This window comes from Gimesia chilikensis (assembly GCF_007744075.1).
In the GTDB taxonomy this organism is placed as follows: Bacteria; Planctomycetota; Planctomycetia; order Planctomycetales; family Planctomycetaceae; genus Gimesia; species Gimesia chilikensis_A.
Window position 1 is genome coordinate 7,903,965 of record NZ_CP036266.1, and the last position, 57,671, is coordinate 7,961,635.

Annotated in this window: 56 protein-coding genes and 4 pseudogenes (2 of these 60 cut by a window edge); 34 read left to right on the top strand and 26 right to left on the bottom strand. The window is 45.4% G+C overall.

Annotated elements, in window-relative coordinates:
* The 4 genes from brxC to HG66A1_RS30075 form a co-directional block, all read right to left on the bottom strand.
* Window positions 1-2,719, bottom strand: partial view of a BREX system P-loop protein BrxC gene (brxC, locus tag HG66A1_RS30060; protein ID WP_145192991.1) — the 5' portion only. The gene continues 944 nt to the left of window position 1, outside the view; the window shows 2,719 of its 3,663 coding nt (coding positions 1-2,719); it begins with the start codon at window positions 2,717-2,719; its stop codon lies beyond the left edge, outside the window.
* Window positions 2,720-2,735: 16 nt separating this feature from the next.
* A complete protein-coding gene (locus tag HG66A1_RS30065) occupies window positions 2,736-3,335 on the bottom strand; it encodes a BREX protein BrxB domain-containing protein (protein ID WP_197996876.1) in 600 nt (199 codons plus the stop codon).
* Window positions 3,316-4,131 (bottom strand): BrxA family protein, encoded by an 816-nt coding sequence (locus tag HG66A1_RS30070; RefSeq protein ID WP_197996877.1) that lies wholly within the window; start codon window positions 4,129-4,131, stop codon window positions 3,316-3,318. The genes HG66A1_RS30065 and HG66A1_RS30070 overlap by 20 nt, the downstream gene beginning before the upstream one ends.
* Window positions 4,132-4,217: 86 nt before the next feature.
* Window positions 4,218-4,424, bottom strand: coding sequence for a helix-turn-helix domain-containing protein (locus HG66A1_RS30075; protein WP_145192996.1), 207 nt, complete (start codon window positions 4,422-4,424; stop codon window positions 4,218-4,220).
* Between the two features lie 63 nt (window positions 4,425-4,487).
* Between HG66A1_RS30075 and HG66A1_RS30080 the strand changes: the two genes are divergently transcribed.
* Window positions 4,488-4,736 (top strand): hypothetical protein, encoded by a 249-nt coding sequence (locus HG66A1_RS30080; protein WP_197996878.1) that lies wholly within the window; start codon window positions 4,488-4,490, stop codon window positions 4,734-4,736.
* A gap of 454 nt (window positions 4,737-5,190) precedes the next feature.
* Here HG66A1_RS30080 and HG66A1_RS30085 read toward each other — a convergent pair.
* From HG66A1_RS30085 to HG66A1_RS30095, 3 genes and pseudogenes are all read right to left on the bottom strand, one after another.
* Window positions 5,191-5,699, bottom strand: a pseudogene (locus HG66A1_RS30085) (cysteine hydrolase family protein).
* Between the two features lie 10 nt (window positions 5,700-5,709).
* Window positions 5,710-6,936, bottom strand: coding sequence for an FG-GAP repeat domain-containing protein (locus HG66A1_RS30090; protein ID WP_145192998.1), 1,227 nt, complete (start codon window positions 6,934-6,936; stop codon window positions 5,710-5,712).
* Window positions 6,933-7,439, bottom strand: a complete 507-nt coding sequence (locus HG66A1_RS30095; protein WP_145193001.1) for an RNA polymerase sigma factor — start codon at window positions 7,437-7,439, stop codon at window positions 6,933-6,935. Before HG66A1_RS30095 ends, HG66A1_RS30090 begins: the two co-directional genes overlap by 4 nt.
* Window positions 7,440-8,152: 713 nt before the next feature.
* Between HG66A1_RS30095 and HG66A1_RS30100 the strand changes: the two genes are divergently transcribed.
* Entirely contained in the window at window positions 8,153-8,590 is a 438-nt protein-coding gene (locus tag HG66A1_RS30100) for a recombinase family protein (protein WP_197996879.1), read from the top strand.
* 18 nt (window positions 8,591-8,608) lie between these two features.
* Window positions 8,609-8,731, top strand: a pseudogene (locus HG66A1_RS32955) (helix-turn-helix domain-containing protein); the annotation flags it as partial.
* 299 nt (window positions 8,732-9,030) lie between these two features.
* Here the strand turns inward: HG66A1_RS32955 and HG66A1_RS30110 are convergent.
* Window positions 9,031-13,509 carry a hypothetical protein gene (locus HG66A1_RS30110; RefSeq protein ID WP_145193007.1) on the bottom strand — a complete coding sequence of 1,493 codons (4,479 nt, stop codon included), beginning with the start codon at window positions 13,507-13,509 and terminating at the stop codon, window positions 9,031-9,033.
* A 204-nt stretch (window positions 13,510-13,713) separates the two neighbouring features.
* Window positions 13,714-13,875, bottom strand: coding sequence for a hypothetical protein (locus HG66A1_RS32285; RefSeq protein ID WP_197996880.1), 162 nt, complete (start codon window positions 13,873-13,875; stop codon window positions 13,714-13,716).
* A 483-nt stretch (window positions 13,876-14,358) separates the two neighbouring features.
* On the opposite strand from HG66A1_RS32285, the gene HG66A1_RS30115 reads away from it, so the two are divergent.
* From HG66A1_RS30115 to HG66A1_RS30165, 10 genes are all read left to right on the top strand, one after another.
* A complete protein-coding gene (locus HG66A1_RS30115) occupies window positions 14,359-14,685 on the top strand; it encodes a bleomycin resistance protein (protein ID WP_145193010.1) in 327 nt (108 codons plus the stop codon).
* Window positions 14,686-14,766: 81 nt separating this feature from the next.
* Window positions 14,767-15,165 (top strand): hypothetical protein, encoded by a 399-nt coding sequence (locus HG66A1_RS30120; RefSeq protein ID WP_145193012.1) that lies wholly within the window; start codon window positions 14,767-14,769, stop codon window positions 15,163-15,165.
* Between the two features lie 519 nt (window positions 15,166-15,684).
* Window positions 15,685-15,900 carry an ArdC family protein gene (locus HG66A1_RS32960; protein ID WP_145193014.1) on the top strand — a complete coding sequence of 72 codons (216 nt, stop codon included), beginning with the start codon at window positions 15,685-15,687 and terminating at the stop codon, window positions 15,898-15,900.
* Window positions 15,901-15,994: 94 nt separating this feature from the next.
* Window positions 15,995-16,453: a hypothetical protein gene (locus HG66A1_RS30130; protein ID WP_145193016.1), complete on the top strand. Its 459-nt coding sequence runs from the start codon at window positions 15,995-15,997 to the stop codon at window positions 16,451-16,453.
* A gap of 583 nt (window positions 16,454-17,036) precedes the next feature.
* A complete protein-coding gene (locus HG66A1_RS30140) occupies window positions 17,037-17,927 on the top strand; it encodes an ArdC family protein (protein ID WP_145193018.1) in 891 nt (296 codons plus the stop codon).
* Window positions 17,928-18,210: 283 nt separating this feature from the next.
* Window positions 18,211-18,618, top strand: coding sequence for a hypothetical protein (locus HG66A1_RS30145; protein ID WP_145193020.1), 408 nt, complete (start codon window positions 18,211-18,213; stop codon window positions 18,616-18,618).
* Window positions 18,619-18,677: 59 nt separating this feature from the next.
* Window positions 18,678-19,619, top strand: coding sequence for a hypothetical protein (locus HG66A1_RS30150; protein WP_145193022.1), 942 nt, complete (start codon window positions 18,678-18,680; stop codon window positions 19,617-19,619).
* A 53-nt stretch (window positions 19,620-19,672) separates the two neighbouring features.
* Window positions 19,673-20,071, top strand: coding sequence for a hypothetical protein (locus HG66A1_RS30155; RefSeq protein WP_145193024.1), 399 nt, complete (start codon window positions 19,673-19,675; stop codon window positions 20,069-20,071).
* A gap of 63 nt (window positions 20,072-20,134) precedes the next feature.
* Complete coding sequence (locus HG66A1_RS30160) at window positions 20,135-20,350, top strand: hypothetical protein (RefSeq protein ID WP_145193025.1); 216 nt, start codon at window positions 20,135-20,137, stop codon at window positions 20,348-20,350.
* 50 nt (window positions 20,351-20,400) lie between these two features.
* Complete coding sequence (locus tag HG66A1_RS30165; RefSeq protein WP_145193027.1) at window positions 20,401-20,715, top strand: hypothetical protein; 315 nt, start codon at window positions 20,401-20,403, stop codon at window positions 20,713-20,715.
* Window positions 20,716-20,788: 73 nt separating this feature from the next.
* Here the strand turns inward: HG66A1_RS30165 and HG66A1_RS30170 are convergent, their stop codons facing one another.
* A complete protein-coding gene (locus HG66A1_RS30170; protein WP_145193030.1) occupies window positions 20,789-21,199 on the bottom strand; it encodes a hypothetical protein in 411 nt (136 codons plus the stop codon).
* A 171-nt stretch (window positions 21,200-21,370) separates the two neighbouring features.
* On the opposite strand from HG66A1_RS30170, the gene HG66A1_RS30175 reads away from it, so the two are divergent.
* The 3 genes from HG66A1_RS30175 to HG66A1_RS30185 all read left to right on the top strand — a co-directional run bounded on the left by HG66A1_RS30175 (window position 21,371) and on the right by HG66A1_RS30185 (window position 22,954).
* Window positions 21,371-21,805 carry a hypothetical protein gene (locus tag HG66A1_RS30175; RefSeq protein ID WP_145193032.1) on the top strand — a complete coding sequence of 145 codons (435 nt, stop codon included), beginning with the start codon at window positions 21,371-21,373 and terminating at the stop codon, window positions 21,803-21,805.
* A gap of 65 nt (window positions 21,806-21,870) precedes the next feature.
* On the top strand, window positions 21,871-22,116 hold the full coding sequence (locus HG66A1_RS30180; RefSeq protein ID WP_145193034.1) for a hypothetical protein: 246 nt from the start codon (window positions 21,871-21,873) through the stop codon (window positions 22,114-22,116).
* A gap of 163 nt (window positions 22,117-22,279) precedes the next feature.
* Entirely contained in the window at window positions 22,280-22,954 is a 675-nt protein-coding gene (locus HG66A1_RS30185) for a recombinase family protein (protein ID WP_197996881.1), read from the top strand.
* 515 nt (window positions 22,955-23,469) lie between these two features.
* On the opposite strand, the gene HG66A1_RS30190 is transcribed toward HG66A1_RS30185, so the two are convergent.
* Entirely contained in the window at window positions 23,470-25,788 is a 2,319-nt protein-coding gene (locus tag HG66A1_RS30190; RefSeq protein ID WP_145193038.1) for a protein kinase domain-containing protein, read from the bottom strand.
* Between the two features lie 184 nt (window positions 25,789-25,972).
* Between HG66A1_RS30190 and HG66A1_RS30195 the strand changes: the two genes are divergently transcribed.
* Entirely contained in the window at window positions 25,973-26,593 is a 621-nt protein-coding gene (locus HG66A1_RS30195) for a HEAT repeat domain-containing protein (protein ID WP_145193040.1), read from the top strand.
* Between the two features lie 13 nt (window positions 26,594-26,606).
* Here HG66A1_RS30195 and HG66A1_RS30200 read toward each other — a convergent pair whose 3' ends face one another.
* The 4 genes from HG66A1_RS30200 to HG66A1_RS30215 all read right to left on the bottom strand — a co-directional run bounded on the left by HG66A1_RS30200 (window position 26,607) and on the right by HG66A1_RS30215 (window position 31,243).
* Window positions 26,607-28,205, bottom strand: a complete 1,599-nt coding sequence (locus HG66A1_RS30200) for a hypothetical protein (protein ID WP_145193042.1) — start codon at window positions 28,203-28,205, stop codon at window positions 26,607-26,609.
* 66 nt (window positions 28,206-28,271) lie between these two features.
* The gene (locus HG66A1_RS30205) at window positions 28,272-28,826 is read right to left on the bottom strand and encodes a hypothetical protein (protein WP_145193044.1); all 555 of its coding nucleotides are present in this window, start codon (window positions 28,824-28,826) and stop codon (window positions 28,272-28,274) included.
* Between the two features lie 56 nt (window positions 28,827-28,882).
* Window positions 28,883-30,187, bottom strand: a complete 1,305-nt coding sequence (locus tag HG66A1_RS30210; protein WP_197996882.1) for a DUF4339 domain-containing protein — start codon at window positions 30,185-30,187, stop codon at window positions 28,883-28,885.
* A gap of 447 nt (window positions 30,188-30,634) precedes the next feature.
* Window positions 30,635-31,243: a hypothetical protein gene (locus HG66A1_RS30215; protein WP_145193048.1), complete on the bottom strand. Its 609-nt coding sequence runs from the start codon at window positions 31,241-31,243 to the stop codon at window positions 30,635-30,637.
* A 154-nt stretch (window positions 31,244-31,397) separates the two neighbouring features.
* On the opposite strand from HG66A1_RS30215, the gene HG66A1_RS30220 reads away from it, so the two are divergent.
* The 9 genes and pseudogenes from HG66A1_RS30220 (at window position 31,398) to HG66A1_RS30260 (ending at window position 38,878) form a co-directional block, all read left to right on the top strand.
* Window positions 31,398-32,090, top strand: coding sequence for a carbonic anhydrase family protein (locus HG66A1_RS30220; RefSeq protein WP_145193051.1), 693 nt, complete (start codon window positions 31,398-31,400; stop codon window positions 32,088-32,090).
* Between the two features lie 193 nt (window positions 32,091-32,283).
* Window positions 32,284-32,364, top strand: a pseudogene (locus HG66A1_RS32965) (ATP-binding protein); the annotation flags it as partial.
* Window positions 32,365-32,995: 631 nt separating this feature from the next.
* Window positions 32,996-33,217, top strand: a complete 222-nt coding sequence (locus HG66A1_RS30230) for a hypothetical protein (RefSeq protein WP_145193053.1) — start codon at window positions 32,996-32,998, stop codon at window positions 33,215-33,217.
* An 84-nt stretch (window positions 33,218-33,301) separates the two neighbouring features.
* On the top strand, window positions 33,302-34,384 hold the full coding sequence (locus HG66A1_RS30235; RefSeq protein WP_145193055.1) for a hypothetical protein: 1,083 nt from the start codon (window positions 33,302-33,304) through the stop codon (window positions 34,382-34,384).
* A gap of 78 nt (window positions 34,385-34,462) precedes the next feature.
* Window positions 34,463-35,008 carry a hypothetical protein gene (locus HG66A1_RS30240; RefSeq protein ID WP_145193057.1) on the top strand — a complete coding sequence of 182 codons (546 nt, stop codon included), beginning with the start codon at window positions 34,463-34,465 and terminating at the stop codon, window positions 35,006-35,008.
* Between the two features lie 21 nt (window positions 35,009-35,029).
* On the top strand, window positions 35,030-36,106 hold the full coding sequence (locus tag HG66A1_RS30245; RefSeq protein ID WP_145193059.1) for a hypothetical protein: 1,077 nt from the start codon (window positions 35,030-35,032) through the stop codon (window positions 36,104-36,106).
* A gap of 58 nt (window positions 36,107-36,164) precedes the next feature.
* Window positions 36,165-37,232, top strand: coding sequence for a copper-binding protein (locus HG66A1_RS30250; RefSeq protein ID WP_145193061.1), 1,068 nt, complete (start codon window positions 36,165-36,167; stop codon window positions 37,230-37,232).
* 341 nt (window positions 37,233-37,573) lie between these two features.
* Complete coding sequence (locus HG66A1_RS30255) at window positions 37,574-38,491, top strand: formylglycine-generating enzyme family protein (protein ID WP_197996883.1); 918 nt, start codon at window positions 37,574-37,576, stop codon at window positions 38,489-38,491.
* A gap of 87 nt (window positions 38,492-38,578) precedes the next feature.
* Entirely contained in the window at window positions 38,579-38,878 is a 300-nt protein-coding gene (locus HG66A1_RS30260; protein WP_145193066.1) for a hypothetical protein, read from the top strand.
* Between the two features lie 374 nt (window positions 38,879-39,252).
* Here the strand turns inward: HG66A1_RS30260 and HG66A1_RS30265 are convergent, their stop codons facing one another.
* The 4 genes from HG66A1_RS30265 to HG66A1_RS30280 form a co-directional block, all read right to left on the bottom strand.
* Window positions 39,253-39,828: a recombinase family protein gene (locus HG66A1_RS30265; RefSeq protein WP_145193068.1), complete on the bottom strand. Its 576-nt coding sequence runs from the start codon at window positions 39,826-39,828 to the stop codon at window positions 39,253-39,255.
* 340 nt (window positions 39,829-40,168) lie between these two features.
* On the bottom strand, window positions 40,169-40,414 hold the full coding sequence (locus tag HG66A1_RS30270; protein WP_145193070.1) for a hypothetical protein: 246 nt from the start codon (window positions 40,412-40,414) through the stop codon (window positions 40,169-40,171).
* Between the two features lie 573 nt (window positions 40,415-40,987).
* Window positions 40,988-41,203, bottom strand: coding sequence for a hypothetical protein (locus HG66A1_RS30275; RefSeq protein ID WP_145193072.1), 216 nt, complete (start codon window positions 41,201-41,203; stop codon window positions 40,988-40,990).
* A gap of 55 nt (window positions 41,204-41,258) precedes the next feature.
* Window positions 41,259-41,546: a hypothetical protein gene (locus HG66A1_RS30280; RefSeq protein ID WP_145193074.1), complete on the bottom strand. Its 288-nt coding sequence runs from the start codon at window positions 41,544-41,546 to the stop codon at window positions 41,259-41,261.
* A 155-nt stretch (window positions 41,547-41,701) separates the two neighbouring features.
* Here HG66A1_RS30280 and HG66A1_RS30285 point away from each other — a divergent pair, with 155 nt between their 5' ends.
* Window positions 41,702-42,358: a carbonic anhydrase family protein gene (locus HG66A1_RS30285; protein WP_145193076.1), complete on the top strand. Its 657-nt coding sequence runs from the start codon at window positions 41,702-41,704 to the stop codon at window positions 42,356-42,358.
* A gap of 27 nt (window positions 42,359-42,385) precedes the next feature.
* Here the strand turns inward: HG66A1_RS30285 and HG66A1_RS30290 are convergent, their stop codons facing one another.
* The 3 genes from HG66A1_RS30290 to HG66A1_RS30300 form a co-directional block, all read right to left on the bottom strand.
* Window positions 42,386-42,694: a hypothetical protein gene (locus tag HG66A1_RS30290; RefSeq protein ID WP_145193078.1), complete on the bottom strand. Its 309-nt coding sequence runs from the start codon at window positions 42,692-42,694 to the stop codon at window positions 42,386-42,388.
* Between the two features lie 47 nt (window positions 42,695-42,741).
* Window positions 42,742-43,635: a hypothetical protein gene (locus HG66A1_RS30295; protein ID WP_145193080.1), complete on the bottom strand. Its 894-nt coding sequence runs from the start codon at window positions 43,633-43,635 to the stop codon at window positions 42,742-42,744.
* A 139-nt stretch (window positions 43,636-43,774) separates the two neighbouring features.
* Window positions 43,775-44,659 (bottom strand): ArdC family protein, encoded by an 885-nt coding sequence (locus HG66A1_RS30300; protein ID WP_197996884.1) that lies wholly within the window; start codon window positions 44,657-44,659, stop codon window positions 43,775-43,777.
* Window positions 44,660-45,163: 504 nt separating this feature from the next.
* On the opposite strand from HG66A1_RS30300, the gene HG66A1_RS30305 reads away from it, so the two are divergent.
* Window positions 45,164-45,958, top strand: a complete 795-nt coding sequence (locus HG66A1_RS30305; RefSeq protein ID WP_145193084.1) for a tetratricopeptide repeat protein — start codon at window positions 45,164-45,166, stop codon at window positions 45,956-45,958.
* A 38-nt stretch (window positions 45,959-45,996) separates the two neighbouring features.
* The gene (locus HG66A1_RS30310) at window positions 45,997-46,893 is read left to right on the top strand and encodes a hypothetical protein (protein ID WP_145193086.1); all 897 of its coding nucleotides are present in this window, start codon (window positions 45,997-45,999) and stop codon (window positions 46,891-46,893) included.
* 7 nt (window positions 46,894-46,900) lie between these two features.
* On the opposite strand, the gene HG66A1_RS30315 is transcribed toward HG66A1_RS30310, so the two are convergent.
* From HG66A1_RS30315 to HG66A1_RS30325, 3 genes are all read right to left on the bottom strand, one after another.
* Window positions 46,901-47,704, bottom strand: coding sequence for a hypothetical protein (locus tag HG66A1_RS30315; RefSeq protein WP_145193088.1), 804 nt, complete (start codon window positions 47,702-47,704; stop codon window positions 46,901-46,903).
* A gap of 239 nt (window positions 47,705-47,943) precedes the next feature.
* On the bottom strand, window positions 47,944-49,275 hold the full coding sequence (locus HG66A1_RS30320; RefSeq protein ID WP_145193090.1) for a helix-turn-helix domain-containing protein: 1,332 nt from the start codon (window positions 49,273-49,275) through the stop codon (window positions 47,944-47,946).
* Between the two features lie 145 nt (window positions 49,276-49,420).
* Window positions 49,421-50,290 carry a DUF3883 domain-containing protein gene (locus HG66A1_RS30325; RefSeq protein WP_145193091.1) on the bottom strand — a complete coding sequence of 290 codons (870 nt, stop codon included), beginning with the start codon at window positions 50,288-50,290 and terminating at the stop codon, window positions 49,421-49,423.
* Between the two features lie 225 nt (window positions 50,291-50,515).
* Between HG66A1_RS30325 and HG66A1_RS30330 the strand changes: the two genes are divergently transcribed.
* Both HG66A1_RS30330 and HG66A1_RS30335 read left to right on the top strand, forming a co-directional pair.
* Window positions 50,516-51,718 carry a Shedu immune nuclease family protein gene (locus tag HG66A1_RS30330; RefSeq protein WP_145193093.1) on the top strand — a complete coding sequence of 401 codons (1,203 nt, stop codon included), beginning with the start codon at window positions 50,516-50,518 and terminating at the stop codon, window positions 51,716-51,718.
* Between the two features lie 163 nt (window positions 51,719-51,881).
* On the top strand, window positions 51,882-53,477 hold the full coding sequence (locus HG66A1_RS30335; protein WP_145193096.1) for a DUF6119 family protein: 1,596 nt from the start codon (window positions 51,882-51,884) through the stop codon (window positions 53,475-53,477).
* 314 nt (window positions 53,478-53,791) lie between these two features.
* Here HG66A1_RS30335 and HG66A1_RS30340 read toward each other — a convergent pair whose 3' ends face one another.
* Window positions 53,792-55,060: a DNA methyltransferase gene (locus HG66A1_RS30340; RefSeq protein WP_145193098.1), complete on the bottom strand. Its 1,269-nt coding sequence runs from the start codon at window positions 55,058-55,060 to the stop codon at window positions 53,792-53,794.
* Between the two features lie 264 nt (window positions 55,061-55,324).
* Here HG66A1_RS30340 and HG66A1_RS30345 point away from each other — a divergent pair.
* From HG66A1_RS30345 to HG66A1_RS30355, 3 genes and pseudogenes are all read left to right on the top strand, one after another.
* Window positions 55,325-55,600, top strand: a pseudogene (locus HG66A1_RS30345) (type I restriction-modification system subunit M N-terminal domain-containing protein); the annotation flags it as partial.
* 5 nt (window positions 55,601-55,605) lie between these two features.
* Window positions 55,606-56,928, top strand: coding sequence for a DNA methyltransferase (locus tag HG66A1_RS30350; RefSeq protein ID WP_145193102.1), 1,323 nt, complete (start codon window positions 55,606-55,608; stop codon window positions 56,926-56,928).
* Between the two features lie 19 nt (window positions 56,929-56,947).
* A protein-coding gene (locus tag HG66A1_RS30355) for a DUF262 domain-containing protein (RefSeq protein WP_145193103.1) crosses the window boundary here: on the top strand, window positions 56,948-57,671 show its 5' portion. It continues 401 nt past the right edge of the window; 724 of the gene's 1,125 nt are visible here — the first part of the coding sequence; it begins with the start codon at window positions 56,948-56,950; its stop codon lies off the right edge, out of view.

The window sequence follows — 57,671 nt, forward strand, 5'->3', positions numbered from 1 at the left end:
GACCAACTGACTGCCGAGGCGAAAACAATGACGACCGGAAAGCCGGGTTATTGGTGAATGGTGTGCGTGAGGCCGGGTCTTGGTAATTGTGGAAGCGATTACCTTGATGAGTGACTTCGATTTCGCCCGCACGGAACAGCGTGGCAAGAATCAACCTCAGCATGTCACGTTCCCAGCCATAGGGAGTGCCGCCGAAGCGTTTCTCCAACGCCTTGCCCATGCGACTGTCTTTGTTGCCATAACTGTGTTCGCTCTTCAGGTAGTCCAGCACTTCCTTGGCGACATCGGCGTTGGTGTTGATGACGAGTTTTGCCCCGTCCTTAACCACCACCGCAAGTCCCTGTTCGCTTTCATAGAAGACCTTTGGGAGCGCCTTGAGGTCGGCAGCTTTGAGAATGTGATCGGCTTCATCGCCCTTGAGTGGGCGAGAACCCATTTGTAGCTTCGGGTACAAGTCTGGCACGACCTGACTGAAGAGCTTCTTGAGGATTTCACTCAACCCCTTGCCCAAGGCCGACGCATCCTTCTGAACGCCCCGGAACATCCCGGTACCACGTTCCATTGCCTCCGTCAGCTTGTCACGCAGACGAGTTTCGAAACCGTTCTTGGAGTTCTTTTCATCTTGAAGGCAGGACGCTTCATCCTGTGTAATCTTTTGCTGAGCGCTGAGTTGGTTGTACTTGTCCACCATCTTGCGTGAGGCGTGCAATTGGCCGACCAGTTCATCAATTTCGGGTGTCAGGCAAAACAGCCAATACAGATCAGACTGGTGTGAGTTCTGTTGGCTCTCGGTGCGAATTTCCTCAATCCGTTTGGTGAGTTCGTCGGCATCCTCGGACACGCACAGAGTTAGTGGCAATTCACCTTCATCACCAATACTCGTACCATCCATGCTGATGCCGATGCGGAACGAGCGATTTTGGTAGCGGTAAGTTTTGAACTCCGGTTCGTCGAAGATTTGCTGGAGGGCAGTGCGTGCCAGTTCATTGCGATCACGGGGCTTCGGTTCCAGATAACCCCTGCGTTCTGTCTCCCAGTTCTTCTCTTGGGCGGTCTGAAGCTTCCAGCCTTCCTCGGTGTTGCGAATGAACTGAGCGGTATTCAGTCGCTTCACCGCTGCTTGAACTTCGCTGAGCGGTGTGGCCTTGCCGACTTCATCAACCAATACAGCGGCGAGGTTGGCTTCGGTGCGGGGCAGGTCACGAATGAATTCCAGCAGGCAGATGGCCTTGGCGACCTTCAATGCCCAACCTTGGTCTTCAGGATCGCTGTTGAATCGTTCTGCAATCTGGTGGATGTCGGTGCGTTTTTCGTTCGATAAGTTGCCTTCGACCAACTCGAATACCTTGTCCAGCGTCACCAATGCTCCAATTGGCTTTTGGGCGAACGCTGTTCGATCCGACACCAACATCTCGTAAGCCTGCTTGATGATCGTTCGATTGCTGCCACCGTAATGCCGTGGCGCACCGGGTTGCAGTCGAATGCCGGACATGATCCCAATGCAGAGATCAATGTAATGCGGCGGATACGGATAGAAGCTCACAAAGTCTTCTTCATTGATGTCAGTGCGTCGGGTTGTGCGTTCCAACCGCAGAGCAGCGTTCAACTTCCCTTGATTGTCAGTGAAGAGTTTCTTCAGCGGCTTCTCGGCATCTCCTGTCTTGGCCAAAACACGCTTGGTGGCAACTTCTCGAATGTCAGATGGTGCAAGGTCAACACGGTAGTGAAATCGATCCTGCAATTTGGCCAAGTCAATTCGCTTGGAGTCGATGGCAGCCACGACTTCATCGAGCTTCTCTTGCGAGGTGACGACTATCCAGCAGGGAGCCGAAATCTTGCGAGCCTTGAGTAAGTTCTTGCTGACCTTGCCGAATTCTTCGATGGTGGCTCGCAGGTCTTCGATTTTGTCGCCGCTGCGAGCCACGTGCTGGCCCACTTCGTCGATGATGAAGACAAGTGCCTTGCCCGGACGCCTTCTACCCCACAGTTCAAAGGTTCGCTCGACAACCTTGCGAACCGTGATCGTTGCTTCTTGGTTCCGAAACGACTTGGCCCATGAGTCAGCCGAGGGATAAGTCGTCGGTTCCAGTTCATGGAGAATTGCACTTGCCCGGTTGATCTTGTGGCTTCCGGTGCGTGTCTGTCGCCATGCCTTTCCATCTTTTTCAGCAAGCTGAATGAACTGCTCCAACCGTCCTTCAGCTTCCAGAGTGATTTCCAACTCAGCGATGTCAAAGTCTTCTGCGTAGTCCAACTCTCGCAGCAGGACCGTGTACATCAACTCGGCAATACGCTGCGTAACCTTCCGAGTGTCCGCCTCTTTTGCCACTTCAAATAGAATGACCTCGGTGGGAGTCTTGGCATTGATGAGATCGAGCAAATCGCTGATGCGATCATCTTCCAATTGTTGCTTGAATAGATCGGCAAACTGGCTGCCGAGAACTGTTCGGTTTTGCAAAGCGTAGCCGAGGTTCTTGGCGAACGAGCTTTTGCCCGACCCGAAGAATCCCGATACCCACACCCCGACACTTTCGTGAGGATCAGCGGGAGCCTCAGCGATGGCTTTGAGAAGATGGTGGTACTGCTCACGGATACTATCAGTGCCGATGTATTCAGTTATTTCCGCATGGACGGATTGCTCGTCCGCCTGATCGACCTGAATGATCTCTTCGATCTTGCGGCTGAGGTCTCGTGTCAGCAGTTCGCCAATTGTCGTCATGTTGGATACCTTTGCCTCAGCCGTAAATTTTGACTCGGTAGTTGCCTAACGCATCCCGGTCTTTCAGGTCCATGAAACGCAATCCAGTCGTGCCTTCGATAGAGCCGGGATAAAGCAAAATCGTGGGCAACTTGGTTTTGCCGTGCATTTTGTCTAGCAACATCGACATGTGGAAAATGCCCGGCGACATTGCTGCCACACGAGTCAGGAAAACCACCGAGTTTTCCGGGTTGAAAGATGAAAGTCGTTCTGCGAGCAAATCCCACAGCGGCACCCATACCTTGCTCGACAAGTAAGTGGTCACCTGCTGCTGAGCTTCTACATAACCCCGGTCCTTTTCTAAAGCGATGATGGCATCCAAGCCTTCTTCATCGTCCTTAGCATGAACCTGCTCCAGCGCAGACCAGAGCAGTTCGGACATCGGGATGATGTGGACCTCTTTTCCAACTGCTTCGAGTCGAGTGGCGAGTAGCTTGATCTCACGGCGAAGTTCCCATTCATCGGTCGGATCATACCGCATGATTGCGAAGGGGAGGTCTTGGTAGACGCCAATCTGCATCGGAATCGACTTCAGGTGGCTCTCCAAAGGAGCGATGCTATCTTTGAGCGAGGACATTCGCATACTCCTGTAGAGTTTCGGCGGGGAATGTCAGCCGGGTCACGCTTCCAGCAACGTGGTACTCCAACAATTCAAGCTGGTGCGCTTCAAACAGGAATCGCTCCACTCCTTCACTCGACAAAAAGAATAGTTTCCAGTCCGGTAATTGGAGCAGCTTCACTCCAGATGGCTGATGCAGCTTGAGGTAGAACACGATATAGGCAAACGCTTCGATAGGCAGAAAAGCAGGAGCGATCTTTTTGTTGGTAGCGCCCTGAAGCACACCAAAATCCCGCAGTGCTGCGAGCAGGCTTCGTGAAACTCGATTGATTGTGATTTCCGACCAATGCCCCGTCATTTTTCCTTCATCAACCCACTTGGTCAAGGATCGTTGAAATTCATTTGGGTTTATATCAACAAGCCCTTGTTCTAACATTGGGATTAGGATTTTAGTGACGCTATCATGAAGCAACTTGTCGGCCCGAGCGGAGTGAAAATACAGCAACCGTTCCAGAGCCGCTGACGGAAACTTTCTTCGAACGAGCGTAACCAATGCCTTGTTCACTGGTTCTTCGGTGAGGTAGCGTTGCTGAAATATGCGGAGTATATCTTTGACCCGTGAGCGAGATGCCTTACCGAAGATGTTCTCACGCTGAATACGATCAATGTTTTCAGTTACAGTAGAGGTGGCATCCCAGTGGGAAAGCAGCGTTTTAGTGTCCCCTATCAACGCACCGGCTTTCAGGATTTTGGATGTGTATGAAGCCGTAGTATGGAGCCGTTTTTCCTTGTTCGGTTTCGTTTTGATAGCCATGCTCAATCCCTGCAACGTCATCACCATTAGTAATGAATATCCCTGCTATTTGTATCTTCCACTTTTCCGACTTCACCAAGTCTGCTTCATTTTTTGTGCGATTTCTTACTCGCCGTCTCCACCTGCTTTAACAAAGCATCTAGGTCTTCTCGCTTGAAGAGTCGGTAATCGTTCACCGGATGGCGAATAGCTACAACTTTTTCAGCATTGACCCAATTGCGAAGTGTGTTCGGCGATACGCCCAAATAGTCAGCAGCCTCGGAAATTCGGAGGAAATTCGATAGTTTGTCCACTTCGACGCTCCCCGATTCCAAAATCAGACCAGACTTTCCCAACCTTACCAACTATTGCTATACTTGCCAACTATCACAGGCATTTTAGAGAGGCGTTTTTCTTGGGATGAAAATGTGGTTAGAGTGCTTTTTCTACACGGCTGGCACAGCATCGTCGGTGGCGTCAAGCCAACCCACCTGAAACAAGCTGGTTACGAGGTGTTGAACCCAGCACTCGACGATGACGATTTTGAACAAGCCGTTCGAACTGCCCAAGCTGAATACGATCAGAACGAACCAGATGTGATAGTCGGTTCTTCTCGTGTGGACTGATGCCAATCCACTGCCTCCGTGGGGGTACAGAGCCAGAAAGAGAAGACCAAATAACACACCAGCTACAAAGTTTTGGTTGAATACCTCATCCAATGTAAGGCACAACCAAAACTGTGAATACTTCAAGAAAACCAAGCGTGGTCGGTCATGCGGACCGAATGATGGAAAAGCCTGTGGCAAATGTGGTGGGTAATTCGATGTCAGGAAGAATGGATACCTGAGTCATCAGCCGAAGCGAGGCGTAAATCACAATGGTAAATGTATCAGTAGTTACTGAAGAGTCGCCCTTTCGATGTGGTCGATGATCCAATCGGGGGCGAAAGTTTCGAGATCGCAGAGTATTTCGGAGATTTCTTAAGCCATTTCTACCGTTTAACGGACTAATGGCGGCTGAGCAGCAAGGTTGTCCTCGGAAAGGAAACGTACGACTGCGACAGGGGCGTCTACCTTTAATTCACAGAGCTTCCGTTGAGAGAATGAGCTTCACCCGATTTGAAAGGGCATCGAGGGCCAGCAGATGGATGATCTCGCTGACCGTTGTGCAGCAGTCGGGAAGAACAGTGATGGCATACTTCTCTGCGGACTTCGAAATGGCCGTGTGAGTTACACAGTTATGAGTCATCATGCCGCACACAAGCAGTTCGGTGACGTCGAGTTTGTTGAGTACCTCTTCCAATGTCGTTCCCTGAAAACTGTCGGCATTCTGCTTCACGATGATGGGTGCATCTGGAGCAGCGGCGAGGATACGAGAATTGATTTCGACTCCGGGCGTCTCCTCGCCAAAGAAGGGGGCCTGTTCCTGCTTGACGACGTGCTGAATGTAGATGATAGGGATGTCATTGTCCTTCGCCCTCCTGACCGCTTTCTCGACGTTCTCCGAGACGGTCTCGGCGTTCCACAGAGGGAACTTTCCATCAGCAAGTAGTCATTCTGAACGTCGATGACTAGCAATGCTTTATTCATGGTTGTCCTGTCACTTTGTTTTTGGATTCAGGTAGATTACTACATTGTTGCTTTCACGACCGGCAACCAGAAAATCTTTGTCTCCGTCACCATCAAGGTCGGCCACTCGAATATCATAAGCTTCCTGATTCATGCCTACGACATGTCGAGAAAAACGTCCTGATCCGTCATTCTCGTACCATACACAGATTTTACTTCCGTATGCACAAGTCACGGCATCCAAGTCGCCATCACCGTCGATGTCTTCCACTTGCAGGCAGTGAGGCTCCTTAATCTCAGCATCAATGGTGTGAATCTTCCAATCAGGCGATTCAAACCAGATCACCCCGCTCCCATGCCCACGAGTTGCCAGAAAATCTACCTTGCCATCTCCATTGATGTCACCCGGCAGGATATTCGTTGCTCCTAAATGGTTTCCCGGCAAGTCGTGCTTGGTCCACTCCTGTGTGGGGTCGGTTGGTGACTCCCACCATGCGAACCATTGACCTGTTCCTTTCTCAACGATTGTTGGTCCTCCCTTGGCCCCTGTCACAACATCGGGGCGGCCATCGCCGTTGAAGTCGCCCAGACCCAAGTAGTGAGAAATCCCCGGAGCATTACGATCAGCAAGAATATGGCGTTGCCATGCCTGATCGGATTGGACCTTAGCAGGAGGAGAAAGCCATACCAGAGAATTGGGAAACCTGCCCTTTGGCTGGTCGCTTGTCGCCAGCAAGTCCATGCGTCCGTCTTTGTCAACATCGCCGTGAATGACACTGTGAACGCCGTTCAACTGATTTTCGATCACCCGGCGTTTCCAAGGCTCCTCCAGTGGTCGCTCAGGCTGTTCATACCACACGATCACACCGGGGTTGAAACAGGCGGCGATGTAATCCGCATCCCCGTCGCCATCAAGGTCGCACACATCGCTGGTGATATAGCTGTTGTTGCCGCCGAGATTGAGGTGTTTGTCATCAATGATGATTTGCTTCTTCCAGTCGGGACCGACAAACAGCCGAGTGACACCTTTTCCGGCATCGGCGATGATGTCGGGAATACCGTCTTTGGTGAAGTCGGCTGTGACGGCGGTGTAGCATATCCCACCTTCCCAAATCACCTTTTTGGTCCACGCATTTTTCGTCGCCGGTTCTTCCGGCCAAGCAGCGGGAACGTGAACTGCAAACACCAACATCAAGACAAGCCACCATTTGTGTGTCACTGAATATTCTCCAGAAGTAAAGTTAATGTTCGTATTCATTTTATAACCTCAGATATTTTGTTAATACCATAACGCTTAAGTGAGCGAACGGCAGCACTACGAATTTCAAGTAATTCCGCAATTGATTTCGTATCCCAACCTTGTAGGTATAAACCAAGGACAACCCGTTGTTGTAAAGGTAGCTTTATAATAGCTTCACCTAGTTCTTTTCCCCATTTATTGTGATCATCTTGCGGTCTGTCATAAACGTTCAATTTTTCATGAAAGTGAAGATCTGGATTTACTAACGATTCAGACTTTTTGCTCTTTCGTATTAAATCAATACAGCGGTGCATAACTACTTTTCGAGACCATTTAGAAAAATGAGTAATATCTCGAAAGTAGTTTTCATTACTATCAAACCTTGTTAAAGCTTTTGCAATTGTCTCTTGAAGAGCATCTTCAATGTCGTGTGGCTGAAGTGTTCCAAATTTCGTCTTCATTTGAGTCATTAGTTTGGGGGCGAGTTCATACCACCATTTTTCTATGTCTTGTATGTCCACTGAAAAACCAACGATTCCTATACCAGCTTACTTGTCACACCATAAATAACGTAGAAGTGTAATTTTTGTGCAATATATTCTGTAATTTTATTTGGAGAAAAATTTCCAAAAAAGCAAGTTCACTCATTAAATGATACGTAAAGTTATCACATAAAAATACTTGTGTAAAATTTACTGGGACGAGAGAGCCTAGGATAAAGAAATAAATAGGCACGAATAATGTCCGTATGTACATTTTTCAAGGTGAGTAGATATGACTTTACAGGTGAAATAAGTGCTCTTTCGATGGTTATTTGAAATGCTTCAATCCACATGCAGAATACAATTCAGACTGACACTATACCGTTCCCCCCAGTCGCTTCCCCAACTCAGTCATCTTGGAACGCAGTTCTTCCAGCTCAGATGAGTCCAGCAACTCATCCAGAGAATCTTCGATCTCATAAATTAGTTCTTCGGATCTCTGTCACGATTCCTGATCCATTTATGATTTTCCTTATGTCCAGACCTGTGAACCGAGCGAAATATGTAAAGTCTCAATAGTGTGAAAATCCGGGTAGGCGAAACTCTACGATTCTAGGTCGGCCCTGTCTCATTACTTGTCATGTGTATTTTGTAATCTACAGTTTACAAATTCTGACACCCGCAAGCCATCTGTTCAAAACAGAAATACAAAATGCGGAGAAATTCAGATGGCAAAAGTGTCAGCGATTTATATGAGGGTATCAACCAAGGACCAGAAGCACGCCAGTCAGTTACCAGATCTGGAACGTTGGTGCGAGACACATGGTGGCAAAGTGATCTGGTTCAAAGACACCTTTTCGGGGAGGACCATGAGCCGTCCCGGAATGGATCAGCTACTGGAATCACTTCGCATGGGGAAGTTAGATCGTATTGTAGTCTGGCGTCTTGATCGACTAGGTCGAAACACCAAAGGGCTCTGCCAACTCTTCGACGAGCTCCGGGACCGTCGTGTTGATCTTGTCAGTCTCAAAGATGGTTTCTCCTTGGAGTCTCCTGCTAGTCGACTTCATGCACGCATCCTTGCCTCAGTCGCTGAGTACGAAACGGAGATCCGTGCTGAACGAGTGGCGGCAGGACAGGCTGTTGCTCGCAAAAACGGCAAGCGATGGGGCGGAAGTGAAAAAGGATGACGGTGGAAAGTAACTGACGATCAAGTCAAAACTATCCATGAAATGAAGCATGCTGGCAAAGCCATTACAAAGATCGCTCGTGTGACTGGCCTTTCAAGACCAACGATCTGTCGAGTCCTGCGGGAAGTCCAGCCACTTTAGTAGTGTGGCTTGACGGATGGGAAGGGGCACTTGTGTTGCAAAAAAAGAATAGCCGAATTGTTGGATAGTTTATGTTGAAAAGTTACCCCCATAGGGGGCTCAAAATGGACTAAGCCCCCTATGGTTTATATATAACCTGCTCGTGACGAGGAATCGTCTATGCAAAGTTGGTTGCAAAAATTGGATTTTCTGGCGGGATGCTCATGGTGAAATTATCTTGAAAAGTTTTTGAGAAGGGCGAGGTTATAAATAGCGGCAATTGGAATAGCCTCTTTTAAACGATAGGCAACTGAAGAAGTTTAGCTTAGTTTAATTTTTGGATCTATCGAATCACTGATCCTACCAGTGTTGTCATGTAGTGTAGCTGAAACTAGTTCATTAATCTTTTTCACATGAGTTTGAATTATGGATATAGACTCTAAAATATTTTCATCTAATTTTGTTGAAGCCCATAGCTTATCTAGTTGAGTTCGTCTATTGAGCCTTGTTGTTAAACCTTCCATTGATGTTTGAGTGTAATCAAACATCTCTAGCTGTCGTTGCCATGGTACATCACGTTTTGACGTATGATTTGTAAAACTACGCCACAATGCATACGCAATTGATATATTAGCATATGATTCCATGATTCTTAAGTACCGAAATAGATCAAGGCGAATAACTCTTTCCGCATCTTCAATTATTTGATCTGCAATAGTTGGAGTGCCAAATGGGGCCTGATCAAGTCCGATGTAGGGCAAGTTCATATTTCCGGAGGGTATTATTTCCTTCTTTAAATAGAGCTGCACAATAGTATTTAGCTTTGCATAAATGCTCACCTCGATAAGTTTTATTCGAATTTCATAATACCATGTAGTCCACCACACATTCTTCCTATTTGACTTTAACATCGCACTAGCTCTGTCCAATGTTTGCCAGCCATCTTCTACACATAACATTGAACTCCGAAACGTTTCAGATGGCACTGAGTTTATGCAACATTCTTTTCTCAGTTTATTAAAATTTGGAACTTTTTGTTTTATTATTTCACTAATTATACTCGTGCGATATTGTCCTAATGCAGATGATTCAGCTTTTTCAAAAGGAGGTTTTTGTTGAATATTATTTTGCCCTTGTAATAAATATTCATCTTGAAATACAAATACTGCTTCGTGAGTTAGAACCTCGGCCCGATGAAGTTCAATAATCGCTTGCTCCATTGATCCAGATGGATGTTTGGTATGTGCCAAGGCTGCTTCTGCTTCATTAAGACGACGATGAGCCTTTCGATAATCTCTCTTGAAGGCCACAGCTAATCCTTCCTGAGTAAGTAGACGCTGGCGATCATCGTACCATTTAGGAGAATGACCAGTCGTAAATATTTCGAATGAACTATCAGATGACACTCCTCTGAGACCTACATACTTTTGCATAACTTGTGCAATTTCATATGCACGTGAGGCACGATGAAAACAAGACCTCGCTTCTTTTTTCATCTTATTTTGATCAGACTTTTTTCTTTTGCGTCTGCTTAGCATGTGAAATAAGTGGCCTTGCGCTAGAGCAAGCTGCTGTTCTCTTTGGAGTGTCTTGACTAAAAATCGAAGTGTTGATGAATCATCTTTAGTTGCATCTCCATTTATGAACTGGTTGATCCACTCATCCAGTATTTTAATTTTTGAATCTTTATAAAGCGTAGAAATTGATACTAATAGTTTAGTTGGAAATTTTATCCTACTATAGATTATTTCAAAGCATCGTATTGAAAAAGCATATGAGCGAATCGCTATACCCAAGGTAGCAAGTTCGTTCCACGAGGAAATCCATTCAGATAATCTTTCGTAATTCTCATTATTATTTCCATGTGGATATAAGATACGTAAATAAAATAGCGATCTTTTTGCATGCTCTGTATTATTCATCTCCTTTTCAAGACTTGAAACTGTTTCTACAAAAGTATCTGGAGAGTGATATCGTGCATATTGAGCAATCCTGAGTTGATAATGTCTCTTTATTGCAATAGTGTTTTCCCCAACTTCCCGGGCTAGGTCACGATTCATTTTTAGTGACAGTTCCCATATAGCAAGCATCAATTCTCTAGCATGTTTTTTTTCGACAGGGGAAAATTGTGATGTTTTAAAATAATTTAACAATTTCGTTAAATGAAAATATCGCAATAAATACAGTTCGTGACATATCCCCTTCGAAAATCCCCACGAAAGAATGGCTGGCCTCGCAATTTCTAAAACTCTGATAATATCGCCAATACAAATCAAAATTGAATTCAAGTTCTTTTTATGATCTGGTCTCACCTTATTTTCTTTATCAATTCGAGCCAATGCTTCATTTACTCGATGGTAAATAATTTCAAATGCTGTCATTGGATCATTAGACGATGCTAATAATCTGTGATACCACTCCGACAAACCATTATGTATCGATGGTAAATCTTTTTTCAGAAAACTATTTTTCTCAATTAGTTTATATCGCAGATAATTCCGAACATCAGAATGAATCCAAACAAATCCACCTTTCTTTCGTCTTACTACATGTTCATTTTCTAGGTCATCTAACCAATCATCAGCCATTTTACTCCATACTTCTGTAGGATGTTGTGTCTCATGAAATGGCCATGACCATACAATTGAAGCATACCTCATTCGATTTACTAAACATAAACAGAATAGAAATCTTTTTTTACCGGGTGTGTCTGCCCACAATATTGCTTTTCGAGCTATGCTTTTAAAATCACGATGCGAAATATCACTTTTGGGAATAACGTCATTGATTATATTTTCAATTTTTATTATTCGTTCAATATGGATTAACTGATGATGTTGACTTGCGTCATTTCCATTACTGAATTCAGAGATACGATTTGTAAGTTCTAAAAATGGACCATCGTAGCAGAGAAGGATTACTGTTACATTTTTACATTCATGCCCGCATACTCTGGATAGTAATTGCCAGAATGCTTGGCCATTAGCTGTATATTCTGCATAAGTATGATTGATCTCGATTTGGTCTAGCCAGCCATTTGGTGACAGCTTCGAATTATCTATGTTGACACTTCCAGCACCACTGCGTGCATTAAGAAATATGAGCCATTGACGATTTGGATTATTTGTGAGTCGTGCAATTTCATTTATTTGAGCATTTGCGATTCGTCGACTATCGGAAGAGTCACTATCTAGTAGAACCGGTATCCATTCACTGATACCGGCCTTCCGTGATATAGTATGTAGTATTATTTCAAAAAGTGCATTGCAATCACGTATCTCATCAAGGTCAATCCAAACAGCTTGTCGACGAGTATCTATTTGTTGGGCAAATACTTCAGAAGCTGCGGAAATTGCCCCAAAAAAACGGCCTTGTTGTCCATGCAGAAGAACAAATCTGAGCAACTCTCCCTCATGTTCGTTACTGAAACAATTATCAATACTTCGCTCTAGTTCCTTCTGTAGTGCTTCTTGCAACTTCTCACTATGAATTTTGTTTTTAGGAATTGGCAATGTGAATTCAGGTGGAACCGGCACCCTCGGAGGTGATGGAAATATACAACCTCTGGGTGGCAACCCTCTGGTTAGTCGTTGAAATAATTCAAGGAATAATAGCCCCGGGTATTGATGGTTTATTACCGCATATGACGGCGTTTTAGTGCGTGAAGTAGAATGTGAAAAAAGCTCTGCTAATTGTGCTTCAGTTTCTGGAACAGTTTTTTTGCGTCCACAAACCCAGAAGATCTTAAACCCTTCAAGAACTTCAGCTGCGATTGAAATCATTGAAAGAATACGTTTATCGCTAATCGAACTACCAACAATGAGAAGATATCTCGCTGCTGGAATTGATGACTGTGACTTTTTACGATTGCGAGTAACATCTTTCCAAGCCTCTGAGGTGATGTGTCGATCTGCTAAATACGAACAAAAATGTCTTAAGTCATCATCTGTAGGTGGCTGGTCAAGAGAATAATCTGCTCTTAATCCATATCTGCCCCCGTGAAGTTTAACTAAGCTGTTTTGCCCCTGCATGTCCCGGTATGAAGGAAGCCCGCTTTCTACGTGGACATCAAATACGGTAAAATCATTGAAAGTCTGATCAAATGCAAGTTCTACAAGCTCATCAAAGTTTGTTGTTAAAGCAGTCCTTATGCGAAGTGGGCCTGTTAATAAAGCTAACATATAGTGGCCAAGAGTTGGTTTTTTTTGAGACACAACATGTAAAAAAAATGTATCTACAATGTCCAAATCTGGCTCTCGAAGTGTGAGTTGATATGACCGGTTACCTTCAATCCGTAAGCGAGATAAAAATATCAGTGCAGATCGCCATTCTGCTGTTGCTCCGTACCCTTCCTGTAATTCTTTAAGTTCCGCATATTTTTTTCCTTCAAGCTTATCTTTGAGGATAAGCTTCTCTTGGATAATTGCTCGATCTAAAGCGGCCTTGATTCGCATTGACCAATTCGCTGTCTCTTCTCCATCACCTTTGTGTATTACAAAGGGAGGCCAGTCATCTCGTCCCGGAAGCCATCTATACGCCCTCTGACTTTCAATTGCAGCAATATCAACTTCTTCAGTCCCGGAATTTGAAGATGCAATCACTCCCGGTAGATTTATACCAAATGCCATTGCAATGCACTTTTGTAGATATCCATGCAGTTCTGTTATGATGGGTATTCCTGATGGTGCAGAAAGGCCGGCACCAAGAAGTGGCACGCAGCCATAACCTTCTTTCCGGGCATTGTTTATTTGATCTAAGAAATATTGTTCAGGAGATTTTGCTGTCTTGTCTTTGGCCACTTATTCCTCCCAAGTTATTACAGTAGACATGCCTGCAAGGTGTGTACGCATCCACACATTCTGTTGTTTGGGCCAGTCACTCTCAAGAACAAAATATCTATTTCACTGCATATTTATTATATTCTCCATTTTGAAGGTCTCGTTCTGGTATTATTGAGTTTTAAGATAACGAAATCAGACAATACATGACTTCAAAACAATATGTCATTTGACTTTACCAATCACATTCTCAGGATCAAAGTTTTTAAGAACCATTAATTTCAATTCACCATTTCCGTTCTCAGGCTCACCTGCGAAGAACAATTCATTCGTCGCTTCGACATAGCGAGGAAATATTCCACGCTCCGTAATCTCTTCGATATTCAAAACACTTGCAGAGTGAAATCATCCATCTGTATCTCTACCAGAGTGAATAATGATGTTTGATCCTTTCGAAATATCTCGCCCAGTGCAAAATAAATATTGCCCATCTCGTGAGATGAAAGGGAACTTCATCTTGCCAATCGGAGTCTGTTGCAAAAGCTGCGGCTTACTCCAGTTTGAAGATTTTGTCTTTCTGGTCATAAATTGAATTTGTGGACCGACTCCTTTACTCATACTGACGCAGTAAAGCGTCAAGCCGTCAGTTGAGAGACAAGGCCCGGCCAGAAACCCATCTTTGAGAACAGCAGTAGTGATTCTCGTTGGTCGTTTGAAATCACCGTAGACTCCAAGAGCAAACGGGCGGTCGTGTCCACGCCATCCCGTTGTGAGTTTCCGAGAGATGGTATATTATAAACACCATCAGAAGTGCTGGTTTTTCTGCAACCGAGAAAGAGTAGTACAAAGGACTTTTTAGAGGACAGCTTCATGTCTGAGCAACTGGTTCCAATCTTTCGAGTGACTGATGCCCGTGCCACCGCCAAGTGGTATGAACGCCTCGGCTTTGAGCTTGAAGGGGAACATCAATTCGCCCCAAAATTGCCCATCTACGCTTTCTTGAGGCGTGGAGACATCCTGCTTCATCTATCCGAACACAAGGGGGATGCAACTCCCAATTCCCTCGTTTACTTTTATGTGGACGACGTGGATGCAATCGCCAAAGAGTTTGGAGTTGCGGTCACAGAGCAGCCATGGTGCCGGGAAGTATCACTCACCGACCCTGACGGAAACCGACTTCGTGTAGGGCAAAAATAAGAATTCCCGTTTCCTTAAGAAAGCGTCAATCGAGAGGAATGCGGTTCAGTGGGCTTTGAAAAAGTTGGATGAAGATGCCGAATGAATATACCTGATCCAGAACCAGTCGATCCGAAGAAACTTCGTCTCGGTCCAATTCGTAACGAATCATTGCCACCAAATCTGCTCCAACAAATCGAAGCGGTTCACAAAGTAATCGGCTCTTATGTCAGCACGTCGCTCGAACAATTCGAAATCAGCTTCATGCGGGACGCTTCGCCCGAAGTTGAGGTCGCCATATGGTGCAGCATCGCCGCCGCATGGATCACCTACCACGAAAAATATCTCGGCGATGAACTGTTGCCAGACGAAGACGAAAAGAAGTTGCTCGCTGCCTTGCTCTCCATCTCCACCGGCATTGAAGACGTGGAAGCACTCGGAGTGCCTGAAAATGTCGGACGCAAATTATTGGCATGCTACGATGCGCTCGGGGACGACTGAATCCTGATCAACCGTTTGAAGGTATCCCTCGGATCGGCGCACTTTCGACCTTCGACATACTCCAGCATTGAAAGCAGAATGCCGCTCAGCTTGATGCCGACCTCATGGGGCGATATTGAACCGAGGCATCGCCATGCCCGGTATTGGCGAGACCAGAAACTGCCTCCATTTACACGCCACGCATTCGTTCTGGTGGATCTCGTGAAAAATGAGACTCACCCCGCCGTCTTCACCTGTGCTGTGTCGTAAAACACTGTAAACGCAGGCATTTCTTCCCGACACTCTCTCCGCTTGAAGCCCAAACTACGTCGCAAATCAGTTCAAATTCTCATTTGAGCGTTTGCGACAAGCGGCCTCTTCTCGATTCACATGCGAAAACCAATCTGCGCACAACATTTGTAATAGGACACCGGCAAGCGCAGGTTCGGCAAATGCTTCGCCGCTAAAGGAGACCACCACCTCGACACAAAGGACACCGGCAAAAACGTCGTAACCAAACCACTCACAAAAGACGACGCAATGCCAAGCCAAACAGAACTTCGCCAGCAAATCACAAACGAAATTATCAAAACTTTACAACAAGGTATCGCACCTTGGAAACAACCTTGGTCTTCTGCCCCCATGCTGCGGCAGGCTGACAAACGCTATCACAAATACATTCTCCGAACTGACTTATGCGCAAGGAAGTATGCGATTCGAGAGCGATCAGGGAGTTGGCAGGTATCAAGGACTTGAGTCACTCCTCTACGATTTCTGAATTTTTGTGGGCTCATGAAACTAAAAGTGTTAATCTATATGAGGATTCACAACTCTTTAATGGGAGCGAACAATGCCGAATGAATTGATACCAGACGAAATTGACAGTAGAGAGATTCCACCGGGCTTCGTTGACTTCAAGATTGAAGTGAATAAACCCGTAGGATTTTTCCTAGAGATTATCGACACGAAGGCGACGGAATCAGATAAGCGGAGAATATTTCAACCATTTTTTTGCATGACTTTGGGTGATATGACGGGGTTTTCTATAATGTATTCCGATTGGTATGGCACATTGGTAGGAAGTTACCCAAAGTCATTCCGATTGGCGACAGCCGGAATAACAGCTAATGGGAGAACCGAAGCACGTTTCAGTGTTTATAAAGCAGTATCTGGAGACGAAGTGCAATTCCGTGCATTTCAACTCATTCCAAATTGTGAAATACAGATCTCTGTGTTTGACCAGCAATGGAAGACAGCAGCATATGGCTCCATGACGGATACTCTAGCAACAATTAAATTGACGTGGTAAGTGCGAGATATATCCTTGTAGTCGCCACATCGCTTCTCTTGAGAGGCAAGTCTTGCAAATACATTCGGCATTAGTTTTATCAAGACGCCTTGACCAATTCTGAGTCAGATCGACTTTGTGGTGTATCTCAGGCGCAGGCGTCACCGCTTCGCATCTCAGGCATTAAGGATGCTTCTGCAACATTCCTTCCGCCTTCGGACCGATTGCCCACAGTGGCCTTCCACTTGAGATGTTCACTGAGATCGGACATGATCACCGGCTTGCTGATCCAGAACCCCGCCGCCTTCACGTACGTCATGCCGTAAGGCACTACAAATATAGTCATCTTCACTCTACATTTGCCCCCGCCTAAAGCCCCATTTCCGTCCAAGATCGGTTCAGATTCTCATTTGAGAATTTGCGATAAGCGGCCTCTTCTCGATTCTCATGCGAAAACCAATCTGCGCACAACATTTGTAATAGGACACCGGCAAGTAAAGGTTTGCCACCAACATCTCATCACAAGAGAAGAAAACTCTGGAATGAAAGGACACCGGCAACGGCTTCGTAACACTAACCCACTCAACAGTGAAGGAACGACGCAATGCCAAGCCCAAAAGAAATTCGCCAAAATATCTCTCAACAAATCGTAGACGCCTTAAAGTCGGGCAACACGCTCCCGTGGCGTCAGCCGTGGAGCAATGATCTAAATGTTGGACTACCAAGAAATGCTGTGAGCGCAAACCGATACTCGGGAGTGAATCCGATCCTGCTGGAAATCAGCCGGATGCGGCAGGGATTTCAATCAAAGTGGTGGGGCACCTACAAGCAGATCCAGCAACTGGGTGCTAATGTCAAGCGTGGCGAAAAAGGAACAGCAATCACGTTCTACAAAAACATTCCAGTCAAGAATCAAAAGACGACGGCTGGTGAAGAACCTGAAAAAACCGTACCACTTTTACGAACGTACCACGTTTTCAATGTTGAGCAAACTGATGGGCTAGATCATCTACGAATTGGTCACGGTGACAGTACGACCGACATGGAAGATTCCCACGACGAAGCCGATGAGTTAATAGACGCTACTGAAGCTGACATTAGATACGGTGGCAATCGGGCATTCTACTCGCCTACCACAGATCATATCCAATTACCTATGCGAAATCAGTTCCCCGACATGAATGAATTCTACAGCACGGCTACTCACGAACTCGTGCATTGGAGCGGAGCATCGCACCGACTGAATCGTTTTGGCTTGAGTTATGCTTTTGAAGAACTCGTAGCAGAAATCGGTTCATGTTACACATGCTGCGAAGTTGGCGTCCCCGCCAGTGATGATCTCTCGGACGTGACCAGTTATGTGCAAAGTTGGCTCCGAGCGATGGAGAACGATCCCAGCTTCATTTTTAAGGCAGCTTCGCACGCCTCAAAAGCCGCTGACTACCTACTGGACTTCCGCCCGTCGCCGGTTGAAGAACCAGCATTGGTTGTGTGAATCACAACAGGACACCGGCAAGCCATTCGTCCTGATCGGGACAGCCAAGTGGGATCACTGATGGTGATTACGAAGACGCCTAGGCTTTGACGCACGCAAGCAGAACGGAACCGTTGTCTCGGTCTGGCCAGCGAGCGACGGTACTCCACTGCCACTGTAAAGCCTTGAAGTCCCTATCGATCATCAACAGCGATCCGCTTGGTCTCTTTCTCTCTCCCGAAATGGTGAAAGAGGACACCGGCAAGTCCGTAAGACGAAAACAATCTTCTGATGGAGAATAAACATGACAATCCAACTCAACAACATCTGCAATTCACAGCTTGTGCAGGTGAATTATTCCACAGTGCTGCGAGCCATAGAACTCACCGACAGCACCCCTTTCACAATGACGATCCGTAGCCCTCTCGAATGGGCCGCTATTGCTCAATGCGTGAATCAGGGAATTGACAGTCACCTTGAAGCGGTCTGTGAACCACAGGACGTGTTCAATAATGGCCACTGTTCGGTCACACCGCACTCTCTATGCGTCCTGCTGCGAAGAATGGGTGACACAGAGTTCCGAGACACCGACGGCCACAATGCTGACGAAATTAGGGATGCAGCCATGTCGCTCCAGTCCAGCATTTTTACCTTGCTAGGGATAAACGAATACGGCGAGTGCATCGGGCGTGAAGCGATGGGGTTGGAGTAACAGGACACCGGTAAGAGAAGTAACAAGACACAATCAACTTCGCAATGGAGCTTTTGAAAATGAACAACCCTAATGACAACAACGACCAGATTCCATTTTTCCAAAATCCCACGTTTGAAAAACCTATAACCGCTCTTGAAGAGCGACAACAACTTTTGGCGCATCATGTGCGGCTTGTGGCTCGCAAACACAATCATGCTCTCTTCGTTTTTGGTGCCCAAGGTGGACTTGGGAAAAGCCGGACGATTCTCCAAATTTTGGACCAAGAGAATATCGAACCAGTTTTAATAAATAGTCACGTGACGCCGTTAGCATTTTACTCAATTCTTTTTCGCTATCGGAGTGAAGAAGTCATCTTCATGGATGACGTAGATTCAGCTTTTTCCTCCATGGCCCACTTAGGACTGTTGCGAAGTGCGCTTTGGGGATCACCACGAGTCGTAACATACGGTTCGAGCCAGTTGCCGAGCGACCTTCCCTCTTCTTTTGAAACAACAGCAAGATTCATTTTCGCCGCCAACGTCATTCCGAAAAAAAATGATGCTTTCAAGGCAGTCCTCTCCAGATGCGACATTTTTGAGCTTTCTGCGACAAATGAAGAAGTGGTTGATTTGATGAGATCAGTTTCGCAGAAAGGATTCCATCAGCTAACCCCCGAAGATTGTGGCATGGTCATCGACTACATCGCAGAGAACTCCGATGACCGGCAACTCTCTATGCGGTTACTGGGACCGTCGCTTCGCAAGCTGCTTTATGCACGTGGCGAAGGCATCGATTGGCAACCCATGATCAAGAGCCAGTTGAGTACGCTCGGGAGAAAAGATGCGTCTACAAAGCGACTCGATAGCAAAACTAAGGATTTACGGATCTTGCAAAACGCAATTCAGAAACATCCCGACAGCGTGCAAGAGCAGGAGAAGGTATGGAGGCAAGTTACGGGTAAGTCGAGAGCCAGTTTTTATCGTTGTCTCCAGCGTCTCCGTGCTGAACATAATGAGTAGGACACCGGGAAGTGAGTTGTCATAACAATTCAACTCACAACGGAGTCAAAAAAATGAACGAGGTAAAATCATGTGCGGTTTTCAACGGTCACGAACTGAAAGACATCCCCGTAATCAATCCGGGCGACTGGTTTGGCAAGACGTGGTTGCTCGAAATCGGGGGATCTTATTGGCCACTGTTTTTGATTGTAGAAGCAGACACCGTGCAGGACGCCATCGACGAACTCGCAGACAACGAAAAATACGGCCACAACATAACTGTGTCTGATGACGATCTCGCCGATTACGACGCCGAGACCTGCAACTACGGGCCGTCAGGTCAGGTGATCGGCCTCGACCATCTGATGATCTATGGGACTGAAGGAACCGAGACTCCGTTTCCATGCCGGTATTTCGGTGCTGGTCTCCCCAAGGAAGGCATGATGCCGACCAAGTTCTGTCACCGGGATTAAGTCAGTAGGACACCGGCAAGCAAGTCGTCAAACAACAATTCACTCAATCACAGGAGCAACACAATGGACAACTATCACGATCAATTCACCGAAGACCATTTGAACGGCGGCTACGGCGATATCCTCGACGAACTGGCCGCAATTGAATTCGACGATGAGTTTCCGGAGCTTCCAGAACTCGACGAACCGTGGGACGAAATGTTGGCCCAGCAGGAACTCGAAGATTACGAGCAAGCAGATGAATATTTCGGGTTCTATGGTTTTGATGAGGACTGGTAAGGACACCGGGAAAGAAACCAGACGAACAACTTCAATCTGAAAGGAAAAGCATGATAAATCAAAATAGCAAAGCAACCAGTCCAAAATTTAAGTTAGGAACAGTAGTCGCCACTCCGGGTGCATTGGATGCCCTTGAACAAAGTGGCCAGTCACCGAATGAATTTCTCAAACGCCATTTGCAGCTTGAGCAGGGTGATCTCTGTGCCGAAGATCATGAACTCAACACCGAATCTTTGAAGGACGGGAGCAGGATCTTGTCGGCTTACAAGACTTCGAAAGGCGTCAAGATTTGGATCATCACAGAAGCCGAAGATGGTAACGGCCATCGATCAGCAACCACGCTACTCCTGCCGGAAGAATACTAATTGCCCATTTTGGACACCGGCAATTCACGAAGTGTTGACCATCAAAACAGCACTGTATTCCTGTTTTGATAGTCTACGCCCCCACCATCATCGAGAAGAACTCAGCGTAGTCGTCGCCGCCAGCAATCTCACCACACTGCTGTCGCACAGCCACAGCCGCAGACTCATCTTCATCATACGACTCGTCTGCAACACACTTTCCAAAGTGCGCTTCGAGCACTTTGAGCGCAGAGATGAAAACTGTTTGGTTTTGGGCAACTGGGCATAATACCCGATTCTCAACTTCGTGATCGTACACCTGAAGCGTTCCATCGTTCATCAGGCATAGTGCATCCGCCTCGGCCAGTCCGATAAACGTCGCTTCGGCGGGAAGAGCGTAGTATGGGAAGCAATCCGCTGCAGATGCGGATGCTGAGAATTCGATCATGCCAACGACGTGTTTGTTTTGTTGCCAGTCGGCAATCTTCGGGTCGATCTGAGTCATGTTGACATCCGCTTGGAAAGACTTTTGTACAAGTAATGGGATCTGGCGTGGACGATTCTACTTGACCGCAGAAGTCGAATGCAATGAAAGGGCTGAAGAATACTGATTACCCCAAAACAGGACACCGGGAAGCCAGTTGTAAATCAACACAACTCTTCACAGGAGAAACACATGGGATGGCTTTTCAGAAATGGCAGCACACGTCGAGGCTTGATCGAGGAAAGAACCGAGGGGTGGGAGCGGACGAATCCTGACGGCCTCGTCATTACAAGCACCTGTCTTGCTCATTGCTATCGAGGGGCCAGTTTTTCAGGAGTCCTTTGGAGTGTCTGGGAACGCACTTTCAACAAAGAAGGTACTGAATCCAGTCCCAAACAACGCTGGATTCAGTGCGACTTACTGAGATACCAGCGAGATTTTGGATGGGGCTATAAGGACATGGAAGAGTCCAGTGGTCCTTACTTCTTCAGTTGTCCTATCAAATATATCCGCATGGTTCCTATTGAGCAGTACGGCGGCAACGAAGAGTGGCGGGAGCAGGTCGTCCTACATCATCAGCGTGCAGCAGAGAAACGTCGGCAGCGGAGTGCAGCAAAATGCCAGTGATCAGCAAGTAGGACACCGGCAAAACAACTGTGGAAACAACAACACACTCAACTAAAGGAACAAAAATGTCTGATCCAACAGAAACAACTCGCCGTGAGATGGTGACACAGATCAATGCTATTGAAGGAAGTCGGGAATATCTTGAAGCCAAGCACGGCGAAGTGTGGGACACGACCGAGCTTCAGGAGCAATTTGAAGTCACGGGCTTCATGGCACCGTTTGTCGGTGTTCGTCGTCGATGTGACAACGTGCGGGGGAGTGTGATGTTCCAAGCGAGCCCTCGCTATTATTTCGGATTTTCCCCGGAATAGGTCCGTGGATGGTGGGGCTCTCAAGGATGGGAGCTTCACCTTTCGGACACCGGCAAGTATTGAAGAAGGCCATATTCATCATAAAACCAGTGGTAAGAAGCCTTGACCGTTCGTTGAAGGCTTCTTACCACCCCGTGATATTGGGAGAAATCCATTGAAACTCGTGCCTTACTACCGAGTATCCACGACAAAGCAGGCCAAGTCTGGACTTGGACTCGAAGGGCAAGAAGCCACAGTCAGTCAGTTCGCCAACGCCCATGGGGCACAAGTCCTCAAGTCGTATATCGAGGTCGAGACAGGCAAGTGGTCCGAACGACCAGAGTTGGCGAAGGCAGTTTCTCATGCCCGTCGATCCAAAGCCACACTCGTCATCGCCAAGCTCGACCGGCTGGCTCGCAACGTCCACTTCTTGAGTGGTCTCATGGAGGCAGGCGTCAAGTTCCTTGCCTGTGATCAGCCAAGTGCCAACGATCTGACCATTCACATCTTGGCGGCTGTTGCACAGGACGAAGCCCATCGGATCAGCGAGCGTACCAAGGCTGCGCTCAAAGCTTACAAAGCTCGTGGTGGTAAGCTTGGAGCGTCCAGACCTGAATGTCGTAACCTGACTACGGATGCGAGTAGAAGGGGCGCAACAGCAGCAGGTGAAGCCGCACGAAGAGAGGCCGACTCTGCTTACACTGACCTGTATCCAATCATGAGGGAACTTCGAGACAAAGGCGTATCACTGCGAGCCATTGCCAGACACCTCAACGACGACGGATACGAAACTCGCCGTGGCCGATCATGGAATCACGTGCAGGTGCGGTCTGTCTTGAGGCGGTACGAAGTTGGTTGATCGTCAGGATCAGCTTCGGTCTTCAATCCGATGTTGCAAAAAAAGAAATCGAGTTTCTCCAATTCGAAAAGTGGGGAGATTCGACCGGGGTATCCGCCCCACGACCACTACGTCACCACCCTCATTTATTAGAAACCTCGAAACTTTCAAATCGTCTGCGCACGCTGAAAAAATGGCGCAAATTGAATCTCGAAAAAATCGCCGCCGCTGAAAACTCGTTAACTTGATAGCGATTTAATTTATCAGGATTTCCGTTATTCAATTCCTATTTTGCGAATGTGAATAGCAACTCTTCTAACCACCTCAATGTGAGCTTTACTTGATACCTATTGTAAAACTAAAACTGCTGGTAGTGTTCCATCGAAGACTGTTACAGGCTCAAGAGCGGCTTTCTTTGGGACTCTAAAATGCCAACCCAATGATCTACAGATTAACCAGATTCCAGATTGGAATTAAATCAGACACCATTCAAAGTAGCAAATTTGATCATGTATCTTGTTGCATACTGCTCAACGCTACGGGGCTTTTGTTGCTGGCTCAATCACCTTTAACTCATCATTCAACTTCACCCATTTTGTACCAACAATCTTGCCATCGTGTCCGTTGCCGGATAAGTCTTTGAGAACATCGCCGCTGCCTTCATCAAAGTGATACAAGGCCATTGTGTTTTTGTCGTTTTCAAAGCGTTTGGTAGGGGTGAAATCTTCGGTGTACCGGGCGATGTTGGAAATACGAACTTCGTCGATGGTGCCTTTGAAGAAGCCGCCACCTTTTCTATGACAACCGATGTGAAAAGACTCACTGGGATAGAATTCTTTTAACATTATTTCATCGTCGGTTTCAGAAAATGAATCATCAGCGTTTCTTTTCGTAAGAGTTGCTTTCAATGTTTTCCCATTCAGGAACAGCTTGAATCGCTTTCCATCAAAGCAGACTGCAACGTGAAATCCTTCTGATTGAAGTGGTATGTATTCTGTAGTTAGAAAATAGGTTTGATCAGGATTTCTGGATTTGGCGTGTAACGTATATACTGATAATTTCGCTCTCCCTGCTACCAATTTGACGTTTAGATTAAGGGGTACTTTCGACAGCCCAAGCGGGGAAGCCATCCATTTAGATTTCGTGGCTTGCGGGATAATAAATGCTTCCAGCGTCAACGGATGGTTTCCATCATACTTCAGCGTGTCTACAGCAATGTAACTCGACTTCCCATCAAACTCCAACGCATAGTTACTATCTTTGGAAGGCGGTATTTTCTCAGTCATTGCCGACGGCATCAAGCGGACCTTGATCGTCTCTTTGCCACCCGCTTTCACCGTAAACTGCTTTGTAAATGTTTCGAATCCGCCTTTGGTCACTTGTAATGTATGTGTCTTTTCATCAGCCACCACTTCAATCGGTTCTTTACCTTCACCCGTCTTGATGGTGATTTTCTTTTGCTCATCGACAGAAACCACAGCACCCGCCAATTCGGGCTGGTCGACTTCCAGAACGATGGTCCCTGAGGGGGTGTCTATTTTGAAGATGATTCCAGCTATTAAAACGAGCGAAGCCAGCACCACGCCCGCAATAATTCCACCCCGTTTTCCGATGGACTGCTTTCGCTTTGATAACGGTTGATAGCTGGTGCCGCCCAGTGTGTTGTTCAAAAAACCAGAAGTGAGGCTCTCATTTTGAGTATCGGTCAACGGTTTTTCTGCCGTCATGACATCCGCAGACATGACAATTGTCGGACTGGATGCGACCTTTTGTGATTGCAGAAACTTGTGTAACTCTGAATCTGACGGTTCTGTCGAAACAGTCGAGGAAGACTTCATCTGAATACAATTTTCAATTGCGACGATGACTTCACTCATCGATTGAAATCGGTCTTCAGGCTTCTTGGCAACCATCTTCTGAAACACGGCATCGATATCTTGAGAAATGAGGATGTGTTTGCCTGTCAGTGAAGGAATAGGATCATTCTGGTGTGCCATGATCCGATTGACCATGGTACTGCCTCGGTAAACCGATTCGCCTGTGAGCAGGTAATACAGCGAACACCCCAAGCTGTATATGTCGGAACGGGCATCGGCTGTGTGCGTGTCCTTGGCCTGTTCGGGAGCCATGTAATCGACGGTGCCCATCACTGAGCCATCTTGTGTTAGCTGTGTGGCTGGAATTTCGTGGGCTTCGTCTTCGATCCGTGCCAGCCCCATGTCCAGTATTTTGATAGTGCCTTTTTTGTCCAGCAACAAATTGGCGGGTTTAATGTCTCGATGAATCACTCCTTCTTCATGGGCATATTCCAAACCCTTTGCCGCTTGCAGAATATAATCGACGGCAACATCAACCTTAAGCACACCCTGTTTTTTCACAACGGCTGACAGATCAATGCCTTCCACATACTCCATCACAAAGTAATGGACACCATTGGCTTCATCGGCATCATGGGCAGTCACGATATTTGGATGGGTCAGCTTTGCGGCTGCTTTGACCTCACGGTGGAAGCGTTGGATCGATTGTGTATCTTTGGTCATCGCAGCTGGCAGAGTTTTGAGAGCCACCCGCCTTTCCATACGACGGTGTTCAGCCAGATAGACATCACCCATCCCACCCGCACCGATTTTATCCAGAATGAGATAGTTCCCCAGCAGCAGTTGTTTTCCTTTGCCCTGATAAACGAACTGTGCTTGAAGCTTGGTGACTTTTTTGTGTTTGACCAGCAGTTTCCCCAAGTCTTCGGCAGACTCCGCAGCAGGAGATTGCGACTTTTGAAAGACAGCGATATCCACAGCGGAGATAACACCGCTTTCCTCAAGCTGAGATACAAATTGTTCCAGACTAAGCGACATAAACTCTGGCCAACTAGAGAATTTAGAAGGTATTCAAATAGGCTAAGTACTGTAACCACAAACAGTATTCAATACAAGAAATTATAGCCATTCTCCGTATCCAACCAGTCTGATAAAAGAACGGTGTCAGTCGTTTTAAGCACCGGTCAGAGAATATGTTGCATTTCCAAGCATAAATACCTACATGAATAAAAACCACAACATAATCGAACTTCTTCGCACTTTCGCCCATCGGACTGATCCCGACCGGGTATTCGACGCCGAGCAAGCACTTCAGCCTTTCGGTGACGAGATAGTCCCCGCTCTTACCAAATCTCTCAACGATCCTGACCCCGACCTTCGCATTCTCGCTCTAAAAATACTTGAACACATCGACCAAAATACCGAACCTGCACTTCCAGCTATGATCGAGGCACTCGAAGACGATCACAGAACTGTAAAAATCGCCGCCCTCACACCTGTGGCGTCATTCGGTGCAAAGGCGATTGATGCCGTTCCAATTCTGGAGAAGTGGATTGGAAGCGATGACGAGTTCAGTCATGTGTCGGCAGCGGGGCACATTTTGATGATTGATCCCACAAGATCTAAAGAACTCTTATCGGTTCTGCTAAAGGCTTTGGAATCTGACGATATAGGAATTCGTTGCCAGACGGCTTGGCTGCTCGGACAACTCGGAGAATTGGAAAGAGATGTTGTGCCTGCATTGGAGCGAATGCTGGACGATGAAAACTCGTCTGTTCGCAGTGTCGCAGCAGATGCGATTCTGGATATTACGGACAACGACATAACTCATGTGACGATTTGAAACTAAACGAGCTTCAGTGAATTATCTTGCAATTGGGAAGTGCTCGTTTCAGCTTCTGGATGCCCGCTTCGGATATGGACGTGTTATTGATCTGGAGTACCGTCAATTTCTTCATGTCTGTCAAGTGAGGTACTCCACTGTCCCCGATGTCTTTATTGCCGTTAATGCGGAGACCCTTAATTTTTTTGAGTCCCGTGAGATGGCGTAAGCCATCACTCGTAATTCGTGTGCGCCCAATGGCCAGATAAGACAGATTCGAGGGCTTGGCAAGAGCTTTGAGTCCGTCATCCGTCAGGTTCGTCTTGTATAGGTTCAATGATTGCAAGGACTGAAGTGTTCCAATGGCAGCGAGATGGGATTCGGTAATTGAAACCCCCGTCAGGTCCAGATTGATAATTTCGCCTTTGGCGTTTACCTTCTCCGACTTTACAATATTTCGAAGCGATTCAAGGTCCACGAGTGGTTTGGAAGTTGTCGATGCTGTGATTTTCTCTTTGTCCAAAGTGATCGTAATGGGTCGCTTGGCCAGATGGTGCGGCTGGTTCGGTGCTCTGGTTCCCCATCGTGGCGTGTAAGCGTATAACAGACAGCCAGATGCTTGATTGGCAGTCGCTCGGGTGATCAGCAGATGGGGATGTCCCACATATTTTCTTCCCTGATAAGGAACCGGATGGCCTGTCACCAATGATTTAGGTTCTGTCCAGTTGATTCCATCATCAGAGAAGCAGAAGTAAATTCCCCCCTTTTCGGCTAGCTGTTTCTCTTGGTCCGAATAGACCATGACATTGCAGACCATCACATACTTATTCAACTCCCGAATGTACGTCACGTGGGGGGCGTAGACATCGCAAGGAAATGAGGCAGGGGGGAACACCACTGGGCTTTCCATTCCACCACGTCCCTTTTCAGTAAATCCGCCGTTGTGGAATTTATACCAGCTTCCGGGCCTGCCACCGGCTGCAATCTTGCTCCTAGCCATGCCAATTTTTGCAGGTTTGCTGCCCTGTTTTCGAGTCAAATCTGTGAAATAGGCATATAAATATGTGTTGGATGAGTCGGTAATGACACAAACATCCCCAATTCCTTGGTGATCATGAGTAACATCGGGTTTCTTAACACTTGGGATCAGTATCTGGCCTGACTTCATAAAGACGTTGCTGTCGGCATTCAACACTGCCATTCCGATTGACCAATAAGCTCCCTGTATATCTTTGTTGTAGGAGACCTTGGGCATGCCGACATGATCTTCGGCGTGATAGAAGGCAAGAAGTCGCTTCCCTTTATTGTCATACACAGTGGAAGTAATTCCGGTATAACCGTTGTCAAATTCTGTTTTTGTGCCGGGGACGAGAACCTTCTTGATTGGAATAGCATTGTCCAAGGTACTACCTTGCATCAAATATGTTGAATTGCCAGCAACCATGAGGTACTGAAATGGATTTTTCTTGATCACGCTAATTGGCTCATCGGGAAAGTAGTTCAGTCCTCTATAACCGGCTGGAAAGACAATTTGGCGATCTCCTACGGTCACAGTAGGCTCTACTGCCTCGGATATGGAAAGTGGAAGGAAAATCAGAAGAAGCAAGATCTTATTTTTATGAATTGTCATCATTTCATTTTTCTTTCTTGGGCCTAGACTTATTTCCGATTCCTTGCCGGTGGCCTAATGAGCGACGGTTCATTGTGATCGAGGTTTTTTTTGACTTATATTCATTGGAAGTGGTGGCGGTTCTCCTTTTGATCGAATCGTTTTTGGAATTGGTGGAGGGCTAGTTTTTGATTTATGCTTCGTTGAAGAAAATGATTTTGGCAGAGCAGGAGGAAGTTGTTTCGGACGATTCTTTCTTGGTTGAGAATGGGGAGGTGTTGTTGATGGAGACGATACTGGTTCACTCTCATCAACTATAATGATCTCTAAATCGTCTGTTTCTTGAGTCTGCGGTGTAATAAATGAATTTGATTGAGTTCCCGATAATTGAACTTGAATCCAAGAGAATAACATCGAGCTTCCCTTGATGATCAGAGGAAGTACAAATGCAATTAAAGAGATTACTCCGGCTACAATCATGAAAAATACTTCGGCGTTCTCTTTCTTTTCATTCTGTTGATGCCCCTCTCCCTGACTCTTGCATTGAAGGCTACAATAAGTGCCAGCAAAAGCATCGATATGGCTGGTAGGGAAATGGTCTGTTGGATAATCAAAATAACGCCCACAATAGCTACATGTGCTCACGGCTTTCCCTTTGCTAAATTACGCTGATGTTTTTATTGGTATCCGTATCGATTTCATTATGGTCTTTCAATTCGGATCGCTCGATTTCCGTAATTCAAGGAACCCTCTTCACACAGAAATGTGACTTCAAGTTTGGAAAATAGATCTGCATTTGGAAGATCGTCGAGGGAATTGAACTCTGCCAAAGAATCTACAGAAGACGGCGCAACGTTAATCATCACGTCAAGCTTATTGGTCCCGACAAAAGCATAGAACGCAATCGATCCACCTGATCGGAGAAAACCACTAGGCATCGTCAGTATCGTTCTAATGACCTTGCCTTTATACTTCTTTGTGTTATCAATGAAGTCCAATATCTCTGAATCGCTCAATGTCGTTACTTGCGATGCCGTCTCTTGTGGCACCACGCTACCTATATCCGATCCCGCCGAATCAATGAAATCACTCATCATCTTTTCCATCAGACTTACTCTCATAATTTCATTCTGAACAATTCCGTTAAACTCAAGAGCGGTAAATTCAAAGCGATCATCAACGACAAGAAACTGGAGCAATGCTTTCACGGGCTTCGCCTGATACGTCATTCCTCCAGTGATATTGACGAAGTGATTGCCGTCTTCACTTTCGCTAACCGACCATTCGGGGTCAGATAGAAACTCGTCGATGGCATTCCCAAGGCTGATGCCCGGATAAGCGTCGAGTTTTCCATATCGGACTGTGAGAATTTCTGCCGGTGTACCAAGCAACGTAGGGAGCACGGCAAACACAAGCAGAAAGCATAAACACGCCGACGCAAAGCCAATGGGCTTGCCCCAAGAACGTCTTTGATAGTCATTTCCAAAACGCTCTTTGATATAATTTATTTGAGGCTGTGCCGAAAATATTGACCATGCTGCAAGAACTCCAAGTCCTACAAAACGAAATATTTTCAGCGTGAAATCATCATCAGGTGTAATCAGCCCAAGAAAGATGAATCCAAATATTGAATAAAACCATATCATCGATTTCTTTGATTTTTCATGCTCTCCCAATGACTTCCAATTTTGAGCCATCAAAAATCCACCAAAGCCCCACGTAAAAAGCAAACTCCATAATCGAATGGCAGTTGGATTCCAAAGAGCAGGTGCCGTATCCATTTTGGCCGTATTCGTTGAGCCGGGGACCGGTGGTGGCGTTGGCGAATCTGGCTTCGTAGGGAACAATCCCTTTACAATACTCGCAGGCTTCCACTCGTTTTTTCCTTCTGTCCACACCAAATCGGTTGGCTGAAGTTCACCAACATTGGCAAGGTGTTTCAACTGCTTGGATGTGATTGGGCCTTGCCTTTCACCGTCTTTCGTGTAGTACCATTCTTGCGGCATTGTGCTCTCCCAGAATTTGTGCGACGAACTTGTTTTGTCGTCTTGCCGGTGTCCTTTAGCCCCAGCCATCAGCGCATAAAAAAAGAGAGCACCGAACCGAGGTCGCTCTCCACACGCCCGCCAAGGCGCACAATCGAACAACACAAAGCCGGTGCTCCCATTTCAAGGAACATCCGTCCGAGTGCTGCTTCGATTGTTCAAGAGTCTTTTGACTCAGGTTGGCGATTTGTGGAGAAGCAGTATCTGACGTTACACGTCATTAAATTGTCAGTTTGGCCATTACAGGCCGTTAAATAATTCTCCTTTAGTTTTCTTTTAATAGCTTCGGCAGACTGTCGAAGCATCCGTGTATCAATATACAGTGAGGAACCAGCGCCATCCACAGTTATTGAATGAAAATATGGGATGGTATTGGTTTTTGAGTCAATTAGAGTTTACAGTTTCGAGTCAATTTCCCCAACGTTCGTAGTAGGCTGATTCGTCTCCGTCCTCTCCGTAGTTGCAATTCCAACACACGCCGAAATTGGTTTGTTGCCTTGCGCCACATACAGGGCACTGAAACCGCCAGTGAGCAGGCGGCACAAAGCCTTCGTATATCGGCTCCTCAAATCCACCATCCTTGATCAATTCGCTGTCGTGATTGTAAATAGTTGTGTCCCAAAACGGATGCCATCCTGCTTTGCGTAAGGCGCAGTAGTTCGGGTCCGCATAGGGGTAAATTAAATGGTGGGCGATGGTATGAGCAACCCATTGCCAGAATAATATGACCCAGAGCGTGGCGTGTGAAATCATGTACCAAAAAAAATAACCAGCCCCAAATAAGAGTAAGAAAGACCAAACCACGCAATAGGTCAATGCCATATTTCGCATGATAATCGAGATTGCCGACCGAGGAGCACGTCCGCAGTCTTTCCAAGCCAGAACGAGGAAGGCGACCACTGATATCATCAAGAGCGTGGAGAATCGCATTTGCTCGTGCATCGGTCCCATGTGAGTTTCATGGAAGAAGTACGCCACCCACAGCGGCGAGATGAGGAACAGTCTGGCAACCAGCATTTTGATCTCCTTTTAATAGAGTTAATAGAGCGGTAAACTTTGTTGGAGTTGCCGGTGTCCTTATTATCCAGATGAAGTTGGTTCGCTTGAGGGCTTTTATGTAAATCCTTACGGCGAGGAATAATTTCCAGAATTGCAGTCAAGGAGAAGATAGATGACGAGTGAATCCTCTTACATGCCCCAACAATCACCCATCAATCTCATTCAAGCATCGACGATCCGAGTGCAGCTTCCAGCAGAATACCTTGAAATCAAGTACCCCAACGAGCCGCTCTCTGGTCACTTTGATCATGATTTCTATTTTGATGATCCGCCAGAAACTCGCTTCGAAGGCATGTCGGCATGTCTGGAACGTATCCACATTCATTCACGGAGCGAACATCTGGTGGACGGACAAGATTTTGATTTCGAAATCCACTTCGTCCACCCGCTTCCCGTAAAGATTCCCGAAACGGGAGAGCAGCGTTACTTGGTGCTGGGAGTGTTCTTCAAAGAAAATGCGGCGAGCAAAACGTCGAAATCAATTCGTATCTTGAACGATTATTTCAAGGCTAACCCCGAAAGCATATCTAAAGACTCTAGGGGTGATGATCCTCCACCGCAGGCTAGCATCAATCCTTGTGAATTTCTGCCCTCTGATTGCAGTCGATTCTTCAGATACGAAGGATCACTTACGACGCCTCATAAGGATAGCACGTCAAATCCTGAGATCGTGAGTTGGGTCGTTTTTACCGAACTCGTCGAAGTGAATCCTGAAGACGTAGCCGACTTAAAACAGTCTGCTCAAGATACCGCCCGTAAACCGCAGGAGATTTATAGAAGGTTCATACTACGAAACTTTGAGTAATAGAACCTGCTTTTGGCTGGACAGTGTGCCGTTGTCACCGTGAAGGTGAGAAGTTGATGACAACGGCACCGAGAACAGTATTGTGGAAGTATCGCAGGAGATAGGGTGATTGTTGGATGCACAGGGCTTTCAGCCCACTTTTAACAAATCTGCTCCCTCAAATGACTCATCGATTAGGAATGAACTATTTGGCACCATCAGTGAAGCGGGCCTGGTGGGAGGGGGCTCCACTCCCGCGCCGGGTGAAATCAGCTTGGCGCATAACGGTCTACTGTTATATATCTAACATATACTGGATGAATTTAACTATTGCAGCCTTGAATTTGTAGGGTTTGATTTTTTATCTCAACTGCTGACCCTTAACATTTCCTTCTGTGGATTCTGAGAGTCATATCCAACACCACTAAGGTTGGACTTATTTCATTTCGCTTATGTTCGTAGTCCGAGCAGATATAAGTCCCATGAATTTAGTCTACCGATGAATGTGATCCACCAAGCTAGAATTTCAACTCTACTGAGTGGATTGTGATCTCACTCGCCTGTAATATAAGTACAGTGCTTCGTCTAAAGTCGAAGCCAATTGATTCAAAACAAAAGGAGAATTTGACGGCCTTTAAAGGCCTTGCTGACAACTTGATAAAACGTGCGAACGTTTAGCATTTACTTTGCCCAAATACCGCCATTTAGGGGCTTTTAGCCTCAACAGATCAGAAGTAGTGCAGGACTTCGCTCCCGTTGCGAGACGGGGGCGTCGGGCCTTGTGCTACCCTGATCGGCCCTTGGCGGGGCTTGGGCAGGTGGTCTTGGATTCCGGCGTCCTCTTTTTTTATCGCTACTGACACCCGGAAGCATATGCTGAGCCGAATTTATCGCACAGCAAATTTCTTCACAAAGGGTTATATCAGATGGCAAAACATACTCTCCAACAGTGCACGATTTTCAACCCGATTCTTTCCCTGCTCCTCCTGCTCTCACTTCACAAACTCAAAGCAGAAGACATTACTCCGGCCACATTCACCTCTCAACAACATTCAGTTGTTGATGAAGGCAACCGCACGCTCACAGTACATACCCAAGATGGTGGCATCTCATGCGATGTAGTCATCCCTCATTCCTTTAGCGAATGACACCCGCACACAACGGTGTTGACCAACGCATCTTGTCTGATTTCAAGTTTTCACTCACTCACTCACTGAAAAAAGAGCTGACAAATGAGTAACTACGACCTTGTGCAACGCGACAAAGAGTATCAAAAAGAAATTCGTCGCAGGAAGTTGACCGACGCGGCCAAGATCGGCTTGTTGGTCAATCAGAACATCCAGCAATTTCAAACAAACCAGCTACTGGAGCAACTCCAATATCAAGCGTGTCACACAAACCAGTTCCTCAATCAAATTTCAGGAACTCTCGATCAAATTGCAAAGGCTCAAGCCACTCATCTGGAGCAGGTACAACGAGAGCGTTCTCTCAAGGAAATTTTGTTTCAGTTCGAGAAGTACCTCAAAGAAACTGAGGCTTATGGTGATCCAGTCGCGGCAGCATTTGGGATGAATCGTCTACTTCAAATCATTGATCGTCCGGGGAATGGTTTCTCTACGGCTGATCTGTCTGACCTGAATGACAAACGTCATTTTGACGCAATGATGACGAAAGCTAAAGCGATTCTCACACAACTTCCTCCAGATCAATTTCAAGAGCTCCAAAACTTCGAATACTTAGTTGGCGTCTATCATCAGCGTAAAGCAAGAGGATTTGATCCTGTCAGAGATGTTCCATTGAAAGAACGTCTCAATCTCCCCAAAACGTATAGAACGCCACCAAAACCAAGTGCTAATAATGTCACGAAATTAGGTGATGGCAAATCCGTTGCCAAAGCTGGGTGTGGCGGCCTACTTGTTTTATTCAATCTTCCTCTTTTGCTCGGATCTATCGTCTCTCTGACAAGTAATGAACCAATGCCGTTCAACGTGATAATCATCTCCCTAGCAATCACTGCTGCTGGAATCGCATTGCTCTGGCAATTCATCCAAGGGCTGGAAGTAAATAAGCAGCAGAAACGAGAGATGCAAAACCAACAACAGATGGAATTGAAGCAATGGGAAGCTCAAAGAAATAAAGAGCAAATTAAACTCAACAATACCAACAAGAAAATAGATGCTGAGAATTCAGATATCGAGAAGAAGCGTCAGCAGGCAGCAAGAATATACCAAGCGACAATGGACGATATGCGAAATTTGATAAATGGATTTCTGATGAAGCATCCCATGATAGAGAAGTACGTCGCACGTGTGTGATCAGATCTAGTTGTCACATTTCGATCTAATGGATCAATGAGATTGACACCTATGTCGTCTTTGGAAGGATAGTATGAAATGAGCGGCCAACCACGAACATCAAAGACAACAATAATTGCTCGTATTCTTGCACTTGGAGCGTCACTCGGGACTACTCTTTTCTATATTCTCGGGGCATTAGGTGTAAGTGCGGCTATTGGCCCGATCTGGATCGGTGGAATTATTGCTGTTAGTTTTTGGGTTCTAGTGATGTGGGGAATCATAAGATTATTGGGCTGGGCAATGTCAGGACATGATCCAGACTACCAGCAATATATCTCTGAGGGTGGAGATCCTTATTTCGACGGTCTACCTCCGCCCTTTAATATGGACTCAGTGACTCAACGAGTGGGAGGGCTCAGTGAGCCTATCACCGACTTTGTGCCGCCGGAGGACTGGCAGTACCAATGTATGCAGTGTGGTGCTCGTGTCGAACATGAAATTGACACCTGTTGGAACTGCGGAAACGGAAATGATATTGAGCAGTGTCATGGATGTGGAATGTTGGTGAAAGAACCCAGCTTTGGTGCGTTCAAAACGACAGGTGTTATTTGTCCTCAGTGTAATTGTTTAATTAGAACATAAACCTTTTTAAAGGAGACGATAATGTTTCGATTTCACTTATCAGTATTAACGGTTTTGATCATGTTCTTCGCGACAACCTCGATTCATGCTGCTGAGAAAACAATCGACGGAAAAATCAAATCAGTTGATCCCACAAAGCGTACAATCTCGGTGATCGACAAAGATAAATCACTCGATCTTGAGCTCAGTAAAAATACAAAGATCACCGCGAAGAACAAGTCTCTAAATTCAAACTCATTGCAGGCAGGACAATCCGTCAGGCTGAAATATCATGATGCACTTGGAATTGTTCTGGAGATCGAGGTGTTGTCGCCGATTGAAAAACGACCTGAATTGGCTGTCTTGACGGAATTAGATGTGAATGGAGAAGAAAGTAATCCTTGCCTTTCAGCAGATGGTATGACGATTTATTTCACGATCAAAGAATCTTCGCAACAAACGAGATGGATTTGGAGTGCCAAGAGAAAAGATAAAGAGTCGTTGTTCGAAAATCCCAAGCGACTGATTCCTGCTCAGGACTTTACTGTTTCCGATGACGGGCTCGAAATGATTTTGTTCCTCAACAGAGGGCTCTACCAGACGAGCAGAGAGACTGTTGAAGATAACTTTAAGCGTCCATCGAGAATCACCACTGCTGTTATCAAAAACGGATTCTTGGCCGGACCTTGTCTGTCATCTGATGGACTGACCTTATATTGCGACAGCATGAGGAAGGGGTTTGGTCCACAGATTCAGATATTAAAAAGAAAGACAAAGGCTTCAAACTGGAGCAAACCTGAGCCTCTGCAATTAACCCCCATCGGCAAAATGAAATATCCCTATGTTTCACGAGATGGAAAATATCTTTTTTGCACTGGTAAGGACATCTCGCAAGGATCAAACATCATCATACATTCTGGCAGAGATGCTCAGGGTGGGTTTCACAGTGCGAGTGTCCTGAATATTGAGGGGATCACAGTGCGTGGGATCTTTCCAAGATATGTTGCTGCGACTAATGAATTGTTTTTTGCTGGTGAGACTGAGAACGGAAATGGTGAGTTGAAATTGATGGTGTTGAAGAATTTCGATCCTGAAAAGTTGATTCCCGGTTTGAAGTGATTCTCGCTGATGGTGAACTCACAGATTCAAGTATTACTCAAAAATAAAGGCTACCAGAATGTACCGCATTTTGACCATAACATGCTTTGCCATGATCTTTTTTCTGGCAACAAGTATTGCTCAAGCAGAAGTTGTTTCGATTGAAGCAACCGTTAAATCAGTTGATCCTCAAAACAATAAAATCACAGTCGAACGAAAAGGAAAAACAACAGAATTCGATGTGAGCAAGAATACTGACCTCTCTAAACTCAAAGCAGGACAGAAAGTGACTCTGAGCTATCACCTAGATCTGGAGACCGTTTTGAAAATCGAAACGACTCAAAATGGATCATCCCCAAGCTCCAAAGCCATAGCTCTGGACGAACTGAATATTGGCTCTTCCAATTTTGCTCCTTGGGTTTCCAAAGATGGCTTGTCAATTTACTGGACTAGAGATGATTCAATTTGGGAGGCTCAGCGAAAGAATGTAGATGAGCCTTTCCAGAAGCAGTCTCGCCTGTTCGATGGTTTCATGCCTTCTGTTTCCGAAGATGGTTTATATATGGTTTTATGCCGTCCGCTTAAAATTGGTAACAAGGATATGGGGAGAAAATTATTCTTCTCGACTCGAAACAACCTAATGAGTAATTTTCCACCTCCGAGGGAAATTCGGGAACTTCGTGATATGGGCATTCTAATGACTCCGTGTCTTTCTCCAGACGGGCTTTCATTATATTTGTCATGCTATGGTCCTGCTGACAATCAGAAAGGTCATTGGGTGGTTACTCGTGAGACCAGATCATCCAAATGGGACATCGCAAAGATACATCGCATTCTTCCACATCCTAATCCGATCCCTTCAACAACTCCATTTGTGACTGATGACGGTTTGTCATTGCTTCTCACCAAACGCACTAACAAAACTCATGGAGCGTTTGGGGAAATTCTCGTCCTTAGAAGAGACTCAACCAAGGACAAGATCTTTTCAATATTTCAAAAGCAAATTGAAGTAGATGGAGAATTGATCATCGGGAGATTTCCCAGATACTGCCCCGCCACTCATGAGTTGTTCTTCTCTGCTCCGGTTACTGACGAGAAAGATAGCGAGGGAATCTGGTGCATCAAGAACTATGATTTGTCGAAATAGGAACGATTTCGTTTTCAACTACGGAAGAATTGCAAATGGAAATTTCTCTCACTCTTATTGCGAAGTTGGTGATTTCCACTCTAAGAGTCCCATGATGATCTGTCCGCTTGAATCACAACTCCCTGCGGATTTCCTCGATGTTCCTCCCAGACCTGTGATCATCGATGGTTAATCGCTCTAGTTAGTTATTCAAAAACGGATTTGGATAGTGTTTCACAGCCAAAGATATTTTAATCCATTGCCATCTTTGTGTATGTGCAGATAATATAATTGTTAAGTGTTTCTCTCGAACACTGTATGATCATTCTTTGGTCTGAGCTTTTATGATGAGGGAGTACAAGGTGGAATACAAAACATCGCAAGAAGAAACTTCTATTTACCGTCCCTTTCAACAGGTCATTCAAGTATTAGGGTTATTGATGATCTTTTCACCAACCGTTTGTCTGGCCGAAGAACCGCCTGCTAAGTCCAAACCTTCTTCTCCTCAACCTTCCAGCGATAAAAAACTGATTACTAACAGCATTGGTATGAAGTTGGTAAAGATTCCAGCGGGGGATTTTCTGATGGGAAGTGCAAAATCAACGGCTGAGATTGCTCTACTTTTCGACAGCAACGCAGAATACTTTGAAGACGAACACCCGAAACATCGAGTCAGAATCAGTAAGCCATTTTATATGACGACAACGGAGGTTACACAGGGGCAATGGAGAACTGTGATGGGATCGGAGCCTTGGAAAGGAAAACGATTAGTTAAGGATGGTGATAATTACTCTGCGACGTACGTTAGCTGGGAAGACGCTGTGAATTTTTGCCTCAAGCTGAGTCAAAAGGAAGGTAAAAAGTATCGGTTACCGACTGAGGCAGAATGGGAATACGCATGCCGTGCTGGATCAACAACCATGTTTAGTTTTGGAGAGGATTTCAACCATCTCGGAGATTATGCTTGGTATAGTAAGAATGCACTCAACATCGACAAAAGATACGTGCACCGTGTAGGTTTGAAAAAGGCAAATGCATTTGGCTTGTATGACATGCACGGCAATGTATGGGAGTGGTGCAGTGACTGGTATAGTGAGGATTACTACGGAAAATCTCCTACTGCTGATCCGGGAGGCCCTTCATATGGATATACTCGCGTTTTGCGTGGCGGGTCGTGGTACCGTGGTGCTGAGGAGAGTCGTTCTGCATCCCGTCGCTCGTTCGATCCTGAAATGGGTGCCAGCAGCTACGGTTTTCGTATAGTGTGTGAGAATTATTAGGTCCTCGGTTAGAAGCTGTTTGATTCAGACGTTTGACCTGCCCCCTTCACAAGCCACAATAATCAGACATACCGTAAGAGTAAGAGTATGTTTTACTACATTGAAGAATTGTGTCCGATCTGCCGTACTGGTTCGATTGGATTCAGGATGTGTAGCGATAACAACGCGATTGTTTTTCTTTGTGACGAATGTGGCACTGTTTGGCTGAATCCAAATCATGTCTCTGTTGAATCTGCATTATTTCCAGAGTCACCAGAGTATTATGTTGAGCAATTACAGTGCTCCCTTGCTTCGTCCACTGGTGCAAAATGGGCAACAAAGGAAGAAATTGATGCTGCGGGTTTTACCAATCTAATAGCTGGAGAGAGCGGTTCAATTAGTGACTGAGCTAGGTCCATGTATTTTTCATAGTTCAAAAGATGTATGGTGTTGACGGTATGAAAAACTATAGCGAAATTCACCTACTTGAACTGTTCCAAATCCCAATCGCCGGTATTTACAGCCCCGCCTTCCTCAAATTCTTTTCAGGATAATTTCTCCAGCATCAGCCTGTTGGAAATTCCAATTTTTGCAACCAACTTTCCATAGACGATTTTTCGTCACATGCACTTCATATAAAACAACATAGGGGGCTAGGTCCAATATAAGCCCCTGCCGGGGGTAACTTTATTACATAAACTACCCCACAATTCTGTAAAACAATTTTTGTAACACAAGTGCCTCGTGCGAGCTCAATTTGATATGTTTCAGACGTTCGATCTTTATGCTTTCAGATATCGAAGGACAGTCCGCTTGCTTGTCCCCAGTGCAGTAGCGATCTCGTCGATCTTTAGGCCACGAGATCTGAGTTCCTGTGCTCGCTCCGGTTTCGCTTTGTACGTGCCCCGCTTTCTGCCAGTGTAGACTCCTTTCTTCTTGGCCACTTCGATACCCGCCTGTTGTCGTTCCTGCCGGTATTCGAGTTCAATCTCGGCAAGTCCCAGCATCACAGCAGCGATCATCCTTCCGACTGCACCATTCAGTTCGATCATCTGGGTGATCACAACAACTTTGATTCCCCGTTCACACCAGTCTGCCAGCAAGGTCACGCCATCTTTCAAACGGCGTGACAGTCGGTCCAGCTTCCAGCACACTACTGTTTTGATCGTCCCATTGAAGATATCCTCCTGCAATCGCTGGAACTCAGGACGCTTCAAGGTCTTGCCACTTTCATAGTCGATGTACCATTCGATATGATTTTCATCGAAGCCATTGGCAGCAATCCATTTCCTGATCTCTGCTTCTTGGCTGTCTGTCTTTTGTTTGGCTGTACTACAGCGGCAATAGCAGGCGATCATGAGAGATTTCCTTGAGATAGGTTAATGACAAAATGATTACAGTCATTTTGGCACTCGATGTTGAGACTGAAAGCCCTACAAAATAAGGCGATTCAGGGTTTATAATCCGAAGAACTCTAATTGTCACATTGACAAGTTGAGTTTGGGTGTCTTCATCTCAGCATCTCATCTGACGCCGAATACCCTTGCCATAATAAGTTCTACTGGGAGAACGAAGGGGTTTGGATTTGATTAAAGCTCGGACTTTTGGTCTGCGTTTCTTTCTCATTACATCTAGGTCTCCATATGTATTGTGAGGGTGTCGGGAGTCCTCCATGACTCCACCGACACGTGTTGTTGACTATTCCGGTTCGAAACTGAAATAGAAACGCGGAGAATGTTGGAACTTTAAAGTCCCACGAATCCCGTCTGATTTTCTTGTCGCCAAAACTAAGGGGGCCAAGAAGCCTTCAACTGAATATTCCTGCTGCAGTTCACTGGTATCCCAGACCTGCCCATGTTTGGCTTCGAGATACTCCCGACTTCCCTCAACTGCATTAATGCTTTGAGTCATTTCCCGGCGAATGGATTCTGTCTGATCAGTCATCTAAAACTCCTGATAAAGTAAAAAGTGATTGTTACATATCACTCGCGGGTGTCATTGCGTGAGACCTTGAGACTTACGCTGACGCCTTTTTTCCAGTCTTTCCTGATGCCGGAATCTCACTTCCAGCCTCCAATCTGGATGGCCGCCATATCGGTCAAGAGGCACAAGATCGAGATACCTTATCGGGCATGAGTAATAGTATGGGTGTTCTGCTTCTTGCATGTCTTTATAGCCCCACTCCCCTCCATGGCATCGAATCAAATCACACGTGATCCAGCGTTGAGTTCTCTCAACCTGCTTCCCTTCTCGCTCAAAGGTCCGCTCCCAGACGCTCCATAGCACGCCGCTGAACTTGCCACCCCTAAAACAACTGGCAAGACAAGTTGATTTAACAGTCACTCCATTGAGTTCACGTTCCCAAGATTTAGTCCGCTGCTGAATGAGTTCTTTTCGTGAAACTCCAGTCGGATATGTCCAACCCATATCGATCTCCTCTAAAAGAAAAAACTGCTGTGAGATTCATATTGAATCTCACAGCAGCCTTGTGGTTGTCTTGTTTCTGGGAATCAGAGATTAGAACTCGCCGTATCCGAAGAAACCGAAGTATTCATCGCATTGTTCGAAATCTTCAAGCTCTTGCTGTTGGAGAATGTCGTCCCAAGGTTCGTCATACGGATATTCTTCGTCGTACTCTTGGGCGAACTCGTCAGCCGCTTGTTCATCCAGAATGTCGCCATAGTTGCCGTTCAACTGATCTTCACAGAACTGGTCAAGATGATCGTCCGTCATGTGTTTCTCCCGAAAAGAATATTGAATTTGTGAACACTGTGAGTCAGGGTGTCTGTCAATACTCTTCGGGCAGTAGAATGGTAGTCGCACTGCGATCCGCTTCGGAAATAATCCAGACCTTGGTGTTGTCCTTGAGGTGGTAGGCACTGAAAATCCGGTCGCCATCTTTAAGAGCCTGCTCATTGGTCTGGCGATCTTCCGAACACAGCTCAGACCAGTCCCCATGTTGATGTCTTTCAAAGAACTCAAGCGGTGACTGATTGTTGGCTTGGAGAGCATCAAGAGCTCCATGCGTGGCAACGGTCCGACCAAGTTGGAAGAGAGGTTTGCTTTTTTGGATCATCTCGTTTCCTTCATTAAGTGATTGTTGGTTACTCGAACAATCATCTGTTGGGTGTCAGATACTACTCAGAGAAGAATTTTCTTGAGTTACTGAATCTGATCTGGGACAATCTGAACAACCGTGAATCCATTTTTTGAGAATAGAAAGAGCACATCATGAGCCAGCAATCCCCCATCGATATCAGAAATCCGATCTATGCAGACTTTGGAGATGGCAAATTAAAGATTAAATGGAACAGCGATGTATATGGTCACATTCATAAAGGTGATCATGGAATGCAGGTCTTATTCGCATCGGATTGTCGCCAATACATCGAACTCTCCGGGAAGCAGTATCACTTGAGGCAGTTCCATTTTCACCATCCCAGTGAGCATTGGGTGGATGGCAGCCAGCACGCGATGGAATTACACGTGGTTCATCAGAATTCGCATGATGGATCACTGGCAGTTATCGGGATATTCATTGACCCCGGAAAAACCAAAGATCCGGTGCATAAGCTGTTGACCCAGATTGCTTCCATATCTTTTGCAGGATCAAATACTAAAGACGACTATCATGTTTCTTTTGATCCCAACGATTTCCTGCCAAAGGACTGGAAAAAACACTATCGGTATGAAGGCTCACTGACCACGCCGCCCTATAGTGAAAATGTCAGTTGGGTTGTTATCAAAGATTCATTTGAAGTGAACGAAACGGAGCTTTCAGAATTACTGGAAATTTTTGAATCAGAAGCTCGATTCCCTGAACCACTGAATCGTAGATATATCCTTTCCACATTTAAAGAAGATGATAAACCCAAAGGGAAGAAGTAAGAATCAGGAACGGTGAGTCTCAAGGTGTCAGATGGGAATAACCTCATACTGAATTGTTTCGCCATTGGCCATCTTTTGGCTGGCCAAAAAGGCATCGGCTTCTCTGCTTGGCGTCATCCTGCACAAACTGGAGATCTTGCTGGCAAAGCAAATCGTGACTGGATGATTATTGAGCTCATCCCCTGATATGCCAGTTTCTCTCATGGCTTTGAGGTGTCTGTGGAAACATCCAGCAACTGCAATAAGATTGACAGCATCCTGAACTGCGATGGCATCGCTGGCTGCTTTTCGAAGACTCTCGATATTGCCGTCGGATGTGGCGAGTTGATTAAGCATTTTGTGATCCTTGCTGGATAGGTGTGGTAATAGAAAGATGTCAGGTGTCACTCAGATTCTTCCTGCATTTTCAGATATCGTTGACGAGCTCTGAAAAAACTTGCACGACTTTTTCCGGTCGTGTTGCAAAAGAAAGTCTGCTGATCCGCTGGTGACTCTGGATGTTTTTCTATTGCCTGTTTCATCACTTTTGCGTCAGCCGATTTATTGTCAAGTCGCTTGGTTGCAACCTGTTTACGCCCAAGTGAACTCAACTGGCTTTTGATCAGGGGACGCCAGTCAATGCCCTCCTCATGAGCATATTTCAGCTTTCTCAGACTTGGGCCAAGAAGCCGCAGTGATAACTGACGGTCTTCGGCATTCGATTCGATATAATCGATGACCTCTACGCACTCATCAGGTGTCACTCCATGGAATCCTTCCGAAGAGAGATTACGCATCATCTCAATGACCTCGCCGTTAGTAGCACTTAATTCAAACTGATCGCATCGAGACAAGACGGCCTTGAATGCATCATTTTTGGGAATGACATTCACCGCAAATATGACACGGCTTGTAAACTCGAACGAGCTTGGCAAGTTGGACAGTTGCGACGAGTTGTAGGTCACAATACGGGGGCTTCCCCAAAGTGCAGACCGAAGCAGGCCAAGGTGTGGCATCGAGGAAAACATGGAATCCACGTCATCGAAGAACAGAATCGAATCTTCGCGGTGTTGCCAAAGCACTCCATACAAAGCAAGTGGCGTAATGTGCGAATTAATTAAAACCGGATCTACTCCATATTCGTCGAGAACTTGTAACACTGTTCGGCTCTTGCCCATGCCGCCCTGAGCTCCATAAATCAGCAAACTGTGGCTCATTTTCTTGGCGACCAACCGAACATGATGAGAAAGTAGTTCCTGTTTTTTCTCTAGGGATGTCTTTATCTGCGAAGATTCCATTTCTATTCCTTTCGTTGTAATTGCGGGTGTCGTATAGAAGTGATCGCCGCCCTGATCTGGAACTAACAGTGGTCCTCAACGTAATGTGAAAGACCACAGAGATCTGTTTTGATCAGTGACGGCGATCTACTTGTGGGTGTCAGCAAGAAACCCCGGCGGGCTTGAACGACATGAGGTAATCAGTCGCCCGAGAGGCTTGAGAAGAAGCTTTGAAGATGAATGATGAATCCTGCTTCATTTTTTGGAGCCAGCCATCGAGATAGGCATGATGATTTTCATCATTCATTGGGATATTAAGCTCCGAGCATAAGTAACACGCTCCGATCTCCGCAATTAGTTCGCCAAGTGCGTAGCCATTACCTTCACGATCCCAATTCAGACGGTTTTCTGTCCAATGAACGAGCTCATGGAACAGAGTTTCGTAATATCCAGTTCCTGAAAACTGATCTCGATTGGGAACTTGGATGTAGTCTCTGGGTATATCGTAATATGCTTGGTTGCCTCCATGACGAATATCCGCTTCGGTTGCCGCGATCAATTCGTCAGCTTCTTCGTAGAAGTTGCTATCTTCATTGCGGGTGTCAATGTTGTGACCAACGCGATAGTGATCCAAATGATCGCCTTCAATCTGGTCGATGTTGAAGACGGTGTAAGTTCGAAGCAGGAAGTAAGTCTCTTCTTCCTCATGTTCCTTCTTCTTCGTGATGGCTTTACAGAACACGATTTTTGTACCCCACTGACCTTTGGAGACATGCGATGGTCGACGCATTACTTTGCCACCGAACTGTTCCCACTGCTTATAAGTGCCCCAGTGCCTCGACTGAAATCCATGTCTCTCGCAGGCGAGCCCCAGCAAGAGAGGATTAACGCCTGAGTATAAATCACCTGACACAACATTCTTTGGCATTCCTGCGTTACGGTCGCAGCTCCAAGGTTTACGCCACGGCGGGAGTGATCCTCTCTCCAAAGCAGAAATGATTTGATTTGTAATTTCTTCGCGGATCTTTTGATTGTTGTTTGACACTTTACCGTCTCCAGATGAGGTTGATTGGACGGCTTGTTTGCGGGTGTCAGCCAGAATTCTGTGGCGTAGAGGTGGCTCTCATTGAGAATTGAGATGAGGGGGGATTGAGGAATATGATACTGATTCGGTTCAAAGTGTTCGCGTTTAAAAAGCCTTGTATAACAGGCATTTATTGCGATTGGCTTGAGGGCTGTTGTATTGGAGTCTCAACTTTCAATGAGATGGGAATCGGAATACGCTCAGGAAAGAGATGACAAAACGACTATGCTACGTCTCAAAGATGGGTGGCTTTGTAATTCCACAGAGGTCACACTGACATCTGTAACTCTTCCCCCATGGTCACACATGCCTATATTCAACAAGCTGACAGCGACTTCTTTCCCCAGACCACAGAACAACCAGCATCCAGAAGCTCTCTCAATACTGATTGACATATGTCTCACATGGCTGCAAAATTGAATCTCATGAGTTTTCTTCGATTGAATTTGGCTGAGAGAATTAAGTATGAGTCGAGTTAAGTGGAACGAGATGATAGGCCCTACTGTTGGCGTTCTCACATTTGTTTTTTGTTTGAGTGTGCTTAACGGATGTAAGGATGATCAAAAATCCGATCCACTAGCTAAACCAGCTTCCACCTCAATAAAATCCGAGAAGGAGAAACCGGAGGAACGTCAGGAGTTTGAGCGGTGCCTTAAAGCTGCTGAGCTAGGGGATGCCGTAGAACAAAACAATTTAGGCGTCATGTATGAGAATGGAGCAGGGATCAAGAAAGATCAAGCCAAAGCGGTGAAGTGGTATCATAAATCTGCTGAGCAAGGAAATGCAGTTGCACAAAACAATTTAGGAGTCATGTACGATAATGGGATGGGGGTTAAGCAAGATCATAAACAAGCAGCAAGATGGTATCGAAAAGCTGCTGAACAGGGTAACGTTGATGCACAACACAATTTAGGCGTCATGTATCTTGATGGAACCGGCGTTAAGAAAAATTATACTGAGGCGGAAAAGTGGTTAAGAAATGCTGCTGAGAAGAACCATTCCCAAGCACAACATAACTTAGGGGTCATGTATTTTCATGGAGACGGTGTTAAGAGAGATTATGTTCAGGCGGTGGAATGGTTTCACAAAGCGGCTGAACAAGGCTATGCCGATGCACAATATAATTTAGGAATCATATATTTTAATGGAGCAGGTGTTAAGAAAAATCACGCTCAGGCGGTGGAGTGGGCTCGCAAAGCAGCTAGGCAGGGACATAAAAAAGCACAAGAGGAATTAAAAAAATTGGGAGAATCTCCTTAGAGTGACGTGTCTTTTGTACGAGCAATAATTTCATTGAGATGAAATTCAACGAAGTGTTTAAATTAGATCTTATGAACGAAACTGAATGGATAAACTGTAGAGATACTGAGAAGAGATACGATTTTTTGATCTCTAAAGAAAGTGAACGAAAACGTCAACTCTTTCTTTGTGCGTGTTGTCGTCATGCCTATGGACTTCTTCCTGATAATCATAAAGGTAGAGTCTCCAAAATGGTGATCGAATTTGCCTTACAAGTGGGCAGCGATCTGGGGGACGTATGGGAGGTGTCTCAAAATGCGATTGAAGTCGCTGAGAAATATGCAGATGGATTACTGGCTAAGAGTGAGCAGGAAGCAATGGCAGATACTGCACTCGATGTTGGTCATCTATATGCAGCTGTTGCTGCTTCTGCTCCCACCCCAGACGAAGATCCTAACTTTGACAGTGCAGCCGTAAAAATAGGGAGTGGTGCTGCATTTGCTTCGTCTCTTGCAGTGAGTGCCCATCCGAATGCTTCTGAACTATCTGTTCGAATAGCCGCTACTTTCCTTTCTTATGATAGTGACGCATATTATGCAGCTGCCTACGAAGACTCTGATGAAGCTTTAGAAGTACCACAGGTAGACCTTAACCATCCTCATATGATTGCCCGGCGTGCTGAACGTGCTTTCCAATGGAAACTTTTAGAAGATATTTTGGGCGAAACATCACACAAGAAGAAAATCAAACGAAAATGGCTTCGCTGGAATGATGGTTACATCCCCCAACTGGCCCAAGAGATCTATGACAATCGAGATTTTGAGCGTATGCCATTATTAGCTGATGCTCTTGAAGAAGCGGGTTGTAAAGACGAAGACATTTTGGATCACTGCCGTAAACATACAGTTCATGCACGTGGGTGCTGGGTTGTTGATTTGCTTTTGGGGAAGGAATGAATAATATTTATTCTTGGTTCTCCATAACCCTCTCATACTGCTTCGATCTCACACGAACATACTGAACCGAATCCATCTTCATCCGCCTCAAATTATTCGACAGGTCATGCCCGCCACCTAACACGATCACTTTGATTCCCTGCCCCTTCATTAAGATCTTGACCATCACATCCTCACGTTTCTCTTCTGCGGCTTCATCAAAGCGAATCTTACCATCTGTGCCAAATGGATTAGCCGCTTCAAAAGCCTCAGCATTTTCAAGAGGCAAGACTGACTCTAACAAACCCTGAGTTTGCAACTGAGCGGCTGCTCCCATCTGTAAACAGTCCCGCCGATACTGCTCCTTTAAGAATAGATCAAAAGCACCATCACCATCTGGGACTTCGAATTCCCGAAGCGTCTTGATGAATCTGTTGAATGCACTCAGATTCTTCTCTGTCAGTCCTTCCATGTAAACTGACCGAACCTTGTGGTGCTTAATTAGGTAACGTAGGATCTGTTTTTGTTCTTTCTGAACTGCCTCCACATCATTCAGGAACTCAAAATATCGTTTATCAATTTCATCTTCTGTCATTTTGCCATCTGATAGATCTGAGATATCAGCGGCATAATCCTCTTTGGACACGAAGTGCCAATTCAACAAATGAATGACGATCTGTTTGGGTTTGGATTTTGTTGGTGTGGAAGTGACTGAGTGGACGCTGGGGAGTTTGGGGAGCTGGAGAATGAGATCGGAATCATCACATAATGCAAGAGGGGCTGTGATGTGCAGGCAGATGATGATGGAGGCACAGTGAGCTAATTTGATCATGGCTAGATGGATCACTTGAATTGGATCAATTCATAAAAAAGGCCGTCCGTGTGCCTGCTCCGGACGGCTGTCTTATTATACTGGTCTGGAAGTGATTGCAATCAAATTATTTTTTGCTCATAGCAATGATTTATCGTCTTTCCCAGAAGCTCGTTCAGAAACGGAAGAAGGAACAAATTATACCTGTGTAACCTATCAGCGTCAGAAATAGTCTTATAAACATGGCGAATAACAACAATTCAAAACTCTCGTCTCTTAAATCTTTCAATCCACCCAAGGATTACTTCTTTCGTGATATTTGAATTTGGGAAATACTCAAAAAAACGTTTAATTGTATCGGCACATATCGATTCCCATTCTGCTCGAAATTCTTCAATCCTAAACTGCTTTACGATTTCAAAGCGATTCGCTCTACATGGTTCTGGGTCACGATGTGAAAAGTTTATTTGGGAATCTCGACATACTAATTTTCTGCCAGACAGAGAATCGGCAACAAAACTCAAATCAAAATCTCCCCCCAATTCATATTCCTCAATAAATCGATCAATGAACATGAACATTTCAATTACAAGGTCCATATTTAGTTTAAATTCAATCCACCCTCCGGGTTCAATATCCGGGATTGATGGGGTGCCATCTAAACCACGCCATTGACATTCATACTTATAACTGTTCTCGCGGTATGGTTGCCAAAGAGCAAACATGCCAGAATGCGTGAGTGTCCAGATTTCTCCATAATAATCATTGCATATCCCCCACTCCCGCAAGTGTGTCCCATTTCTGGTTGGGGGAAACTCACTTCGAATTCGAATAGATCGTTTTTGGATTACTGCTTCAAGTTCTTCGCTATCATTCCATCTATCTTCAACGTATGTTGTAGGATGTATGGCAAGTCTCCACCCCCCCAGCACCATTCTGTCCTTCATAACATCTTCGAGTCCTTTCTCTATTCTTTTAAGTTCTGCTTCATATCTTTCTTGGTGATTCTCAACAGGAAGAATAGGTTTACCTTTGAGAATCGAATCGAACATTGAGAGCATTTGATCTCCTTGTCTTGATGTTGCAAGACCAATCAACGTGCGAAATTCTTCAACGGTTTTAAGAGGTGCGGACTCAGCATTTTGATTTCGGACATATATAGTCCCCTGTTTCAGTAATTCTTTTCTACTATCAGTTGGGTCGAGTAATGGTTTGGTGCAGATAATTGGTATGTCTTCGAATTGAGCTACCGAAATAACTTCGAGTCTTTTACATTCATATTCAATAGAACTGCACACCAGACGCACTGGTGGGGAAAAACGACTGTTGATCCAACTGGCTACTCTAGTCGTTTCGAAAGAAATTGCTTCGTCTTCTGTAAGTCCCGTTATCTCAAACTGTCCATTTACTTCCGACCTACCAATAACAATGGCCCCTCCATCACGTGAGTTTGCGAATGAAACAATTACTTTGGCTAGTTTTGCGGATTGCGTGCTTTTGTCCCATGTCATTGGGCCTTTGAAATCTATATTGTCGCTTTCGCCACTTGTTTCGATCAGTCGTTTCAATTCATCTGGTGTGAAGTCATTCATGAAAATATTCTGGCCTATCAGGGGTTATTTTAGATTAGAATGATGTTCTTCATTTAAAGGGTTCAGCATTATTGGTTCGACACCATGGCTTTCCCAACCATGAGCAAAGTCACGATGGCTGTGATGTATCTCATACCATTCTTTCTTATAAGGTGGCTCGATACAAAACAGGATCAAGATTGCAAAGACTTCTGAGTGATCCATTCAGAATGAAAATCCGTGGTGATCTTCCAAAATCAAACACCCTGTAAAGCTGAAATTGCTCTGGAATGTCTTCCGAACAGAGCAGTTCGTTCTGAGTTAAAAAGAATGGAAAGTATTTCCCAAGACCAGTTGATTTCACTTCCAACATTCGTTCTGATTCTGTCTGTTCATCAAATGACAGAATATCAAAACCCAGTCCATCGCCATATTCTTTGGATGCCCATATAACTTTCTGAGCCAGATCGTCCCTACCAGCCAGTTTCAGTCGATGTTGTTCCAATTCGAAAACGAACTTCTCGCCAAGACTGCCAAGCTTACGATTCACTGCATCACGTTCAGCAAAATTGATTCTCTTACCCTTCCGGGAAAGCCACGGCTTAACCGATGGTTTTGGTGAAATGATTTTCTCAGGTGGGGCTTCGATAATTCTGTTGATATTCGAAGAATCTATTTTCTTTGACTGTGTTGGATTCAGGACAGGTGAAGTATCGAAAAGCTTCATCAAGTGTGGGTTATTGTTTAAATATTCCTCGACGCCCTCTACTAGAAGCTTCTGATAGTTACCCCGTGGTTTATAACCATCGATGTATGGCAATCCCTGCTCGACCAATATGGCACTGATGTTTTGGTGTTTGAATTCAACTGAGCCTTTCGAACGATCTGATAGCTGGGGAATCAGCAGGTTTCTATGCTCAGTTTTGTCATATGACCAATTCTGTATCTCTGCTAGGAGCATCGCAAAATAATCATTGATGATGAGCTGGACTTCTTTTTCAGACCATTTTTGCCTTGGTTTAGATTCTTTCGGCATGTCGATTTTGTACCTAGATTAATCCCTCTTACAGGTTCTTGCTCATGCAGTGAATTCCGTGTAGTATTGTAAGCATGTCTACCCTCTCTGGGCAATGTAGTTTCATGTACTGAACCAGATCTCTGAAATCACTAAAGTGAGAAATAAAACAGAAAACTATCATTCAAATAAAGCCTTGTTCAACTCTATCGTCCAACGTGGTTTCAAGAGAGAGAGCTATAATAAATGGCGAAGAAAAAGAATACAGTACGCAACGTTGTTGAAAAAAGACGTGAAGACGGGACACTCCTCTATTGGCTTGACCGAGATAAAAAGATCGGCGAGTACAACATTAACACCGATTCATCTCAGTACAAGCATCTAAAGAAGGTGGAGCTCGATGGGTTCTCAACTTTCCCAAAAGCACTTTATCCGACAGGCTTTGGTTTTAAGGTTTCCGGTGGGCAATTGGTTGAGCCTCTGCATTCAAAGTATGGAAACAAACTCTTAGTTGTACTGTCGGCAACTCAGATATCTTCAGTGAAGAAAACAAATAACCGCGTTACTGTAACGATCAACGCAAATAAATTGCAGCAAATTAATCGCGAAGTTTCGGATGTAAAGCGAACTCGAAGGAATGAGATCACAACGTTGGTGCAAGATTTCCTGATCGACCAGTTTCCAAAGGAATTCACCGGAACCGCTTCTGATACGTTCAAATATCGTCCTAACAAGATAGCCGAAATGCTCGCTGATCAAGACGTTGTTGAAAACCTATCGGACTTAGACCGATTTGCAATACAGGCGGCTTTTCCTGACCTAGTAGAAGAAATGGAGTTCAGCCTGCGATCCGCAAAGAAAGTGAAGATCGTCACCGATGGAATCAACACCAGCAAGAAAGTCTATCTGGACAAAATCATTATTGAGTTTGAAAAAAAACTCAAAGGTTCCAGTTCGGAGAATGTTTGGCAGAAGTTTTTACACGACCACATTCTAACGCTTCTAAATACATACGCACACGTAATTGAAAAGCAAAGCGTCGAGTTAGATGGGAAGTACCCTGATTTTATGTTGATTGACGCCTACGGCTATCTTGACGTGTACGAGATCAAGAAGCCACAGACCAAGTTACTGAGTTATGATAACGGTCGGAAGAATTATTACTGGCACGCTGAAATCTCTCGTGCGACGACTCAAACTGAAAAATATATGTCGAGCATCCAGAGGCATCGTTACGAACTTGAAAGTAAGCTTCGAAAAGAGAGTGTAGAAGCACAGATCGTTCGACCACGCGGATTCATTATTGCTGGGAAACGATCCAACCTTAACACAGAAGAGATGCGGGAAGACTTCCGTGTATTGAATGACAGCCTGAAAAACATCGACGTGATTTGTTTTGATGATCTTCTTGACAACTTGAAGGCACTTCGTGATCGACTCGACTCTTAGAAGTATTTATCACGATCAGCAAATCATTTGTCCCAACTGCCGGATACACCTACCTGAGTATAAATGATTAATCATCGGGAATCGTGAAACAGGACAAGGTCTGTCATCAACAGTGAATTTCGGGGCCGATACAGCATCCAATGCTTAGAAACGGTGTTCACATATGGCAAAAAAGAAAAAGAAGATACAGCCTTTACGAATGTATTTGCTTAAATCTTCCGTGACTAAGTTTAAGGATGCTCTTCGGACTGGCGTGAGCGTAAATGAGTATTCCCTAAAAACTTCACCGGGGATTAGTGGCAAGTTCTACCTTCGCCCATCAGTACGCAGCACACCAGATTGGGCAGAGTTCATTCAATCTGGAGTCACAGATAAGTTGCCAAAAATTCAGTCTATAGCAAACGCTGGTGTCCTGTTCCTGAAAATTGATAATCGCATTGTGGCATTGGTTTTCGGCACTGGACGTTATCTCCTGAAGGACAGTGCGTATGAGACAGACTTTGGGCTTCGCTCGACTCTTAATGCGGTTGACCCCAAGACTCTGGACCAGATCGATGTAAATTGGTTTGGTGAGATGGTTGTACAGAAGAGAATTCAAGTAAGTCATAAGTCGAGCCTTGCCGCGTTTGAGATCGACGTAAATCGCGAACGCTTCAAGTCGCTCACTGGCAAAGCGAAAAGAAGCAGCCTCGGCGGACGAATCAATGGATCCGAAGGTGGATTTGGAGTTCATACTCGCATCGACTTCAAGGAGTTGGCCAATCAATGTCGGGAATGCATCAAAGTATATCGGTCAAAAGATTATAAAAAGGCGTTTCCCCGATACGACGATTTCAGTGTTGTGACAGACGCGACTAAACAGTCGGAATTGGACGATAAACTTTTATCAAGACTTCAGAAAGGAAACATTAATGGTCTCCATATGTCTCCACCGGATATCATCTCGTTCGACAACTTTTCAGGCTACTCGTTCAGTGCAAAAGGAGATGTACACGACGAAATGCTACTGGAAGATTATCTTTCCTCGGGAAAAGACTTCGAAAATCTAAAGCTTGAGAACCTTAAATCGCACCGTGTATTTCTTCGTCGTGTAAATGATGCAGAACCTCTGGATAAATGGTCGGCTTATCGCTGTTTGATTTGCGAGATCAAGGAGGGGACTACGGTGTACGTTTTGTGGGACGGGAAGTGGTACAAAATCGCAAAGGAGTTTGCTGATAAGGTTCGTGATGACATTGAAGTAATACCGGATGCAAATACCTCTATACCAGCAACGACCACATTCAAGCTTGAGGCAGACTTTCTCAAAGACTGTGCGAACAACCATGTGGATTTGGCCTTGATGGACCGAAAGAATGTTTGGTGCGACAACGCTGGTTCTGAAATGGAAGTCTGCGATTTGTTTTCAGAATCCCGACAGTTTATTCACGTCAAACGTCGTGCTCATGGATCAAGCGGATTAAGTCATCTGTTCGCCCAAGGACGCAACTCGGCTGAGGCATTCTTGAAAGATGAATCTTTTCGTGCAGGAGCAAAAGAGAAATTAAAGACAATTGCAACTAAGTTTGGGAAAAAGATTCCCCCAAAACGCCCATCGCCCGAAAAATTCGAAGTCGTTTATGTTGTAATGGGGAAAAAGAGGGGTAAATTCATCAATGAGCTTCCGTTCTTCAGCCAATTGACTTTGCACCTTGCTGCCAAAGATCTTCGCATCATGGGGTTTAAAGTTTCCTTCCAATTTGTGGAAGCACCGGAGTGATTAAACTAATATTATTAGCCTTTCCCTGTCCCTTCCAGCAGTATTTCCCGAAGGATCCTCCAGAAACACGACCTATTCTGTGGCACAATCGACGCCACCAGACCTCAAGTGATCTCTGTAGTCGTGTGTCATTGTCAGGACTGACCAACGATCATCCTCTATTACCTTGCTGGAACGCAGCCCAACAAATATCGGATATCCTACGTCTTAAATACATTGCAATACACAATTCCGAACAGTAAATTCTCTACTGATAGATAGTATGAATTCAGATTACAGTCACGAAACTGGGGAATATAGATTCTCTTGCTCAACTACTTCTCCCTTTCCAACCTCGAATGACCAATCTCAACACACTCAGCATCAACATCGCACCCAACGAACTTTCTGCCATTTCTACGACAAGCCACTGCTGTCGTAAAACTGCCAGCCATACAGTCACAAACAAGCTCTTTAGGTTCTGAGAAATATTTTACAAGCATCTCGACCTCAGTTTCATGTTGCTGCCAGTCATGCAAAGATTTGTCTTTCTCTTGAACCAGTGAAACATCAGACCAACGTTTCTTTTTCTTCCATTTTCCTTTTGAGAAAATGAGAATTGGCTTCCATTGGGAAGCAATCTGCAATGGATGAATCATGTTTGAATCGCCACTCCAGATTGAGGCCATCTGCCAACGGTATGTAAGGTGTTCCCCTGAACGCTCCAGCACCTCGGGAAGATGATACTGGCCACTATAAGTAACTAGCAGGCCGCCGGGTTTTAACACTCGATTACAAAAACTGCTCAGTTCGGATAGTTGCGGCAAGAATTCTTTATTGTACGGAAAATCTGTTAATACAAGTGAAACACTATTTCTCTTTAATTTTGCCTGTTTCTCAAGATCCTGAAACCGGCAATGATACAGGCGAATGTCCTTAGTAGATGATGGCTTAACGACGCTGCTAATGTTCCGGGCGAGTGACTTAACGTTTCGTCTGGCACGTCTTTGTGCCGAGATCGTGTCGAGAATTCTTCCATTCTCAGACGGCAAATCAGAAATCACTGATCGTGCAATTTCCAGTTCCTTTGGGGTATTAGCAATGATCTGATTGTATCGTGCACTGCGATGTTTTCCGTCCTTGCCTCTCAGCTTTTTCAACTCTGGAATTTCCAAAGTTGAGACCAATTTTCGGCGAACTGCTTGAACTGTTTTTACGTCGGCTCCAATAATTTCCGCCAGCCAATTATTGGCAATGTCGGGCGTGCGTTTGAGTTCCTGTTTAATCAAATCACGTTTTTGGGCTGATGTGAGGTGCCTACGCTTAACATTGACGCTCAGTGCGTATTGCCATTTCTCTTCCTCGTTTAGGCCCCCTATGACTTGAACTGGGTAATTCTTGATTTTCAGTTCTCTCAAGGCTCGCTCACGTTGGTGACCGTCGAGCGTGATGCCCTCTTCATCTTGAACAATGGGGTATTGGAGACCGTTCTCTGCAATATCAGATTTCAGAAGCTCGAATTCGTCAGGAGAAAGGTCAGGCATTGGCTGGTATTTGGGAGTGCCACTGGTCTTCGCACTGGATCCGGATTTCTTCTTTGCCATGTTCAATTCTCAACGAACTTGATCAGGGTATATTGTGTTTCCGGGAGGTATGTGTTGATGATTATTGAAATCAAGGTTTTGTATATGTCCAATTTCCACAGTCCTATAAATAGAAACCTGAAAAGTATCTCTGTCATTTCCACGCTTCATAAATACTTGCTAATCATCACATTAACAGTTACCATTGTAAACTTGTCAACCTGTTTCAACAATTGTCAGATCTTTGGATTAGAACTCCGCAATTTAATTAAAAAATAACTACTTATGGCAAATAACAACTCTGAAACTGAACGAAAACTGTGGGATGCAGCGGACGAATTTCGGGCAAATTCAAATCTCCGGTCGTCTGAATATTCCACCCCAGTTCTGGGACTCATTTTCCTCCGCTATGCAGATCACAAATTCACAATCGCTGAGAAGGAATTAAAGGGTAAAGGGTCTGGAAGACGAGCCATCGGAAAGGAAGACTATCAGTCTAAAGGCGTGATGTATCTCCCTCCTAATGCTCGCTTCTTTTCGCTTTCAAAGATCTGGGAGGGGGCGTAATGACCAAGAATGGTAACGATCAAACGCCACGCTTTGCTCCTCGCAATCCTAAGCGACACGGTTCGGAACACCCGATTCATATCAATTGGTTTCCATACTATGCAGGTTACAATTCTGGGTTCGTATTCGATTCACTAAAATCACTTGCCATTGAAATGGGCGATTCCATTCTCGATCCTTGGAACGGTAGTGGGACAACAACAACAACTGCTTATCGAATGGGAGCGACGACCATTGGTTGTGACATCAACCCAGTTATGGTGATTGCAGCTAAAAGTGCACTCCTTGATCCCGGAACGGCACCAAGCCTTCTTCCACTTTCAGAGGAATTGCTGAATGTAGCACGCACACTATCACTCGAGCTCAAGAACGACCCATTGAGTGAGTGGTACTCCCCCTCTAGTGCATATCATATCCGCCGCATTCATCATGCAATTTGGAAGGTCTTAGTGGAATCTGATTCAATGCCCACATGTCGAGCTGATCATATTTCAGGGCTTTCGACCCTTGCTGCATTTTTCATTACCGCTTTGTTCCGCGTTACCCGTTCATTTCTTTCACCATTTCTTGGTTCCAACCCGACGTGGATTCGCTCACCCAAAACACCTCAAAATCGAGTCCGTCCTTCAGAACAGATTGTTTTTCACAGGTTTCAAAAAGAAATTCAAGCGATGTCTTTGAGGCTTTCCGACGCATTTAACAGAGGTCTAAAAAAGCCCATACACGGCTCTGGACCAACAATTACTGTTGCACCCTCACAATCTTTACCCGTGAAAAACTCTTCAATCAAGGCTGTTGTTACATCCCCACCATACCTTACTCGCATCGACTATGCGGTTGCGACTAAGCCAGAGCTCGCCACATTGGAAATGTCTCTCTCAAAAGACTTTGCCAAACTCAGAAAATCGATGTTGGGTGCTCCAGCAATACGGGCGGCTTCTCCTCCACCGCAAGCGTATGGTGAATCTTGCGAGCGATTCATGCAAGCTGTAGCAAACCATCCGTCGAAAGGGTCTATCAATTACTACCATAAGCTGTTTAGGCAGTATTTTTCCGATATGCATAAATCGCTTGGAGAGATTTCACGTGTGCTAGTCACAAATGGAAATTGTGTCTTGGTGGTACAGGATTCGTATTACAAGGAAATTCATGCTGACCTTGCTCAGTTCGTAACAGACATCGCCGATATACACGGGCTCACCCTTATGGGGCGGAATGACTTTGAATGGAACCGAAACATGGTGCGTGTGAACAGCCGATCCCGGCGATATAGAACTTCAGACATCGCAGTCGAATCTGCACTTTGGTTTAGCAAATTATAGGACAAGAACGATGCCAATAATGGATCACGCTGCACTCATTCAGGCAGCAGACGAACAGGTTGCGAAAGTTCGGACGCAGGGAAAGGATTATTCCTTCAATGAATTGCTCAGTATGTACGAGGATGAGGAATTGATTATTGCACCTGAGTACCAGCGACTGTTCCGTTGGACTGAGGTGCAGGCATCTCGTTTTATCGAATCCGTGATTCTGGAACTTCCATTACCACCAATTTTCGTTATTGAAATCACTGATGGGAAATACGAGTTAATCGATGGACTTCAGCGAATTTCCTCATACTTCTATTTCAGAGGCAAGTTGGACGCAGAACATCGAGCAATTACTCCCGGCGTTGTGCTCACTCTTGACGGATGTGACATTGTAAAAGGACTTGACGGGTTTACTTACGAGACTTTACCGAGGGCTTTAGAAATAAAACTAAAGCGTCATACGATTAGAGTAGAAGTCATCAGAAAAGAAAGCGAAAGTCGAATTCGCTATCACATGTTCAAGAGGCTTAACAAAGGAGGCTCCGTACTTTCGGAACAGGAAATTCGAAACTGCACAATTCGACTTCTCGATGACACGGTCAACCAGTTTCTCATTGATTGCACAGGAAATATCGACTTCGTAAAAACCATATCTCCAGTTAATCAACAGCGTATGGTGGAGCGATATGATCAAGAACTCGTCTTGAGGTTCTTCGCCTTCAAGAATTGGAGGGACCATTACGTACACGAGGTGG

Excerpts from the sequence above, each read along its gene's own strand:
- HG66A1_RS30180 (WP_145193034.1), top strand. The coding sequence starts at position 21,871 with ATGTCTGATCCAACAGAAACAACTCGCCGTGAGATGGTGACACAGATC.
- HG66A1_RS30215 (WP_145193048.1), bottom strand. The coding sequence starts at position 31,243 with ATGCTGGTTGCCAGACTGTTCCTCATCTCGCCGCTGTGGGTGGCGTAC.
- HG66A1_RS30230 (WP_145193053.1), top strand. The coding sequence starts at position 32,996 with ATGGCAAAACATACTCTCCAACAGTGCACGATTTTCAACCCGATTCTT.
- HG66A1_RS30200 (WP_145193042.1), bottom strand. The coding sequence starts at position 28,205 with ATGATGACAATTCATAAAAATAAGATCTTGCTTCTTCTGATTTTCCTT.
- HG66A1_RS30340 (WP_145193098.1), bottom strand. The coding sequence starts at position 55,060 with ATGGCAAAGAAGAAATCCGGATCCAGTGCGAAGACCAGTGGCACTCCC.
- HG66A1_RS30065 (WP_197996876.1), bottom strand. The coding sequence starts at position 3,335 with ATGTCCTCGCTCAAAGATAGCATCGCTCCTTTGGAGAGCCACCTGAAG.
- HG66A1_RS30260 (WP_145193066.1), top strand. The coding sequence starts at position 38,579 with ATGTTTTACTACATTGAAGAATTGTGTCCGATCTGCCGTACTGGTTCG.
- HG66A1_RS30130 (WP_145193016.1), top strand. The coding sequence starts at position 15,995 with ATGCCGAATGAATTGATACCAGACGAAATTGACAGTAGAGAGATTCCA.
- HG66A1_RS30145 (WP_145193020.1), top strand. The coding sequence starts at position 18,211 with ATGACAATCCAACTCAACAACATCTGCAATTCACAGCTTGTGCAGGTG.
- HG66A1_RS30350 (WP_145193102.1), top strand. The coding sequence starts at position 55,606 with ATGACCAAGAATGGTAACGATCAAACGCCACGCTTTGCTCCTCGCAAT.
- HG66A1_RS30250 (WP_145193061.1), top strand. The coding sequence starts at position 36,165 with ATGTACCGCATTTTGACCATAACATGCTTTGCCATGATCTTTTTTCTG.
- HG66A1_RS30235 (WP_145193055.1), top strand. The coding sequence starts at position 33,302 with ATGAGTAACTACGACCTTGTGCAACGCGACAAAGAGTATCAAAAAGAA.
- HG66A1_RS30295 (WP_145193080.1), bottom strand. The coding sequence starts at position 43,635 with ATGGAATCTTCGCAGATAAAGACATCCCTAGAGAAAAAACAGGAACTA.
- HG66A1_RS32960 (WP_145193014.1), top strand. The coding sequence starts at position 15,685 with ATGCCAAGCCAAACAGAACTTCGCCAGCAAATCACAAACGAAATTATC.
- HG66A1_RS30195 (WP_145193040.1), top strand. The coding sequence starts at position 25,973 with ATGAATAAAAACCACAACATAATCGAACTTCTTCGCACTTTCGCCCAT.
- HG66A1_RS30330 (WP_145193093.1), top strand. The coding sequence starts at position 50,516 with ATGGCGAAGAAAAAGAATACAGTACGCAACGTTGTTGAAAAAAGACGT.
- HG66A1_RS30310 (WP_145193086.1), top strand. The coding sequence starts at position 45,997 with ATGAAATTCAACGAAGTGTTTAAATTAGATCTTATGAACGAAACTGAA.
- HG66A1_RS30150 (WP_145193022.1), top strand. The coding sequence starts at position 18,678 with ATGAACAACCCTAATGACAACAACGACCAGATTCCATTTTTCCAAAAT.
- HG66A1_RS30155 (WP_145193024.1), top strand. The coding sequence starts at position 19,673 with ATGAACGAGGTAAAATCATGTGCGGTTTTCAACGGTCACGAACTGAAA.
- HG66A1_RS30335 (WP_145193096.1), top strand. The coding sequence starts at position 51,882 with ATGGCAAAAAAGAAAAAGAAGATACAGCCTTTACGAATGTATTTGCTT.
- HG66A1_RS30220 (WP_145193051.1), top strand. The coding sequence starts at position 31,398 with ATGACGAGTGAATCCTCTTACATGCCCCAACAATCACCCATCAATCTC.
- HG66A1_RS30325 (WP_145193091.1), bottom strand. The coding sequence starts at position 50,290 with ATGCCGAAAGAATCTAAACCAAGGCAAAAATGGTCTGAAAAAGAAGTC.
- HG66A1_RS30210 (WP_197996882.1), bottom strand. The coding sequence starts at position 30,187 with ATGCCGCAAGAATGGTACTACACGAAAGACGGTGAAAGGCAAGGCCCA.
- HG66A1_RS30265 (WP_145193068.1), bottom strand. The coding sequence starts at position 39,828 with ATGATCGCCTGCTATTGCCGCTGTAGTACAGCCAAACAAAAGACAGAC.
- HG66A1_RS30175 (WP_145193032.1), top strand. The coding sequence starts at position 21,371 with ATGGGATGGCTTTTCAGAAATGGCAGCACACGTCGAGGCTTGATCGAG.
- HG66A1_RS30140 (WP_145193018.1), top strand. The coding sequence starts at position 17,037 with ATGCCAAGCCCAAAAGAAATTCGCCAAAATATCTCTCAACAAATCGTA.
- HG66A1_RS30100 (WP_197996879.1), top strand. The coding sequence starts at position 8,153 with ATGAGGGTATCAACCAAGGACCAGAAGCACGCCAGTCAGTTACCAGAT.
- HG66A1_RS30090 (WP_145192998.1), bottom strand. The coding sequence starts at position 6,936 with ATGAATACGAACATTAACTTTACTTCTGGAGAATATTCAGTGACACAC.
- HG66A1_RS30280 (WP_145193074.1), bottom strand. The coding sequence starts at position 41,546 with ATGATCCAAAAAAGCAAACCTCTCTTCCAACTTGGTCGGACCGTTGCC.
- HG66A1_RS30305 (WP_145193084.1), top strand. The coding sequence starts at position 45,164 with ATGAGTCGAGTTAAGTGGAACGAGATGATAGGCCCTACTGTTGGCGTT.
- HG66A1_RS30285 (WP_145193076.1), top strand. The coding sequence starts at position 41,702 with ATGAGCCAGCAATCCCCCATCGATATCAGAAATCCGATCTATGCAGAC.
- HG66A1_RS30190 (WP_145193038.1), bottom strand. The coding sequence starts at position 25,788 with ATGTCGCTTAGTCTGGAACAATTTGTATCTCAGCTTGAGGAAAGCGGT.
- HG66A1_RS30245 (WP_145193059.1), top strand. The coding sequence starts at position 35,030 with ATGTTTCGATTTCACTTATCAGTATTAACGGTTTTGATCATGTTCTTC.
- HG66A1_RS30275 (WP_145193072.1), bottom strand. The coding sequence starts at position 41,203 with ATGACGGACGATCATCTTGACCAGTTCTGTGAAGATCAGTTGAACGGC.
- HG66A1_RS30115 (WP_145193010.1), top strand. The coding sequence starts at position 14,359 with ATGTCTGAGCAACTGGTTCCAATCTTTCGAGTGACTGATGCCCGTGCC.
- HG66A1_RS30170 (WP_145193030.1), bottom strand. The coding sequence starts at position 21,199 with ATGACTCAGATCGACCCGAAGATTGCCGACTGGCAACAAAACAAACAC.
- HG66A1_RS30270 (WP_145193070.1), bottom strand. The coding sequence starts at position 40,414 with ATGACTGATCAGACAGAATCCATTCGCCGGGAAATGACTCAAAGCATT.
- HG66A1_RS30120 (WP_145193012.1), top strand. The coding sequence starts at position 14,767 with ATGAATATACCTGATCCAGAACCAGTCGATCCGAAGAAACTTCGTCTC.
- HG66A1_RS30165 (WP_145193027.1), top strand. The coding sequence starts at position 20,401 with ATGATAAATCAAAATAGCAAAGCAACCAGTCCAAAATTTAAGTTAGGA.
- HG66A1_RS30160 (WP_145193025.1), top strand. The coding sequence starts at position 20,135 with ATGGACAACTATCACGATCAATTCACCGAAGACCATTTGAACGGCGGC.
- HG66A1_RS30320 (WP_145193090.1), bottom strand. The coding sequence starts at position 49,275 with ATGAATGACTTCACACCAGATGAATTGAAACGACTGATCGAAACAAGT.
- HG66A1_RS30290 (WP_145193078.1), bottom strand. The coding sequence starts at position 42,694 with ATGCTTAATCAACTCGCCACATCCGACGGCAATATCGAGAGTCTTCGA.
- HG66A1_RS30315 (WP_145193088.1), bottom strand. The coding sequence starts at position 47,704 with ATGATCAAATTAGCTCACTGTGCCTCCATCATCATCTGCCTGCACATC.
- HG66A1_RS30240 (WP_145193057.1), top strand. The coding sequence starts at position 34,463 with ATGAGCGGCCAACCACGAACATCAAAGACAACAATAATTGCTCGTATT.
- HG66A1_RS30070 (WP_197996877.1), bottom strand. The coding sequence starts at position 4,131 with ATGGCTATCAAAACGAAACCGAACAAGGAAAAACGGCTCCATACTACG.